The 57671-nt window shown below is 70.7% G+C and carries 47 protein-coding genes and 1 pseudogene (1 of these 48 running past the window's edge); 12 read left to right on the top strand and 36 right to left on the bottom strand.

The window, feature by feature from the left end; all coding sequences use genetic code 11:
* The 3 genes from FCN18_RS24245 to FCN18_RS24235 form a co-directional block, all read right to left on the bottom strand.
* A protein-coding gene (locus tag FCN18_RS24245) for a phage antirepressor (protein ID WP_137096151.1) crosses the window boundary here: on the bottom strand, window positions 1-508 show its 5' portion. Its footprint begins 230 nt before the window's first position; the window shows 508 of its 738 coding nt (coding positions 1-508); the start codon lies at window positions 506-508; its stop codon lies off the left edge, out of view.
* A 95-nt stretch (window positions 509-603) separates the two neighbouring features.
* Window positions 604-789, bottom strand: a complete 186-nt coding sequence (locus FCN18_RS24240; protein ID WP_137096150.1) for a helix-turn-helix transcriptional regulator — start codon at window positions 787-789, stop codon at window positions 604-606.
* 102 nt (window positions 790-891) lie between these two features.
* Window positions 892-1113, bottom strand: coding sequence for a helix-turn-helix domain-containing protein (locus FCN18_RS24235; protein ID WP_137096149.1), 222 nt, complete (start codon window positions 1111-1113; stop codon window positions 892-894).
* A gap of 210 nt (window positions 1114-1323) precedes the next feature.
* On the opposite strand from FCN18_RS24235, the gene FCN18_RS24230 reads away from it, so the two are divergent.
* From FCN18_RS24230 to FCN18_RS24220, 3 genes are all read left to right on the top strand, one after another.
* Window positions 1324-1758 carry a helix-turn-helix domain-containing protein gene (locus tag FCN18_RS24230; RefSeq protein ID WP_158303161.1) on the top strand — a complete coding sequence of 145 codons (435 nt, stop codon included), beginning with the start codon at window positions 1324-1326 and terminating at the stop codon, window positions 1756-1758.
* 150 nt (window positions 1759-1908) lie between these two features.
* Window positions 1909-2283, top strand: a complete 375-nt coding sequence (locus tag FCN18_RS24225) for a hypothetical protein (RefSeq protein ID WP_137096147.1) — start codon at window positions 1909-1911, stop codon at window positions 2281-2283.
* Window positions 2283-3491, top strand: a complete 1209-nt coding sequence (locus FCN18_RS24220; RefSeq protein ID WP_137096146.1) for a site-specific integrase — start codon at window positions 2283-2285, stop codon at window positions 3489-3491. Before FCN18_RS24225 ends, FCN18_RS24220 begins: the two co-directional genes overlap by 1 nt.
* Window positions 3492-3540: 49 nt before the next feature.
* Here FCN18_RS24220 and nadD read toward each other — a convergent pair whose 3' ends face one another.
* Complete coding sequence (gene nadD, locus FCN18_RS24215; protein ID WP_137096145.1) at window positions 3541-4137, bottom strand: nicotinate-nucleotide adenylyltransferase; 597 nt, start codon at window positions 4135-4137, stop codon at window positions 3541-3543.
* Between the two features lie 297 nt (window positions 4138-4434).
* Between nadD and FCN18_RS24210 the strand changes: the two genes are divergently transcribed.
* Both FCN18_RS24210 and FCN18_RS24205 read left to right on the top strand, forming a co-directional pair.
* Window positions 4435-6540 (top strand): RecQ family ATP-dependent DNA helicase, encoded by a 2106-nt coding sequence (locus FCN18_RS24210; protein WP_137096144.1) that lies wholly within the window; start codon window positions 4435-4437, stop codon window positions 6538-6540.
* Between the two features lie 137 nt (window positions 6541-6677).
* Window positions 6678-7958 (top strand): MFS transporter, encoded by a 1281-nt coding sequence (locus tag FCN18_RS24205; RefSeq protein ID WP_112275603.1) that lies wholly within the window; start codon window positions 6678-6680, stop codon window positions 7956-7958.
* A 10-nt stretch (window positions 7959-7968) separates the two neighbouring features.
* Here the strand turns inward: FCN18_RS24205 and proB are convergent, their stop codons facing one another.
* The 5 genes from proB to FCN18_RS24180 form a co-directional block, all read right to left on the bottom strand.
* Complete coding sequence (proB, locus tag FCN18_RS24200) at window positions 7969-9084, bottom strand: glutamate 5-kinase (RefSeq protein WP_112275811.1); 1116 nt, start codon at window positions 9082-9084, stop codon at window positions 7969-7971.
* A complete protein-coding gene (gene obgE / locus FCN18_RS24195) occupies window positions 9077-10528 on the bottom strand; it encodes a GTPase ObgE (RefSeq protein WP_137096143.1) in 1452 nt (483 codons plus the stop codon). The genes proB and obgE overlap by 8 nt, the downstream gene beginning before the upstream one ends.
* A 118-nt stretch (window positions 10529-10646) precedes the next feature.
* Entirely contained in the window at window positions 10647-10904 is a 258-nt protein-coding gene (rpmA, locus tag FCN18_RS24190) for a 50S ribosomal protein L27 (protein ID WP_110342822.1), read from the bottom strand.
* Window positions 10905-10935: 31 nt separating this feature from the next.
* A complete protein-coding gene (gene rplU, locus FCN18_RS24185; protein ID WP_112275601.1) occupies window positions 10936-11250 on the bottom strand; it encodes a 50S ribosomal protein L21 in 315 nt (104 codons plus the stop codon).
* A 151-nt stretch (window positions 11251-11401) separates the two neighbouring features.
* Window positions 11402-14614, bottom strand: coding sequence for a translation initiation factor IF-2 N-terminal domain-containing protein (locus tag FCN18_RS24180; RefSeq protein WP_137096142.1), 3213 nt, complete (start codon window positions 14612-14614; stop codon window positions 11402-11404).
* A 543-nt stretch (window positions 14615-15157) separates the two neighbouring features.
* On the opposite strand from FCN18_RS24180, the pseudogene FCN18_RS24175 reads away from it, so the two are divergent.
* A pseudogene (locus tag FCN18_RS24175) lies at window positions 15158-16540 on the top strand (S8 family peptidase); the annotation flags it as partial.
* A 12-nt stretch (window positions 16541-16552) separates the two neighbouring features.
* Here FCN18_RS24175 and FCN18_RS24170 read toward each other — a convergent pair.
* The 6 genes from FCN18_RS24170 to FCN18_RS24145 form a co-directional block, all read right to left on the bottom strand.
* The gene (locus FCN18_RS24170) at window positions 16553-17380 is read right to left on the bottom strand and encodes an ABC transporter permease (protein WP_137096141.1); all 828 of its coding nucleotides are present in this window, start codon (window positions 17378-17380) and stop codon (window positions 16553-16555) included.
* Window positions 17381-17383: 3 nt separating this feature from the next.
* Window positions 17384-18187 (bottom strand): ABC transporter permease, encoded by an 804-nt coding sequence (locus tag FCN18_RS24165; protein ID WP_112275596.1) that lies wholly within the window; start codon window positions 18185-18187, stop codon window positions 17384-17386.
* A gap of 329 nt (window positions 18188-18516) precedes the next feature.
* A complete protein-coding gene (locus tag FCN18_RS24160; RefSeq protein ID WP_112275809.1) occupies window positions 18517-19431 on the bottom strand; it encodes an ABC transporter ATP-binding protein in 915 nt (304 codons plus the stop codon).
* Window positions 19432-19499: 68 nt separating this feature from the next.
* Window positions 19500-22820, bottom strand: coding sequence for a phosphodiester glycosidase family protein (locus FCN18_RS24155; RefSeq protein WP_228714105.1), 3321 nt, complete (start codon window positions 22818-22820; stop codon window positions 19500-19502).
* A gap of 88 nt (window positions 22821-22908) precedes the next feature.
* A complete protein-coding gene (locus FCN18_RS24150; RefSeq protein ID WP_228714104.1) occupies window positions 22909-23625 on the bottom strand; it encodes a FadR/GntR family transcriptional regulator in 717 nt (238 codons plus the stop codon).
* A 19-nt stretch (window positions 23626-23644) separates the two neighbouring features.
* Complete coding sequence (locus FCN18_RS24145) at window positions 23645-24574, bottom strand: dihydrodipicolinate synthase family protein (protein ID WP_112275805.1); 930 nt, start codon at window positions 24572-24574, stop codon at window positions 23645-23647.
* A 74-nt stretch (window positions 24575-24648) separates the two neighbouring features.
* On the opposite strand from FCN18_RS24145, the gene FCN18_RS24140 reads away from it, so the two are divergent.
* Window positions 24649-26094, top strand: a complete 1446-nt coding sequence (locus tag FCN18_RS24140) for an MFS transporter (protein WP_112275592.1) — start codon at window positions 24649-24651, stop codon at window positions 26092-26094.
* Window positions 26084-27010, top strand: coding sequence for a dihydrodipicolinate synthase family protein (locus FCN18_RS24135; RefSeq protein WP_137096140.1), 927 nt, complete (start codon window positions 26084-26086; stop codon window positions 27008-27010). Before FCN18_RS24140 ends, FCN18_RS24135 begins: the two co-directional genes overlap by 11 nt.
* Window positions 27011-27082: 72 nt before the next feature.
* Here FCN18_RS24135 and FCN18_RS24130 read toward each other — a convergent pair whose 3' ends face one another.
* From FCN18_RS24130 to FCN18_RS24100, 7 genes are all read right to left on the bottom strand, one after another.
* A complete protein-coding gene (locus tag FCN18_RS24130; protein ID WP_228714103.1) occupies window positions 27083-28648 on the bottom strand; it encodes an alpha/beta hydrolase in 1566 nt (521 codons plus the stop codon).
* A 180-nt stretch (window positions 28649-28828) separates the two neighbouring features.
* Entirely contained in the window at window positions 28829-29239 is a 411-nt protein-coding gene (ndk, locus tag FCN18_RS24125) for a nucleoside-diphosphate kinase (RefSeq protein WP_110342831.1), read from the bottom strand.
* A gap of 55 nt (window positions 29240-29294) precedes the next feature.
* Window positions 29295-30842, bottom strand: coding sequence for an alkaline phosphatase D family protein (locus tag FCN18_RS24120; RefSeq protein WP_112275586.1), 1548 nt, complete (start codon window positions 30840-30842; stop codon window positions 29295-29297).
* 142 nt (window positions 30843-30984) lie between these two features.
* Window positions 30985-31383, bottom strand: coding sequence for a DUF4233 domain-containing protein (locus tag FCN18_RS24115; protein WP_112275584.1), 399 nt, complete (start codon window positions 31381-31383; stop codon window positions 30985-30987).
* Window positions 31380-32855, bottom strand: coding sequence for a bifunctional tetrahydrofolate synthase/dihydrofolate synthase (folC, locus tag FCN18_RS24110; protein WP_137096139.1), 1476 nt, complete (start codon window positions 32853-32855; stop codon window positions 31380-31382). Before folC ends, FCN18_RS24115 begins: the two co-directional genes overlap by 4 nt.
* 82 nt (window positions 32856-32937) lie before the next feature.
* Window positions 32938-33129 (bottom strand): ferredoxin, encoded by a 192-nt coding sequence (locus tag FCN18_RS24105; RefSeq protein WP_112275580.1) that lies wholly within the window; start codon window positions 33127-33129, stop codon window positions 32938-32940.
* Window positions 33130-33138: 9 nt separating this feature from the next.
* Complete coding sequence (locus FCN18_RS24100; RefSeq protein ID WP_137096138.1) at window positions 33139-34320, bottom strand: cytochrome P450; 1182 nt, start codon at window positions 34318-34320, stop codon at window positions 33139-33141.
* A 101-nt stretch (window positions 34321-34421) separates the two neighbouring features.
* On the opposite strand from FCN18_RS24100, the gene FCN18_RS24095 reads away from it, so the two are divergent.
* A complete protein-coding gene (locus tag FCN18_RS24095; protein ID WP_137096137.1) occupies window positions 34422-35045 on the top strand; it encodes a TetR/AcrR family transcriptional regulator in 624 nt (207 codons plus the stop codon).
* A 104-nt stretch (window positions 35046-35149) separates the two neighbouring features.
* Here the strand turns inward: FCN18_RS24095 and FCN18_RS24090 are convergent, their stop codons facing one another.
* From FCN18_RS24090 to FCN18_RS24060, 7 genes are all read right to left on the bottom strand, one after another.
* Window positions 35150-35806 carry a hypothetical protein gene (locus FCN18_RS24090; protein ID WP_137096136.1) on the bottom strand — a complete coding sequence of 219 codons (657 nt, stop codon included), beginning with the start codon at window positions 35804-35806 and terminating at the stop codon, window positions 35150-35152.
* Window positions 35806-39417 (bottom strand): ThuA domain-containing protein, encoded by a 3612-nt coding sequence (locus FCN18_RS24085; RefSeq protein WP_137096135.1) that lies wholly within the window; start codon window positions 39415-39417, stop codon window positions 35806-35808. Before FCN18_RS24085 ends, FCN18_RS24090 begins: the two co-directional genes overlap by 1 nt.
* Before the next feature lie 60 nt (window positions 39418-39477).
* Window positions 39478-40332, bottom strand: coding sequence for a sugar phosphate isomerase/epimerase family protein (locus tag FCN18_RS24080; protein ID WP_112275801.1), 855 nt, complete (start codon window positions 40330-40332; stop codon window positions 39478-39480).
* Between the two features lie 8 nt (window positions 40333-40340).
* Window positions 40341-41516 (bottom strand): substrate-binding domain-containing protein, encoded by a 1176-nt coding sequence (locus tag FCN18_RS24075; protein WP_137096134.1) that lies wholly within the window; start codon window positions 41514-41516, stop codon window positions 40341-40343.
* A complete protein-coding gene (locus tag FCN18_RS24070; RefSeq protein WP_112275568.1) occupies window positions 41513-42508 on the bottom strand; it encodes an ABC transporter permease in 996 nt (331 codons plus the stop codon). Before FCN18_RS24070 ends, FCN18_RS24075 begins: the two co-directional genes overlap by 4 nt.
* A complete protein-coding gene (locus FCN18_RS24065; RefSeq protein WP_369973560.1) occupies window positions 42505-43497 on the bottom strand; it encodes an ABC transporter permease in 993 nt (330 codons plus the stop codon). The genes FCN18_RS24070 and FCN18_RS24065 overlap by 4 nt, the downstream gene beginning before the upstream one ends.
* Window positions 43498-43570: 73 nt before the next feature.
* Window positions 43571-45085: a sugar ABC transporter ATP-binding protein gene (locus FCN18_RS24060; RefSeq protein ID WP_113641503.1), complete on the bottom strand. Its 1515-nt coding sequence runs from the start codon at window positions 45083-45085 to the stop codon at window positions 43571-43573.
* Window positions 45086-45271: 186 nt separating this feature from the next.
* Between FCN18_RS24060 and FCN18_RS24055 the strand changes: the two genes are divergently transcribed.
* Window positions 45272-46153 carry an SGNH/GDSL hydrolase family protein gene (locus FCN18_RS24055; protein WP_137096133.1) on the top strand — a complete coding sequence of 294 codons (882 nt, stop codon included), beginning with the start codon at window positions 45272-45274 and terminating at the stop codon, window positions 46151-46153.
* Window positions 46154-46211: 58 nt separating this feature from the next.
* Here FCN18_RS24055 and FCN18_RS24050 read toward each other — a convergent pair whose 3' ends face one another.
* Window positions 46212-46823, bottom strand: a complete 612-nt coding sequence (locus tag FCN18_RS24050) for a class I SAM-dependent methyltransferase (protein ID WP_113641505.1) — start codon at window positions 46821-46823, stop codon at window positions 46212-46214.
* A 73-nt stretch (window positions 46824-46896) separates the two neighbouring features.
* Window positions 46897-49527 carry a valine--tRNA ligase gene (locus FCN18_RS24045; RefSeq protein ID WP_137096132.1) on the bottom strand — a complete coding sequence of 877 codons (2631 nt, stop codon included), beginning with the start codon at window positions 49525-49527 and terminating at the stop codon, window positions 46897-46899.
* Between the two features lie 57 nt (window positions 49528-49584).
* On the opposite strand from FCN18_RS24045, the gene FCN18_RS24040 reads away from it, so the two are divergent.
* Together FCN18_RS24040 and FCN18_RS24035 are read left to right on the top strand one after the other, a co-directional pair.
* The gene (locus tag FCN18_RS24040; protein ID WP_137096131.1) at window positions 49585-49860 is read left to right on the top strand and encodes a class I tRNA ligase family protein; all 276 of its coding nucleotides are present in this window, start codon (window positions 49585-49587) and stop codon (window positions 49858-49860) included.
* A gap of 58 nt (window positions 49861-49918) precedes the next feature.
* Window positions 49919-52222, top strand: a complete 2304-nt coding sequence (locus FCN18_RS24035) for an FdhF/YdeP family oxidoreductase (RefSeq protein ID WP_137096130.1) — start codon at window positions 49919-49921, stop codon at window positions 52220-52222.
* 82 nt (window positions 52223-52304) lie between these two features.
* Here FCN18_RS24035 and FCN18_RS24030 read toward each other — a convergent pair whose 3' ends face one another.
* The 5 genes from FCN18_RS24030 to FCN18_RS24015 form a co-directional block, all read right to left on the bottom strand.
* A complete protein-coding gene (locus FCN18_RS24030; protein WP_137096129.1) occupies window positions 52305-52982 on the bottom strand; it encodes a GOLPH3/VPS74 family protein in 678 nt (225 codons plus the stop codon).
* A 43-nt stretch (window positions 52983-53025) separates the two neighbouring features.
* Window positions 53026-53451, bottom strand: a complete 426-nt coding sequence (locus FCN18_RS24025) for a VOC family protein (RefSeq protein WP_112275552.1) — start codon at window positions 53449-53451, stop codon at window positions 53026-53028.
* Window positions 53452-53456: 5 nt separating this feature from the next.
* Window positions 53457-55991, bottom strand: a complete 2535-nt coding sequence (locus FCN18_RS24020) for a M14 family zinc carboxypeptidase (RefSeq protein WP_228714102.1) — start codon at window positions 55989-55991, stop codon at window positions 53457-53459.
* 95 nt (window positions 55992-56086) lie between these two features.
* Entirely contained in the window at window positions 56087-56221 is a 135-nt protein-coding gene (locus FCN18_RS40610) for an MFS transporter small subunit (RefSeq protein WP_255565667.1), read from the bottom strand.
* A complete protein-coding gene (locus tag FCN18_RS24015) occupies window positions 56218-57582 on the bottom strand; it encodes an L-lactate MFS transporter (RefSeq protein ID WP_112275548.1) in 1365 nt (454 codons plus the stop codon). Before FCN18_RS24015 ends, FCN18_RS40610 begins: the two co-directional genes overlap by 4 nt.
* Window positions 57583-57671 lie beyond the last annotated feature (89 nt).

Here is a 57671-nt window from a genome sequence, read left to right as displayed (position 1 = left end):
CCGTCTTGATCTCCGGATCCCGGTCCAAGATCTGCGCCGCCTCACGCAGCGAGTAGTCACCAGCGGCTTCGGACAGCTGCTCCCACGACTTCGCCGCGGGCTCGATCTGCTCAATCCGCTCGAGCGCGGCCACGTACTTGCGGGCCATCTCAAGTTCGCTCATCGGCTTGTCGCGGGTGTCCACGACACCGGTCTCACGAAGCTGGCGCAGGATCGCAGTCACGTGCTTCGTCAGCGTCCGGGCGGACGGCAGGTTGCTGCGGAAGATCAGCCGCCAGATGCCTTCCTCGTAGATGACGTTGACGGCCTGCTTCCCGCCAGGGGTGGAACACTCGGTTACACCCTTCTCGTCATCGTCGAGGATCTGCAGCATCTTCCTCGAGTTGGAGTGCTGCAGCGCCTTCGCCAGTGCGCCCGCGACAACGTAGGCCCGACCGTCATCGGTGAGCCCGAAGTGCGAGGAGTCCAGTCCGTCTCCCGCTGTGGCGAAGAGATCCAGCTCGCTCATTGCTGCTCCTAGGTATGATCTTGGTTTGGGCGCCCCGCCCGGTGTTGGAGCTCTGGGGCTGCTCGGGATGGCTCAACAACACCGGGCGGGGAAGATCAGGCAGCGGGTTCGACCGTGTTCTTCTTCAGCCACGCCTCGACGTCCGCAGGGCGGTACCGGACTTCGCGACCAACCCGGACCCGCTTGGGGCCTTTGCCCCGCTTGTTGAGCCAATAGACGGTGTCCTTGGAGACACTGAGCAACTCGGCGAGATCGGTGACGGTGAGCAGCCGCTCGGCCATGTCACTGCACCTTCTTCGGAGACTTGGTCGGCCTCGGCGGCGGAACCGGCCGCGGCGGCTCGGGCCCCTTGGTGGGCGCCGGCCAGGTGGGCTCCTTCTTGCTCACGCCGGCTCCCGCAACTCATCGGCTCGCTCGATGTATGTGATGGGCACATCGAGCACGTCGGCGAGGAGGTAGAGCTTCTCCCTGGGGGTGTTCTTGTGCTCTTTCTCGAGGTTGAACACCCACTCGTAGGAGCGGCCGACCTTCGTGGCGAGCTCCCGCCGCGACCACTTCTTGCGCTCGCGTGCCGCTTGGATGTGAGGTCCGTTGGGCTTTGCCATGCGGACAGAATAGGACAGTTTCGAAGAGACAGCAAGTCCGTTACTGTCCGCTACCGCGCTCCAGTTGACAGAACAGGATTGAATAGGGTCCAATGCATAGGGCAGGAGGTGCCACCGATGAGGAACTACACCAGCAGGCAGCGCCGCCTACGTGCTAAAAGACCCCCGCGACGAGTGGACAACAGGAGGCCCAAGCGGCACGCTGAGGGCGTGCCGAACGGTAAGAACTGGAACAGACTGGCCGATCTAGTCCTCCGTGAGCGCCAGAAGGCGAGGATCACACAGAGGCAACTCGCAGACCGGATGGGCGTGGACGTGAGATCGGTACGCCGAATCGAAGCTGGCCAGTCCGTGGCGAAGAAGACTGTCGCGGCAATCGACGACGCATTCGATCTTCCGACCGGAACAGCACGATCCTCCTTGGAGCAGGAACACCCCCCGCAGCAGCCCCGCGGGCGGGAGGCCGTGAACCGCATCCTGACCATGACCCGCGATGAGCTCTTTCGCGAAGCGGAAGCTTACGACGAAGTGGAGCCAGGGGCCGGTGATCGCTGGATACGCTGGGTGATGAGCGTGCGCGAGCGGGCATGGGAGCAGGAGGAGCGGCGGCGGACGCGTGCCGAGCAGCGTCATGACGCCGACTAGACCAACTCGTTATCTGGCGAGATGGAAATGAAACGTCCGTTGCTCCAGGTGGGTAGTCACCCCCCGATCGGGTTAACGCACTTGAGGTACGCAACGAAGTTGCGAGCAAGAACACCAAGAGTGCGATGCATCTGAACAGGGAGGATCCCCGTGAGCAACAAGCCCGCCACCAAACCCGCCAAGCCATCTGTAACAGCCGTGCGGGTTCGCACGATCATGGCTGTCGGGATCGCGGCGACGTCGCTAACCGGCTTTGCCGCTTGGGGTGCACTCTTTGACCAGTGGCCCAAGGTCGCATTCGACCTTGTCTTGGCTAGCACGATTCTTACGTGGGTAGCAGCGATCGCGCTCGCCCACGCCCACCACATTCAGAAGTACGTTAGGGCGATCGCCCTGACCGACCACTACAACTGCGTTCGCCGCGAAAAGGTTGTCATCGCGCGCTTTGACCGGCTGGAGAGATTGATCCTGAGCAGCAGCGTTGCCGCAGAGGCCGAACGCGTTCTGAGAGCAGGCGAAAACTGATGGCACCCCAGGACCTGTGGTACCTGAAGAAGCGCGGCCCCGATAAGAGACCCCTCCCCTCGAAGCGGCACGGCCGGGGCAAGCGCTGGCGCGTCACCTACGAGGACCCGAACACCGGCAAGCCGGTGAACGAGCATTTCGACAAGAAGACCGACGCCGAGACATTCGAGAACAACGTCAAGGCCGACATCTCCCGCGGCGTGTACGTCGACCTGGACGCCGGCAAGACCACGGTGCGAGAGTACGCCGAGACTTGGCGCACCCAGCAGCTCCACCGGCCCTCAACCGCCGAGCGAGTCGAGCGTGCGTTCCGCCTGCACGTGTACCCTGACCTCGGCGATCTCGCGATGAGCGCTGTCCGCAACTCGCACATCAGAGCGTGGATGAAAGGGCGCCTCGCGGAGTTGGAAGAGTCGTCGTTCGGGGTCGTGTTCGTCGACGTGAAGGCGATGTTCACCGATGCCGTAGACGACCGGATCATCGGCCGTAACCCCTGCTCTGGGATCAAACGCCCCACCCCGGAGAGCAAGGACCGGTTCATCCCCACCGTCGCCCAGATCCGGAGTCTGGCTGATGAGATGCTGGACTACTACCGACCCATCCCGTACGTCGCTGCGGGTCTCGGTCTGAGGCCCGCCGAGATCTTCGGCCTCGAGGTGGAGCACGTGAACTTCCTCAAGCGGGAGGTGTACGTGAGGCAGCAGGTCAGCCGCAGCAGGGAGTTGGGTCTGCACATCGGCAAGCCGAAGACGAAGACCTCCCGCCGAGACGTGGAGCTACCGAAGACAGTGGCCGACCATCTGGCGGCGCATATGCAGAAGTACCCGCCGGCAACGGTGGAGTTGGAAGACCACCTGAACCCTCGCAAGCCGCACCGCAGGGAAGCGCGGCTGATCTTCACGACCTCGGAAGGGAACCCGATCTTCCGCAACACGTGGAGTGCCACGTGGCGACGGTCGGTGCGGCGCGCCGGCAAGTATGGGATCCCCGAGGGGTTCGGGCTGCACGGGCTACGGCACTACTTCGCCACGCTGTTGATCCACTCAGGTTCCTCGGTGAAGACGGTTCAGTTGGCGTTGGGGCACGCGTCCCCGACGACCACGTTGAACACGTACATCCACGAGTGGCCGGAGGCGACGGAACGCACCCGGAACATCGTGGACGACGCGTTCGCTGAGGGCGGGGAGGAGGTGGGTGGGCTTGGATGAACCGTACCCGTTCCGTACCCGCGGGCGTTGCAGGATGCTCCGGTGCAGGTCAGGGCGATGGGTCTTTGTATAGGCGCCGCTTGTCGATGTAGCGCACGACACCGTCGGGCACCAGGTACCAGACGGGCTCCGCCGCCCGGACCCGCTCGCGGCAGCCGGTCGAGGAGATCGCCATGGCCGTCACCTCGACCAGACTGACCTTGCCCCTCGGCAGGTGGTGGTCGTCGAGGTGATAGCCGGGCCTGGTGACGCCGATGAAGTGCGCGTACTTGAACAGCTCGTCCGCGTCCCGCCAGGTCAGGATCTGCTCGAGCGCGTCGGCACCGGTGATGAAGAAGAGCTCGTCGTCCGGGTACTCCGTCTGCAGGTCCCTGAGCGTGTCGATCGTGAACGTCTGGCCGCCGCGGTCGATGTCCACCCTGCTCACGGAGAACACCGGGTTGGACGCCGTGGCGATCACCGTCATGAGATAGCGGTCCTCGGCCTTGGACACGACGCGGTCGGCCTTCTGCCAGGGCTGGCCCGTGGGCACGAAGATGACCTCGTCGAGGTGGAACCGGGCCTGGACCTCGCTCGCGGCGACGAGGTGCCCGTGGTGTATCGGGTCGAACGTTCCACCCATGACACCGATGCGGCGTGGCGACATGGAGACCCACCCTATACGCCCAGGTGAGACGCGCCGCGGGGGTCGGCCCTCCCGCTCCCCGAACCAGGGCCGACCCGCGCGGCGCGCACCGGTGAGACCGGCGATCTGGGGACTTCACCGGATGCCAGTCACACCCCGCGCGTGCCTGGCATGCCGGTGTGACTTGCCGCCCGCGCGAACGTGACGCCACCTCAAGATGTGATCCGAGTCACATTAGGCCGATTTCTGGCAGTGAGCGTTCCGTTCGCTCCGGGCCTGGGCAGACATCGTCGGAGCCATGCTGTAGAGCTGGTTTTCGTGGACATCGACACCCTTCGTCAGCGGGCCGAGACCCTGCTGCAGGCACTCGCCGGCGCTGACGCGACCCTTCGCGAGGACCAGTGGACGGCGATCGAGGCGCTCGTCGCCCACCGGCGCCGTGCACTCGTCGTGCAGCGCACCGGCTGGGGAAAGTCGGCCGTGTACTTCCTCGCCACCGCACTCCTGCGCGAGCACGGCGCGGGGCCGACGGTCATCATCTCGCCGCTGCTCGCCCTGATGCGCAACCAGATCGCCGCGGCAGCCCGCGCCGGCATCCACGCCGCCACGATGAACTCCGCGAACCAGCAGGATTGGGACGACGTGCAGGCGAGGATCGCGGCCGGCGAGGTCGACGTGCTCCTGGTGAGCCCCGAACGCCTGAACAATCCCGACTTCCGGGACTCCGTGCTGCCCAAGCTCGCCGCGTCGGCCGGGCTGCTGGTGGTCGACGAGGCGCACTGCATCTCCGACTGGGGCCACGACTTCCGGCCCGACTACCGGCGCCTGCGCACGCTGATCGGCGACCTGCCCGACGGCGTGCCCGTGCTCGCCACCACGGCGACTGCCAACGACAGGGTGGTCACCGACGTCGCCGACCAGCTGGGCATCGGCCATCGCGACGGCACCCTGGTGCTGCGGGGCTCCCTCGACCGCGAGAGCCTCCGCCTGGCGGTCGTGCGGTTGCCGACGGAGGCCGCACGGCTGGCCTGGCTCGCCGACCGGCTGGCCGAGCTGCCGGGGTCCGGCATCATCTACACGCTCACGGTTGCCGCCGCGAACGATGTCGCGAACCTGCTCGCGGAGCGCGGTTACCCGGTGGCCGCCTACACCGGCAAGACCGACCCCGCCGACCGGCAGGCCGCCGAGGACGACCTGCTCGCCAACCGGGTCAAGGCACTCGTGGCTACCTCGGCGCTGGGAATGGGCTTCGACAAGCCGGACCTCGGCTTCGTCGTCCACCTTGGAGCGCCGGCCTCCCCCATCGCCTACTACCAGCAGGTCGGCCGCGCAGGCCGCGGTGTCCGGCGCGCCGAGGTGGTGCTGCTGCCCGGCAGCGAGGACGTGGAGATCTGGAACTATTTCGGCTCGCTGGCCTTTCCCGACCGCAACCGGGTGACCCAGGTCCTCAACGCGCTCGCGTACTCCGACCGTCCTTTGTCGACAGCGGCGATCGAGCCGATGGCGGAGCTCTCCCGCTCACGGCTGGAGATGGTGCTCAAGGTGCTCGACGTCGACGGGGCCGTGCGCCGCGTGCGCGGCGGATGGGAGGCCACGGGCCAGGAGTGGCACTACGACGCCGAACGGTACGACCGCGTGCGCCAGTCCCGCGCCGCGGAGCAGCGGGCGATGCTGGACTACGTCGCCACGCCCGGCTGCCGGATGGAGTTCCTGCGCAGGCAGCTGGACGACCCGCACGCGGAACCGTGCGGGCGGTGTGACAACTGCACCGGACAGCACTGGTCCACCGACGTGTCCGAGCAGAGCACGGAAGCCACCCGCGAGCAGTTGAGCAAGCCCGGCGTCGAGATCACGCCACGCCGCCAATGGCCGACCGGCATGGCTTCGCTCGATGTCGCGTTGTCCGGCCGGATCGGCAAGGACGAGCAGGCTGAGCCGGGCCGGGTCGTCGGCAGGCTCACCGACGTCGGCTGGGGCGGGCGGCTGCGCGAGCTGGTGGGCACACAGGCGCCCGACGGACCGCTGCCCGATCCGGTGTTCCAGGCGTGCGTGTCGGTGCTCGCGGCCTGGGACTGGGCGGCACGTCCGGCCGCGGTCGTGGCGATCGACTCACACACGCGACCACAGCTTGTCCGCGAGGTGGCAACCCGGCTCTCCCAGATCGGCAAGCTGCCCCTGCTCGGCGCCATCGAGTCCCAGGGTCCACCGCCCCGGCGGGCGAACAGCGCACAGCGGCTCGCCGACCTGTGGCGGCGGCTGACCCTGCCGGCCGAACTCCGCTCGGCGGTGGCGGAGGCCGGTGGTCCGGTCCTCCTCGTCGACGACGTGGTGGACACGGGCTGGACCATGACCGTCGCCGCGTACCTGTTGCGCCAGGCGGGTGCGCCCGCAGTGCTCCCGTTCGCGCTCGCGGCCACGGCGTAGAACGGAATCGCCGATGATCGTGCTGATCACGCGCCGCCATTCGCCGGAACTCATTTCCGTTGCGGTTGGAGACCTTCCACCACACCGGTCCGTGTGGCAAAGTGCCAACTCACACTTCGGTGAGGTGGAGGGTCGACATGACCGAGTCGAACGTGAATGCGCCCGTACAGCACCGGCTTCCGGTGCGCAAGCTCTTCGCCGCGAGCGTCGGCAACGCCCTCGAATGGTTCGACTGGACCATTTACGCGACCTTCAGTATCTATTTCGCCAGCGCGTTCTTCCCCGGCGACCTGGCCCAGATCAACACCTTCGCCACCTATGCGCTGGCGTTCTTCTTTCGGCCACTCGGCGGAATGCTGATCGGCCGTTTCGCCGACCTCCGCGGCCGCAAGCCAGCCATGATCTTCACAATCGTGCTGATGGCGGGCGGCTCGCTCGTCATCGGCCTCCTGCCGACCTACGCGCAGGTCGGCTGGCTGGCTCCGCTCCTGCTACTCCTGGCGCGCGTGGCACAGGGCCTCTCGCTCGGCGGCGAGGTGTCCAACGCCTCTGCCTACCTCGGCGAGATCGCGCCCAAGGAACGGCGCGGCCGCTACTCCTCGTTCTTCTACATCTCCACGGGCAGTGCGGTCCTGCTCGCCTCCGTCCTCGGCTTCACGCTCGCGCGCACGATGGACGAGGCCCAGTTGGAGTCGTGGGGCTGGCGCATCCCGTTCCTGCTCGGCGGTGTGCTCGGGCTCGTCGGGCTCTGGCTGCGGTCCAGCCTCCACGAGACCGAGCAGTTCAAGGACAACAAGGCCGTGGCCCGCCGCGTGTCCCGGCCGCTGCTCACCACGTTGCGGAAGCACCCGAAGGCCGTGGGGCAGCTCGTCGGCTTCACGATGCTGTCGACGCTGTGCTACTACACGTTCTTCAGCGCGCTCACGCCGTTCGCGGTGAACACGCGCGAGGCTGACGACGTCGACGTGTTCCTCGCCCTCTCGATCGCGACGGCGCTGTTCGTGGCGTTGCAGTACCCGATGGGCATGCTGTCGGACCGATTCGGCCGCAAACCGCAGCTGCTGGTGTGGTCGGCGGCGACGGCCATCCTGATCGTCCCGCTCTCCACCCTGGTCGGTCCCGGACTCGGTGGGCTGCTCGTCGTGTTCTGTGTCGGCCTCGGGCTCTACACCGCGATGACGTCGATCGCACCGGCGATCATGAGCGAGCTGTTCCCGACGTCGTTGCGCGGCCTCGGCATCGGAGCGTGGTACAACCTCACGGTCGCCGTATTCGGCGGCACGGCTCCGCTCGTGATCACCGCGCTGTCCGACGCAGGCGCCTCGACGCTGTTCTTCTGGTACGTCGCGGTGGGAGCCGCGATCGCGTTCTTCGTGATCCTGCGCCTGCCGGAGACCAACCGCAGCGAGTTGCGTTAGGACGTACGGGTCAGCGGTGCCGCAACGGCACGAGATCGTCGGCGTGCACGACCTCGCGTCGTTGCTCGGGCGGAAGGTCGTGGGTGGAGCGGCCGATCAGCTCCGGAAGCTCGGTGACGTCGAAGGCCACCACACCGCGGGCAACGACCTGCTGCGCGGGGTTGACGAGGTCGACGACGTCGCCTGCTTGGAAGTCGCCGTCCACACCGGTAACGCCGGCGGCAAGGAGCGATCGCCTGCGGCGCACCACCGCGGCCACGGCACCGTCATCGAGATGCAGCCTGCCGGTGGATCCCGCGGCGTAGCCGAGCCAGAACCGCCGCGCGGACAGGCGTGAGCCTGCGGCGCGGAAAACGGTGCCGACCTCGGCGGTGCCGAGGGCCTCGCGGGCGTCGGCGGCAGCGGCGATGAGCACGGGGACACCGCTGGAGGCCGCCGTGCGTGCTGCGGCGACCTTCGACATCATGCCGCCGGTGCCGAGGCCGGAGCTCGACATACCGACGGACAGTCCGTCCAAATCGGACTCGTCCGCGACCTCGGTGATGCGCCGAGTTCCTCCCGCGCGGGGGTCTCCGTCGTAGAGAGCGTCCACATCGGAGAGGAGGACGAGTGCGTCGGCCCGGATGAGGTGGGCGACGAGTGAGGCGAGGCGGTCGTTGTCGCCGAATCGGATCTCCTCGGTGGCGACGGTGTCGTTCTCGTTCACCACGGGGACGGCGCCGAGTGCCAGCAGCCGGGAGAAGGTCCGCTCGGCGTTGCGGTAGTGGGCACGGCGCACCACGTCGTCCGACGTCAACAGCACCTGGCCGACCGTGAGCGAGTAGCGGCCGAACGACTCGGCATAGGCGTGGGCGAGAGCGAGCTGGCCGACGCTCGCGGCCGCCTGCTGGGTCGCGAGGTCCCGGGGGCGCTTGCCGAGCGACAGCGGAGCCAGTCCCGCGCCGATCGCGCCCGACGACACCAGCACGATCTGGGCCCCTCGCGCGACGCGCTCGGCGATGGCGTCGACCAGCGCGTCGAGCCTGGCGACGTCGAGCCCGTCGCCCGCGGTGGTCAGCGCGGAGGAGCCGACCTTGACGACCAGGCGCGACGCGGCGGCGATGGCGGCGCGGGTTTGGTCACTCACCGGCGTCCTCACGGGACTCGGGCTCTCCTTCGCGGCGGACCCTGCGGGCTTCCTTGCGCTCAGCCGCGGTGACGCGGCTGCGGTGCTCCAAGCGGGGGTCCGTGCCCCGTCCAGCAAGGTGGGTCACGGCGCCCGGAGTCGACGGCTCCCACTCGAAGCTGTAGTCGCCGATGGTGACCTGGCTGCCCGGCTCCGCGCCCATCCTGGCCAGCTCTTCCTCGACGCCGAGGCGGTTGAGCCGGTCCGCGAGGTAGCCGACGGCCTCGTCGTTGCCGAAGTCGGTCTGCCGCACCCAGCGTTCGGGTCGCGGGCCGCGCACGATGTAGGCGCCTGGCTCGTCGGGGTCGGGCGCCACCGAGAAACCGGAGTCGTCGACGGCGCGCGGTGTGAGCACGATCTTCGCCGGCGTCGGCGCGGGCAGAGCGGCCCGGTACGACTCGACGACCTCACCCAGCGCGAAGGTCAGCTCCCGCAAGCCCTTGCGCGACACCGTCGAGACCTCGAAGACGCGCAGGCCCCGTGCCTCCAGGTCGGGTCGCACCAGCTCAGCGAGCTCCGCGGCGTCCGGCACGTCGATCTTGTTGAGCACCACCACGCGTGGCCGGTCGGCGAGGTCGCCACCGAGCGCGGGCGTGTAGCGCGCGAGCTCCTCCTCGAGCGCGTCGATGTCCGAGACCGGGTCGCGGCCGGGCTCGTACGTGGCGCAGTCGATGACGTGCACCAGCACCGCGCAGCGTTCGATGTGCCGCAGGAAGTCGAGGCCGAGGCCCTTGCCCTGGCTGGCACCCGGGATCAGCCCGGGAACGTCCGCCATGGTGAACACGGTGTCGCCCGCGGTGACCACGCCGAGGTTCGGCACGAGTGTGGTGAACGGGTAGTCGGCGATCTTCGGCTTGGCCGCCGAGAGCACCGAGATCAGCGACGACTTGCCCGCGGACGGGAAGCCCAGCAAACCGACGTCGGCGACCGAGCGCAGCTCCAGCACCAGGTCACGGGCCTCGCCCTCCTCGCCGAGCAGCGCGAACCCCGGCGCCTTGCGCGCCCGCGAGGCCAGCGCCGCGTTGCCGAGCCCGCCCCGGCCGCCCTTGGCGGCGACGAAGGTGGTGCCCGCGCCGATGAGGTCCGCGAGCACCTCGCCGTCCTCGGTGAGCACGACCGTGCCGTCCGGCACGCGGAGCTCCAGGGTCTCCCCCGCGGCGCCGTTGCGGTTGCTGCCCTGGCCGGGCCTGCCGTTGCCGGCCCTGGCGTGCGGGCGGAAGTGGAAGTCCAGCAGGGTGTGCACGCTGGGGTCGACGATCAGCAGGACGTCGCCGCCGCTGCCGCCGTTGCCGCCGTCGGGCCCACCGAGCGGCTTGAACTTCTCACGGTGCACCGAGGCACACCCGTTGCCGCCGTTGCCGGCGGCCAGGTGGATCACCGCGCGATCGACGAAGCGGGATGCCATTTTGTGCCTCTCCTGCCGAGCTGGAATGTCTGCCACAAGCACGAACGAGGGGCGGGTCCGGATGTGTTCCGGGCCCGCCCCTCGTTCGAGTGTGCTAGCGCGTGCTGGCCGGGCCGGTTCAGGCCTCGACCGGCACGATGTTGACCGTCTTGCGGCCGCGCTTGGTGCCGAACTGCACCGAGCCGGCGGCAAGAGCGAACAGCGTGTCGTCGCCGCCACGGCCGACGTTCACGCCCGGGTGGAACTTGGTGCCGCGCTGGCGAACCAGGATCTCGCCGGACTTGACGACCTGACCACCGAACCGCTTGACGCCGAGGTACTGCGGGTTGGAGTCACGACCGTTGCGGGAGCTGGACGCGCCCTTCTTGTGTGCCATCTCTGGTCACCCTCCTCTGAAAGCGTCAGGCTTACTTGTTGATGCCGGTGACCTCGATGCGGGTCAGCTTCTGCCGGTGACCCTGCCGCTTGTGGTAGCCGGTCTTGTTCTTGAACTTGTGGATGCGGATCTTGGGACCCTTGGTCTGCTCGACGACCTTGCCGGTGACCGAGACCTTCGCCAGCGCGTCGGCGTCCGCGGTGACCTCGCCGCCGTCGACGTAAAGCACGGCGGGGAAGGTGTGCTCGGTGCCCGGCTCGCCCTCGAGCTTCTCGACCTCGACGACATCGCCAACGGCGACCTTGTACTGCTTGCCGCCGGTCTTGACGACTGCATACGCCGACACGGAAGTCTCCTGCTTGCTCGACTGTGGGTGGGGGCTCACGCGAACGGTCCGCTCTGGGCGTCCCAAGCTTCGCGCGCGGCGACCCGCTCCAACAGCGGGCCGCTCAGCAGTTTACTGTGCGCCCTGTTCACCGGGCGCACGGGGGTGGTCATCAACCGTTCTCCTGCGCGTGCACCGGCGGTCCCGCAGGACGGCTCGCCGCCCGGCGCGGACGCCGGGTGGTGGTGCGCACGGCGGGTGCCGGGACCGACGGCTGCTCCGGCTCGGCCTCGACCGACTGCTCCTCGCCGCCCTGCGCCTTCTCCGCGGCCGCGGGGCTCGTGGCGGGCTCGGGCGTGGCGACCTGGTGGGTCGGCGTGTGCCCGTTGAGCGGCCGCGCGGTGGGCTCGGCCTGTTCCGCCCGTCCGGCCTCGGCGGCCTGTTCGACCGCGGGAGGCCCCGCGGGCCGCGACGCCCTGGCCGGCCGCCTGCTCCTCACGGGCTCGGCCTGCTCCGGCTTCGCACCCTTCTCGGCCTCCGCGGGCTGCTGCTTGGCGACCTCCGGCTCGGTGGGCAACTCGGCCGCGCCGGGCGCGGCCTGGACCGGCTGCTCCTGCTCTGCCGCGGCGGGCTCGGCCTGGACCGGCCGCTCCGGCTTCGCACCCTTCTCGGCCTTCTCGGGCTGCGCGGCCCTCTCCGGCTGCGCGGCCTTCTCCGGCTGCGCGGCCTTCTCCGGCTGCGCGGCCTTCTCCGGCTGCGCGGCCTTCTCGGGCTCGGCCTTGTCGGATTGCCCAGCCTTCGGCGCATCGGCGGGCTTGTCGGCTTTGTCGGCTTTGTCGGCCTCGTCGGGCTTGCCGCCGGCCGCCTTCGAGGCGTTGGCCATGGCCTGCACCGCCGAGACGACGGACTCACGCTGCACGGGGGTCGGCCCGCTCGGCGTGGCCTCGGCCGTGCGCGCGGCCTCCTCCTCGCCACCGCCGCCCTTGCCGCGGCCGCGGGAGCGCCGTCCGCCCCCACCGCCACCGTGCTGGTGACCGTTGCCGTTGCCGCCGCCGTTGCCCTTGTTCGGCTCGGTGGTGACGATCACGCCGCGGCCCTTGCAGTGCTCACACGTCGTGGAGTAGGCCTCCAGCAGGCCGGTGCCGACCCGCTTGCGGGTCATCTGCACGAGCCCGAGCGAGGTGACCTCGGCGACCTGATGCCGGGTCCGGTCACGGCCGAGGCACTCGGTGAGCCTGCGCAGCACCAGCTCACGGTTGGACTCCAGCACCATGTCGATGAAGTCGATGACGATGATGCCGCCGATGTCGCGCAGCCGGAGCTGGCGGACGATCTCCTCCGCCGACTCCAGGTTGTTGCGGGTGACGGTCTCCTCGAGGTTGCCGCCGGAGCCGGTGAACTTGCCGGTGTTGACGTCGATCACCGTCATCGCCTCGGTGCGGTCGATGACCAGGTAACCACCGGAGGGCAGCCACACCTTGCGGTCGAGCGCCTTGGTGAGCTGCTCGTCGATCCGGTGCTCGGCGAAGACGTCGCCGTTGCCGACGTAGCGCTTGAGCCGGTCGGTCAGGTCCGGCGCCACGTGCTCGACGTAGGCGTGGATGGTCTCCCACGCCGTGGCGCCCTGGACCTCCAGCTTCGCGAAGTCCTCGGTGAACAGGTCACGCACGACCTTGACCAGCAGGTCCGGCTCCTCGTAGAGCAGCACGGGGGCGCTGGACTTCTTGCCCGAGCCGGTCGAGGAGTCCGCCTTCTCCTTGATGATCTCCCACTGGGCCTTGAGCCTGCGCACGTCGCGGGCGAGCTCCTCCTCGCTGATGCCCTCCGACGCGGTGCGGATGATCACGCCGGCGTCCTCGGGGACGATGCGCTTGAGGATGTCCTTGAGCCTGCGCCGCTCGTTCTCGGGCAGCTTGCGGGAGATGCCGGTGGCGCCGCCGGCGGGAACGTACACGAGGAACCGGCCGGGCAGGGAGATCTGCGTGGTGAGGCGGGCGCCCTTGTGGCCGACCGGGTCCTTGGTGACCTGCACCAGCACGTTGTCGCCCGTGGAAAGCGCCTGCTCGATCTTGCGGGCCTTGCCCTCCAGCCCGGCGGCGTCCCAGTCCACCTCACCGGCGTACAGCACGGCGTTGCGGCCGCGTCCGATGTCGATGAACGCGGCCTCCATCGAGGGCAGCACGTTCTGCACGCGGCCGAGGTAGACGTTGCCCACGATCGAGCCGCTGCCCGATGTGGTCACGAAGTGCTCGACCAGAACGCCGTCCTCGAGCACGCCGATCTGCGTCGAGTCGCCGCGCTCGGCGACGACCATGGTGCGCTCGACGGACTCTCGCCTGGCCAGGAACTCGGACTCGGACAGGATCGGCGCCCGCCTGCGGCCTGCCTCCCGGCCGTCCCGGCGGCGCTGACGCTTCGCCTCGAGCCGGGTCGAGCCGCGCACGCTGCGCACGCCGTCGCGGGCCTCGGTCTTGTTGTCGGCGGCCTTGCCGTCACGCACGTGCACGACGGTGTTCGGCGGGTCGTCCGTGCCCGAGCCGTCCGTTCCGTCGTCGTCCCCGCCCTTGCGGCGGCGACGGCGGCGACGGCGCTTGCTGCCACCCTCGCCGTCGGTCTCGTCCTGCTCGGCGCTCTCATCGGCCTTCTGGGCCTGCTCGTCGGCGTCCTCGGCTTTGGCCTCGCCACCATCGGCGGCCTCGGAGTCCGCCTGCTCGTCGGCGGCGTTGTCGTCGCCGCCCTTGCCCCGGCCCCGGCCTCGACGACCCCGGCGGCGACGCCTGCGGCCGCCCTCGCCCGCGTCGCCCGACTCGCCGTCGGCGCCCTGCTGCTCCTGCTCGTCGACCTCGGCCTCGGCCTCGGCCTCGTCCTGCTCCGGCTTCTCTGGCTTCGCTGCCTTGTCCGTTTTCTCCTGCTTCTTGGGAGCGGGCTCGGCAACGGGCTCCGGCGGCAGGAACACCGGCGAGGGCGCCGCGAACACAGGCGTGTGCACGGGCCGCGGTGCGGGGGCGGGCTCGGGCTCCGGGGTGGCGGAAGCGGCCGGGGCCTGCTCGGCGGGCTGCTCCGGCTCCGTGGGCGTCTGCGGGGCAGGCTCGGGCGGGGTCACGGTTTCGGCACCGCCGGCCTCGGCGGCCTCCTCGACGGCCTCGTCGAGCGCGCCCAGCGCGTCGGCGACCTTCAGCGCCACGTCCTTCGGCACGCTCGACTGCGCGCTGCGCGCGGTCTCGCCCAGCTCGGCGAGCTTCGCGAGTACCTCACGGCTGCTGGAGCCCAGCAGCTTCGCCAGGGCGTGCACCCTGACCCGGTTCGGCAGCTCTGCCAATGCGCCGGCAGTGGATGTGGCGGTAGTCCCGCCTGTGTTCTCGGCGGGTGTCTCCGCGTTCGACATGTGTCTCCTTCGCCCCCGGGCGCGTCTGCCGGCCCGCCCCGGCCGAGGAGAGTTTCCCCGGCACCGGAACCGGCTGGCAGAACGCGGCCGCACAGGAGCCGTTTCCTATTTTGTACCGCCGTGGTGGGGTCCACCGCCGACGGGAATCCTTGCCTCTCATGCCACTGAGTAGCCGGTGGTGCCGGCACGCCCGCAGTGGCGGGTCCCGCGGCGACGTCCTGACCGAGCTCTGGCCACTCGGTACCTCCCGAGTCGTCGAGCCGCCTGGCGCGGGATGCGCGGGGCGGCGACGACCTGGAGCTCTTTCAGCACGTCACCGGGCCGCCGACCGTCGCTCACCACCCCTTCCGTGGCGACAACGGCTCAGCAGCCGTCACCCAGTATCCCACACGGCCGGGCGGACGCCGTGTGGTTGGGGCCGCCGGACACCGGCCGGGGGAACTTCCGCCGACAGCTTGTCCGGCCCCGACCGGCTCGTTACCGTGCGCACGGCAGGGGAAACGGCGTCGGCCGCCCGGTGCGGTCTTCGGAGGTCCAGTACTGGTGCGTGGGAGTGTGCTGGTCGCCTGCGCGGCCCTCGTGGTCACCACCACGCTGGGCACCGCGAGTGACGCCACGGCGGATCCCGGTGACTCGTGTCCGGGTCCGGGCGTGTCGCTGCGCTATCTCGTGCTGTTCGACCGGGGAACGCCCGAGCGGGACGCGGCCAGTGCGATCGAGAACGCCTGCGGTGAGGCGACCGGCTACTACCCCGAGATCGGCGTGGCGGTGGCCACCTCGGCCAGCCCGGAATTCGCGGGCGCGCTCGGCGACGACCGCGCCTACAGCGCCCAGGCCGAACGCGACGTGGACACCTCGGCCCCGGCGGCGTCGCCCACCCGGCCCAGACCGATCGCGACCGGCGGGAACGTGCCCGCCGCCGACCTCACCGGCGAGCAGTGGGACATGCGCGCAGTGCGCGCCGACCTGGCCCGCGCGGTCGACCCTGGCAGCGCCGACGTGGCCGTGGCCGTGCTCGACTCGGGCATCGACGCCGCCCATCCCGACCTGGCCCACGCTGTGGACGAGTCGCTGTCGGCGGGCTGCCTCACGGGCGTGCCGGAGCAGTCCGAAGAGGCGTGGGCGCCGACGGCCTCGCCGCACGGCACGCACGTCGCGGGCATCGTCGCGGCTGCCGACGACGGCAAGGGCATCGCGGGCGTCGCGCCCGGTGTGCGCCTCGCCTCGGTGAAGGTGATCGACGACCAGGGCTACGTCGACCCCGAGGCCGCGGTCTGCGGGCTCATGTGGGCGGCCCGCAACGGCATCGAGGTGGCCAACAGCAGCTTCTCCGTGACCTCGCCCGGAACACCGTGCACGAGCAGCAAGGGCCAGGCGGTGATCCGCGAGGCGCTCGCGCGGGCCGTGGAGTATGCCGACGAGGCCGGCACCCTCAACGTCGCCGCCGCGACCAACGGCGCGCTCGACGTCACGCCGTCGCCGGCGAGCGGCTCCGCCGGAGAGGAGGGCTCCTGCGAGGTGCTTCCGGCCGGGCTGCGCGAGACGATCGCCGTGTCGGCCGTCGACCACGCCGGGGTGAAGGCCGGCTACAGCTCGTACGGGCTCGGGGTGATCGATCTCACGGCCCCGGGCGGTGAGGGCGAACACTGCGTGCTCTCCACCGTGCCCGGCGGATACGAGCCGCTCTGCGGCACCTCGATGGCGGCGCCGCACGTCTCGGGCGTGGCCGCGCTGCTCGCGTCGGCCCGGCCGGGCGCGACCCCGGCAGAGCTGCGCGAGGCGCTTGGCGAGCAGGCCGAGCCCGTCGCCTGCCCCGAGGACTACGACCTCAGCGGCAACGGCATGCAGGACGCCTACTGCGCCGGGTACCTCGGCTACAACGGCTTCTACGGCCGGGGCATCGTCGACGCGTTCGCCGCGGTGTCCGACGGCGAGGGGTCACCGGAGCAGGAGCCCCGAGAGCCTGCGGGACGCCCAGTGGACCCCGAGCACGGCGAGGATGGCGAGGTACGCGACGTGCCCGATCATGCTCGCGTCCAGGACGCCGACCGACAACCCGCGCATCAGCTCGACGGCGTGGTACAGGGGAAGGCACTGCACGGCGTACTGCAGGGGCTCGGGATAGACCGACAGCGGGTAGAAGGTCGTTGAGAAGAAGAACATCGGCATCACGGCGAGGTTGATGTAGTCGAACTGCGACGGCGACCGCAGGAACGTCGTGCAGGCCATGCCCACCGCCGCGAACGCGAACGACACCAGCAGTGCCGTGGGCACGAGCAGCAGTGCCCACGGTGAGGCGACGAGCCCGAGCACGCCCATCACGCCGAAGAACGCGAGCGCGTACAGGCCACCGCGCAGCACCGCCCAGGCGATCTCGCCGAGCGCGATGTCGAGTGGGCCGATCGGCGTGGCCAGCATCGCCTCGTAGGTCTTCTGGTAGCGGAACTTGAAGAACACGCCGTAGGTGGAATCGAACACGGCGCCGTTCATCGCGGAGGCCGCGAGCAGCGCCGGGGCGACGAACGCGACGTAGCTCAGCGTCTGCCCGCCCGGCCCGGTGACCTCGCTGACCAGCTTGCCGAAGCCGATCTGAAAGGCCAGCAGGTAGAACAACGGCTCGAGGAAACCGGAAAGGAAAACCAGCCAGGCCCGCGAGTAGGCCAGCGCGGAGCGTTCCACGAGCGCGCTCGCGCGGCCCGCGTAGAGCGAGGGCGGCAGGATGCGCAGCAGCAGTCCGCCGCGCGCCGGGGCTTCGGTCGTCACCATCGCTCACACCACCAGCCGCCGGTAGAAGTAGCGCCGGGCCGCGAGCCCGCCCGCCGCGAACAGGGCCACCAGGAACGCCACATGCCCGAGCGCGGGCAAGACGCCCAGACCACCGAGTGTGGCCCCTCGGGCGAGCTCGTTGCCGTGCCACAGGGGGGAGATCCACGCCAGCCACCGGATCGCCGCCGGAATCTGCTCGATCGGGAAGAAGGTGCCCGCGAACAACAGCATCGGCATCACGATGAACCGGAAGATCGACGTGAACCGCGAGCCCTCGTCGTAGGTGGTGGCCGCGACGGCCATGAGCGGCGCCGCGCAGGCCATGCCGGTGGCCGCGCCGACGAGCACGACGAGGATCGCTCCCGCGTTCAGCCAGGCGCCGAACGGCCAGGCGATCAACAGGTACACCACGCCGGAGAGCAACAGCCGGATCGCCACCCAGATCAGCTGTCCTCCGAGCACCTGGCCCGCCGTGACGGGTGTGGAGGTGACCGCGATGAAGTCCTTCTGCCACTTGAACCCCGACAGCACGGGAAACGTCGACTCGCCCACCGCGTACTGCACGGCGCCGGCGACGAGCAGCGCCGGGGCAACGTAGTGCACATAGGCCAGTCCGCCGGTGGCGGGGCCGGGCTCCACCTGCGAGCCGAACCCGATGCCCATCGCCAACAGGTACAGCAGCGGCTGCAGGCCCGAGGAGTACAGATTGGACCGCCAGTAGCGGCGGTACCACGTCCAGTGGCCCTCGACCCGCAGCCAAGCCGCGCGCCACGAGCCGACGACACGTCCAGAGGAGACGGCGGCCATGTCAGTGCCCCCTCGAGCAGGGTCCAGCACGGTTCTCCGCCGCCAAGCCGCCCGCCGGCCGCGTCGCGGAAGCGCCCGGGTACGTCCGGTGCGAGGACGCTCCCGCGCCTTGCAGGCGAACACCCGCGTCCACGGACAACCACACCGACCTTCGTTGACGGGGCACTAGTGCCCTCCGTCGGAAGTCTGTTGCTTGAGTCGGTGGATCCAGGTTTCCGCTGGCAAGGCGCCGGTTCGTTCTCGTACTGGGCCGTACTTGGGCGGACCGGCAACGCAGCCAGCGGGAAGCTGGGCCGCCGAATTATGTGGCGAACTTCCGGCGGGGCGCACTAGTCCACCAGCGTCCGGCCGGTCAGCCGCAAGAAGACGTCCTCCAGCGTGCTGCGGCGCACGAGGCTCGACAGCGGCCGCACTCCCCTGCCGTGCGCCTGTTCCAGCGCCGCCTCACCGGTGGCGGTGTACAGCAGGATCCGGTCGGGCAGCACCTCGACCCGCTCGCCGAGGTCGGTCACCCGCGCCACGGCCGCCTCCTGGTCACCGGGGGCGAAACGCAACTCCAGCACCTCCCGCGTGGAGTACCGCGCGATGAGTTCGGCCGGCGAGCCCTCGGCGACCACGCGCCCGCCGTCCATCACGACGAGCCGGTCGCAGAGTTGTTCCGCCTCGTCCATGTAATGGGTTGTGACGATGAGCGTGACCCCGACGGACTTGAGCCGGAAGAGCCTGTCCCACAGCAGGTGCCGGGCCTGCGGGTCGAGCCCCGTGGTGGGCTCGTCGAGCAGCAGCAGCTCGGGGTCGTTGACGAGCGAGCGCGCGATGGTGAGCCGCCGCTTCATGCCGCCGGACAGCGGCTCCACCTCGTCGTCGGCCCGCTCGGTGAGCTGCGCGAACTCCATCAGCTCGACGGCCTTGCGCCGCACGTGGGCCTTGGAGAGCCCGAAGTACCGGCCGTACACCTGCAGGTTCTGCCGGACCGTGAGCTCGGTGTCGAGGTTGTCCTGCTGCGGCACGACGCCGAGCCGGGCGCGGACGCGCGGACCCTCGCGGTCCGGGTCCATGCCCAGCACCTTCAGCTCACCGTCGGAGCGAGGCGACACGCACGCGATCATGCGCATCGTGGAGGACTTGCCCGCGCCGTTCGGGCCGAGGAACCCGAACGCCTCTCCCTTGCGGACGTGCAGGTCGATGCCGCGGACTGCCTCGAACTCGCCGAAGCGCTTCACCAGCGCCTTGGCCTCCACCATGGTGGTGTCGTCTGTCTCCGCTCCCACGGTTGGCACACTGCCACGCACCTCCGACAGAATCGAGCGGTTTAGCCGATGGCGCAGCGCAGGGTGGCGCTCACCCCGTTCACGGTCACGGTCAGCTCGGCGACGCCCCTGCGCAGCGCGGTGAGGGTCCCGGTCGCCGGGTCGAACGTCGCGAGGTCGCGCGGTGACGGCCGGCTTCCCGGTGCGGCCACGTGCACCCGGTCGCCCGCCCAGTCGGCGCTCACCGGGTAGGCGATCGGAACCGTGCGCCCGGACTGCGTCACCTCAGCCGTCACGGTTCCCTCCGCGCCCCTCGCGAGCCGGCCGGGCCCGGCGAGCGTGAGCTCGTCGACGTGCGGGCGGGTCTCGACGCGAACGGGTTCGCCGCGGTCGTCCGGGTCGACCCGCACGATGCTCCAGCCCGTGAAGCCCCCGTCGCCGGGCGCGGCCGACGGCGCCTTGCCAGAGTTGCCGTTCACCAGGTACGGCACGCCGTCCTCGCGCGTGAGGTCGAAGACACCGGCGTGGGACGTGATCGCGGCGGCCGGCTTGCCGGAGCGCTCCTCGAACTCCGTCAGCCAGTCGGTGACCAGATCCGCCTCCTTACGGTCGGCCAGCTGCGAGTTGCCCGCCGGAGCGGGGTCGTCGACCGGGTGGTGCATGGCCACCACCACGCCGCGGATCGCACGGTCGCGGGCGGCGCGGTCGAGGGCCTCGTCGAGCAGGCGCACCTGGTCGAACCCGCCCGCCCGCAGGCTGCCGCGGGAGGTGTCGAGCAGCACGAGCCGGATGCCCTCGACGTCCACGACCCGGTAGGGTTCGCCGAACTCGGCCTGGAACTCCGCGAGCCCGCTGCCGCCGTCGGCCTCGTGGTTGCCGGGCACGTAGTACCAGGGGACCTTGCCCTCCAGCTCCTCGCTGATCACCGTACGGGCGAGAGCGAAGTCGGGAGCCGTGCCGCGATCGGTGAGGTCACCGTTGATGAGCACGAGGTCCGGCCGCGCGGCGACGGCCTCGCGCATGGTGCGCCTGGCCTGCGCGACGAGCGGGCCGTCCGGGTTGTCGGCGGTGAACTGGGCGTCGCTGAGCACGGCGATCCGCAAGCCCCGAGGGCCCACCGTGCCGTCGGTGACGAGCGCGGGGTCGCGGGTGCCGGGGTCGGCGGGCGGCTCGGCCGTCGCCGCCACGTGCGCGGTCAGGTCGTCGAAGACGAGCCTGCCCTCGTACTGCTGGGCCGGCACGTTCTCAACGGCGTAGAAGCGCGTGAGCCGCTGCCCCTGCGGCAGGCCCTCCGGCAGGACGGCCTCGACGTAGCGCCAGCCCGTCCAGTCGACGCTGAGCGCCAGGTCGACCACCGACGCCACGTTCGCGGCGTCCCGCAGCTCGGCGCGCAGCCACGCGCCCTTGCCGTCGCCATTGACCCACAGGCCGACCTTCTGCGTGCCCTCGGGCAGCGCGAGCGGCTGCGCGGCGGTGACGTAGGCGGCGCGCGTGGCGTTGGTTCCGGTGAGGCGGTAGTCGAGCGCGAGCCCCCGGCCGCCGTCGCGGCCCTCGGCCGCCGACAGCGCCGCGCCGACCACGCTGGGGTAGACCGTCGCGCGCCAGCCCCCGGTGCCGTCGAGCGGGGCGAGCACCCTCGGCTCGCTGCCGACCGCGGCGGCGAGGTGGGTGGTGAGCCCGGCCGCGCCGGCCTTGATCACCGAGGCTCCGGTGTCTTTGAGCGCGGTGACGGTGAAGTGGTCGCCCTCGGCCTCGACCCGGACGACCGAGGGGTCGTACTCCAGCTTCACGTCGCGGGGTTCGAGCCACGTGCCGTAGCCGTCGGCGTCGTAGCCGTAGACCTGGAAGGCGCCGGTGGCGCCCTTGCCGGACAGCGCGAGCCGTTCGGTGCTCGTGCCGAGGCGCTCGGGCTCGCCGAGCACGGTGAGCGTGGTGCTGCCGCGCTTGCCGCGCTCCATCGCGACGACGTCCACCTCGGCGCGCTTCGCGGGGTCGCGCCGGTCGGCCCGCGCCGTGAACACGCCGTTCCTGACGGTGCCCCGCGCGGCGTTTGTGGTGCGCCAGAACGGCCTGCTCGCCACGGCGGCGCCGGTCTCGTCGTGCCCGCCGGCGTCGAGCACCCGGGTGAGCCCCGAGAGCACGCGTGTGGCGTCCTCGCTCTCCTGCGCGGGTTCCGGCGCGAAGCCGGTGAGCCTGCCGCTGCCGGGCTTGGTCGCGAAGCCGATCCCGTTGGGCACGAGGCGTTCCCCGCCGTCGGAGGGCGAGTTGTGCACGGTCGGAACCTGCTCCCCCTGTTCGCGGGCGAGGAGTGTGGAGGAGCCGCCGCCGTCGAGGTTGAGCGCGTCGTCGGCGCCGAGCGACTTCAGGTGCCGTGCGAGCTCCAGCTCGGTCATGCCCCTGCTGTCGGCCTGCCTGCCGTCGACGGTGACGAGCCACATCCTCGTGCCGTCGGCGGAGAACCCGGCCGCCGTGCGCGGATGCGCCGTCGCCGCGTCGACGTTCTGCACCACGCCGTCTCGCAGCAGCACCTTGTTGCCGCCGACCGCGACGGAGACGTCGCCCGCCTCGGTGCGGGGCGCGTACTCCACCGTCACCGCGTCGCCGGGCTTCAGCGCCGCGAGCGCGTCCGCACCGCCGTCGCGCGCGAGCACGACGGTGCTGCCGCCCGCGATCGGCCCTTCGGCGGGCTTGTCCCGCACGGCGGTGACGACGCCGTCGCGGACCTCGACCTCGCGGACGCGCTGCGCTCCGGCGACCGACGTGGCCCGGGAAGCGCTGCCCCACAACGGGGTGTAGACGCCGATACCGTTCGCGGGCAGGCGTGCACCGTTGAGGTTGGTGGCCGGCACGACCTCGCCGCCCGGCAACGTGAGCGACGCGGTGAGGAACACCTCGGCGAGCCGGGCGGTCCCGTCCTCCGTGATGGCCGCGGTGAGGTTGTGCCCCGAGGCCGGTGCCGTCTGCAGCTCACCGTCGTCGATGCCGACGCCGAGCGGAGCGCCGGTGGCGTTGATGTCGAAGAAGTCGCCGTTCACGCCCGCGACCGCGCCCGCACGGGCCACCTGCTCGGACAGCGGCGTCCGCGCCGACACGGCGCCCGGGCTGAGATAGGTGGGGCGCAGGCCGGCGGTGAGGTCGATGGCGAGAGTGTCACCGCGGATCCAGCCCTGAGGGTCGAAGCGGTCGAATTCCGTGAGCGTCAGCCCCGGCGCGACGGGAGTCGTCGCGGTGTCGGTGATCAGTCCGGCGTCGCCGTCCGCCGCCGCGACCGTCTCGACGGGAGGCGGCCCGAGCGGCGCGTCGAGCGGATCCGCCGCCGACGGCGTGACGGGCAGGACGACCACCACCGCGGCGCACACCGCGGCCACACGTGCAGTTCTCACCGAACACCCCAGCTTTCCCCAGCGGTCGTGATCATTAGACCGGGGCCGGGCCGACGCCGGAAGTACTGGGAATGAACGGAAAGCGAACCTACGGCGAGGTGGCCACGCGCGCCCTGATGCCGCGGAAGTGCTCGTCGACGGCCGCGCGCAGGGCGGGTTCGTCCTTGGCGCGCAAGGCTTCCAGGATCGCGCGGTGCCACTGCGCGGTGACCACGGGGGTGTCGTCGGCCCTCGGCAGCTGCGCGTCGAGCGCGTTGAACACCTTCCAGAACACCTGCAGCAGATCGAGCACGAGATCGTTGCCGAGCGGCCGGTAGAGCGTCTCGTGGAAGCGCCAGTCCTCCGTCGGCGCGTAGCGGCCCTGCTCGGCCTCGCGCTCCATCGCGGCGACGGCCTCGTCGAGCGCGGCGAAGTCGAGCCGGTCGTAGGCGGCGAGCACGTGCCCCACGAGGCCGGACTCCAGCACCTCGCGCACCTCGAGGAGGTTCCGGATGTCGGCGTAGTCGCCCCGCACCGACAGCGCGCCGCGGAAAGCCAGCCCGGTCTCGAGCGCCGACAGCGGCACGGAGCCGACGTAGGTGCCGTAGCCGTGCCGGATGTCGACGATGCCGACGGCCTCGAGCGCCTTCATCGCCTCGCGCAGCGGGTGCCTGCTCACCTCGAGCTCCTCCATGAGCTCGAACTCGGTGGGCAGCGGGGAGCCGGGCACGAGCCCGCGGTCCACGATCAGCCGCTTGATCGACTCCTGGAGCGCACGCTGGTTGGCGCGTGCGCCCGACTGCCGCCCACTCGCCGAGGTACCCACGGGTACGGAGTCTAGATGTTCACCCATGGGCCACCGGTTCGGCGAGCAGTTCGGGCACAGCCGCGGCGGCCGCGGCGCGCAGCCCGGGGATCCGCTCCGGCGGCACCGAGCGGTGCGGCCAGCGCACCCGCGTGCCGAGGTCCGCCCAGCCGCCGATCGCGGCGAGGGTCTTGTCGAGCGCGGGATCGCAGTAGCCCTCCCGCGCCAGCGGAACGATGTGCTGGTCGAGGAACGCGCGCAGCCGCCGTTCCAGGTCGAGGGCCGACGCCGGGTCGGTGCGCATCGACTCGTACCAGCGCACGGCACCGGCCGGGCTCAGGCACGCGACGTTGGAGTACGAGCCGGCCGCGCCCTCGGCGGTGGCCGACGCGAGCGTGTGGCCGGCGACGAACACCGCGAGCCGCCCGGTGAGGTGGCGTGCGACGGCGATGCCGGGCACCTTCACGCCGATCAGCTCCGGTACCTCCCCGGCGAGGCGGCCGAGCAGCTCCGGACCGAGCTGGGTCTTGGCGTAGGGCGGGTTGTAGAGCACGAGGGGCACGCCGTCCGCCGCATCGGCCATTCCGCGCACGGCGTCGACCACCTCGTCCTGGCCCAGTGGCAGCCAGTCTGGCAGCACGACCTGGATGGCGCCTGGCCGCAGCGCGGCGGCGCGCCGGATCCGGCCGAGGGACACCTGCCCGCTCGGATGGCTCGCGCCGAGCTGGAACGGAACGCCGGCCACCGTGGCGCGCTCGGCGACGAGCGCGTGCAGCTCGTCGCACTCGGCCTCGGTGAGCGTGAAGAACTCCCCCGCGGTGCCGTTGGTGTAGACGCCGTGCACACCAGAGCCCAGCACCTTGTCGAGCGCGGCGCGGAGGCGCTCGAAGTCGATGGCGTCGTCCGGCCCGACGGGCAGCAGCACGCTCGCCCAGATGCCGCTGAGCGTGCCGGAACGGAGTGCTTGCATCCTGGCCTTTCCGAAGCTACGGTACCGCCTGACATAGGACATCCTATGTCCTCGAACCTACGGAGGTCCAGGCCATGGCAGCGTCGCCGCCCGCCAGCCAGGGGTCGTTCCGTGAGCTCGACCGAGGACAGCGCAAGGCGTTCTTCGCCGCCTGGCTCGGCTACCTGCTCGACGGCTTCGACTTCATCCTGATCACGCTCATCCTCACCGAGATCGCCGACGACTTCGGGCTCGACCTGACGCAGGCGGCCACACTCGTCTCCGCCGCCTTCGTGTCCCGCTGGCTCGGCGGACTCGTCCTCGGCGCGATCGCCGACCGCTACGGCCGCAAACCGGCGATGATCCTCGCGATCCTCGCCTTCTCGGTCGGCAGCGGGCTCTGCGGTTTCGCGTGGGACTACTGGTCACTGTTCATCTTCCGCGCCGTCGTGGGCATCGGCATGGCCGGCGAGTACGGCTCCAGCGCCACCTACGTCATGGAGTCGTGGCCGAAGTCGATGCGCAACCGCGCCACCGGCTTCCTGCTCTCGGCCTATCCCATCGGCACGGTGCTCGCCGCACTCGCCTACGAGCTCATCGTCCCTGCCGCGGGCTGGCGCTGGCTGTTCTACGCCGGACTGGTGCCGATCGCGCTCACCCTGTACCTGCGGCGCGCGCTGCCCGAAGCCGCCGAATGGAAATCCGAGGTCGGCGACCGCAAGGACGTCACGACCTCGTCGGTGCTGTTCTCGCCGAAGCGACGGCTGCCCAACGCCGCGCTCGCCGTCGTGCTCTCCGCCGCGCTGGTGTTCATCTTCACCAAGACCGGCGGCGGCGCGACGCCGTACCTGATCGCGCTCACGGCGCTCTGCTTCGTGGTGCTCGCGATCCAGCTCGCGGGTCGCATGTGGCCGGTGATGATCGCGATCATGATCACGGTCTTCTGTGCGTTCCTGTACTCGTGGCCGATCCAGTCGCTCCTGCCGACCTACCTCAAGACCGACCTCGGCTACGACGCCGGGCAGGTGTCCAACGCGCTCACGTGGGCCGGGCTCGGCTACGCGGCGGGCTCGTGCCTCGCGGGGATCATCGGCGACAAGCTCGGCACGCGCAGGGCCTACGTGCTGGGCCTGTTCGTGTCGCTGCTGTTCGTGTTCCCCGTGTTCGCGCTTCCGGCCGGCAACATCGTGCTGCTGTGGGTGCTGCTGTTCGTCATGCAGGCGACCAGCCAGGGCATCTCCGGGCTGCTGCCCAAGTACATCGGCGACCACTTCCCGACACGGCTGCGCGCGGCCGGCCTCGGGTTCTCCTACAACGTCGGCGCGCTCGGCGGCGCGGTCGCCCCGCTGGCCGGTGCCGCGATCGCGGAGGACATCGGCAGCCTCGGCACCGCGCTCACCGTGCTCGCCGGCTCGCTGACGATCGTGGTCGCGCTGATCATCGGCTTCAACGTGCCCGCGCGGATCGGCCGCGCCCTCAAGATCGACTCCGACGCGCCCGCGTTGCTGCCCCCTGAAAGGAAGACCACCAGTGGTGTCTGATTCCGGCCTTTCCCTGCACGGTGTCATCCCCCCGCTCGTGACCCCTCTCGACGAACGCGGGGAGGTCGACCGGCGCTCGCTGGAACGGCTCGTGGCCTGTCAGCTCGACGCCGGCGTCGACGGCGTGTTCGTCGGAGGGTCGAGCGGGGAGGTCGCCCTGCTGGACACCGCGCAGCGGCGTGCCGTCGTGGAGGTCACCGTTGGCGCCGTGGCCGGTGCCGTGCCGGTGCTCGCGGGCGCCGTCGACACCGGCACGCGGCGGGTGATCGAGCACGCGCGGCAGGCCGCCGAGCTGGGCGCCGACGCCGTGGTGGTGACGGCCCCGTTCTACGTCAAACCGCACCCGGCCGAGATCGTCGCGCACTTCCGGCACGTGCACGCCGCCGTGGACGTGCCCGTGGTGGCCTACGACATCCCGAGCGCGGTCTGCGCCCGGCTCACACCCGACATCGTCGTGGAGCTCGCGGAGTCGAAGGACGTGGTGGCGCTCAAGGACTCCAGCGGTGACCTGGCGACCTTCCGGGAGATCCTGCGGCGCACCGGGCTGCCCGCGCTGAGCGGGTCGGAGCTGCTCGCCGACACGGCGGTGCGGCTGGGCGCGGCGGGACTCGTGCCGGGCCTGGGCAACGTGGACCCGCACGGTTACGTACGGCTGTACCGGGCCGCGCGCGACGGTGACGCGGCCGCCGCGGCCGCCGAGCAGGACCGGCTCGCGCGGCTGTTCGAGATCGTCTCGGTGGCCGACCTCGGCCGCATCGGATTCACCGCGGGGGCACTCGGCGCGTTCAAGGCGGCGATGGCGTTGCGGGGCATCATCGACTGCCCCGCGACGAACCAGCCCCTGGCACCCCTGTCGCCCTCGGAGACAGAGACGATCGCGGAGATCCTCGCGGCCGAGGGCCTCGGCAAGCTCTGACCCCGGATGCAGTGAAGGCCACCATGCCTGCGTTGAACGCAGTGATGGTGGCCTTCACTGCATGGCGCGGAACTAGGAAACCGGGTCGAAGGGGTCCCGGTCCGGTTGGCAGACGGTGCCCTCGGCGGGAAGCCTGCCCTCGATGAAGTAGGCGTCCAGGGCCGAGTCGACGCAGGCGCTGTTGCCGCGGGCGCCGTGGCCGAACGACTCCAGCGTCAGCAGCCGCGCGTCGCCGAGGCGCTCGGCCGTGCTGACGGCGTCCTCATAGGGCGTCGCCGGGTCGCCGAGGCTGTTGCCGACCACGAGCACCGGGTTGGCGGTCTGCTTGTCCCACGGGCCCGCGTAGCGGTCCGGATCGGACGCGGGCCACGAGGCGCACGGCAACGACAGCCACGTCCACTGTGGACCGAATCCGGGTGCCTCGCGGTCGGCCTTGCGGCCGTACGCCGTCCACGCCCACGGGTTGCGCGGGTTGTCGGTGTCCGCGCAGAAGACGCCGATCCCCTGCTCCGGTCCCGCGTAGTACTCGTCCTGCTCCTGGAATCCGGGCTGCGGCGCGGGTTCCGGGATCTCGGCGACCGGGACACTCCGGGCCTGCACCCCGGGCTCGGTCGCGTCGGACAGCGCCTGGAGGAACTCGGCGAGACCCGCCGACCCGCTCGCGTCGTAGAGCGCACCGAGCGTGGACGACACGGCCTGCTGGTAGGTCACCTCCACCGGCTCGCCGGCACCCGGCGGCAGGATGTCGACCGGCCCCTCGCGCAGGGCGCCGAGGATCGCGTCGTACTTCTCGCCGAGGTCGCGGCCCGGCTCGCGGAACGCGCAGCGCTCGTCGGCCTCGCACTCGGCAAGGAAGGTCTCCAGCGACCGCTGCGAGCCGTCGAAGCTGCCGAGGCGGTAGGAGAACGGCTGGAAGCGCTCTGCGGGATCGCTCCCGGTCGTCCACTCGACGGGGTCGAGCACGGCGTCGATCACCAGCGAGCGGACGTTCTCCGGGAACAGGTTGGCATAGACGGTGCCGAGGTGGCTGCCGTAGGAGATGCCGTAGTACGACGCCTGTTCCTCGCCGAGCGCCTGGCGAAGCAGGTCCATGTCGCGGGCGACGTTCGCGGTGGACATGTGCCCGATGAGCGGTCCCGCGTTCTGCGCGCAGAGCTGGGCGCCCTTGCGCGTGTCGGCGATGCGCTGGCGGGTTTCCCCGGGCGTCACCGGGAAGTAGCCCGCGAGCAGCTCACCCTGCGCGGGGTCGTCGAAGCAGCGCAGCGGTGTGCTCTCGGCGACGCCGCGCGGGTCGAACCCGACGATGTCGAAGCGCTGGTGCAGCTCCGGGGTCAGCTCGGGCGGGATGCGGCCGGAGCCGCCGGGCCCGCCGGGGTTGTAGAAGATCGTGCCGAGCTTGTTCGCCTGGTCGACGGCGGGCAGCCTGCCCAGCGCGAGCGTGATGGTCTCGCCGTGCGGGTCCCGGTAGGACAGCGGCACCTCCGCCTCGGCGCACTCGTACTCCGGGGACACCCACTCGGCGCAAGGTCCCCAGCTCAGCTCCGGTACCGGCGCGCCGTTGGTGCCCAGTACCTCGTCCGCGGCTCCGGCCTGTCCCGCGGCGACCAGCCCGGCTGCGACCACGAGCGAACCCAGCACGGCCACACTTCGAAAACGTCTCACATCCCCCAGCCCCTTATGGAGATCAACTACCAGTCACCTGACCGACGGTAGCGAAGAAGGGGGATCACCCGCCAGGGCTGAACACAACAGCCCCCAAGGCCACCTTTGTTGCGCTCAGCGCACCAAAGGTGGCCTTGGGGGCCGATCAGAGTTGGCTCAGAGGTCGGGGAACCAGAGCTTCAGCTCGCGCTCGGCGGACTCCGGGGAGTCGGAGCCGTGCACCAGGTTGAACTGCGTCTCCAGGGCGAAGTCGCCGCGGATCGTGCCCGGCGTCGCCTTCTCCACCGGGTCGGTGCCACCGGCGAGCTGACGGAACGCCGGGATGGCCCTCGGGCCCTCCACGGCGATCGCGACGAGCGGACCGGAGGTGATGAACTCCAGCAGCTCACCGAAGAACGGCTTGTCCTTGTGCTCGGCGTAGTGCTCCTCGGCGACCGAACGCTCCACGACGCGCAGGTCCATCGCGGCGAGCGTGAGCCCCTTGCGCTCGATGCGCGAGATCACCTCGCCGACGAGGCCCCGCTTGACGCCATCGGGCTTGACCAGAACCAGCGTGCGCTCACTCACGGGGTGTTACTCCTTCATTAACTGCGAGAACGGTGCTGGCAGCCTAGCGGCCCGCTCACCCGCGCTCGGGGCGCAGGGTCCTCGACCAGAGCGAGGCACCCGTGCCGTCGCGCAGGTCCACCGTGAGGTCCCCGCTCGCACCGTCGATGTTGAGCTCCCCGAAATGCTGGTAGCCGTCCATCGGCGAGGTGTTCGCCACCGGCGGCGCGTGCACGAACTCCGCCTTCGGCCCGAACGTCGGGTCGAGTGTGTTCGGCCCGAACGCCCCCGCGTGCAGCGGGCCGGACACGAACTCCCAGAATGGCTCGAAGTCGGTGAACGACGCGCGGTCCGGCGAGTAGTGGTGCGCCGCCGTGTAGTGCACGTCGGCCGTCAGCCACACGACGTTGCGCACCCGCCTGCGCGCGATCTCCCGCAGCACCCAGGCGAGCTCGCTCTCCCGCCCGCCCGGCGCACCGGGCAGCCCGTTCGCGACACCCTCGATGTGCTGGCCATCGGGCACGATCAGCCCGATCGGCAGGTCGGCCTGGATGATCTTCCACGTCGCGGTGCTGCGCGCCAGCTCGCGGACGAGCCAGCTCGCCTGCCGCTGTCCCAGCACCGTGCCCGGCGCCGTCTTGTCCGACGTGTTGGCGTCCTTGTAGGAACGCATGTCCAGCACGAAGATCTCGGCGTGCCTGCCGCGAGTGAAGCTGCGGTACACCCGGCCGTCGACGGCGGCCTTCGCGTCGATGGGCTGCCACTCGTGGAACGCCTGGAACGCCCGCTTCGCCAGCACGTCCACGCGCTTCTCGGTGTACTGCGGCAGGTCCAGGATCTCGCCGGGGTACCAGTTGTTGGTCACCTCGTGGTCGTCCCACTGGACGTAGCTCGGCACGGCCGCGGCGAACGCGCGCACGTTCTCGTCGAGCAGGTTGTACGCGAACTGTCCCCGGTACTCGTCGAGCGTCTCCGCGACTTTGGTCTTCTCGGGCGTGACGACGTTGCGCCACGTGCGGCCGTCCGGCAGCTCGACGGTCTCGGTCAGCGGCCCGTCGGCGTACACGGTGTCGCCGTTGTGCAGGAACAGATCCGGGCGACGTGCGGCCATCGCCGCGTACGCCGTCATGCCGCCGATGTCGGGGTTGATGCCCCAGCCCTGCCCGGCGACGTCGCCCGACCACACGAGGCGCACATCGGCGCGGCCGAGCGGCGCGGTGCGGAACCGGCCGGTGAGCGGCTCGCTGGAGACCCGGCCGTCGAGGTCCTCGGCGGTGACGCGGTAGTGCACCTCCGTGCCAGGCGTCAGTCCGGGGATCCGCAGCTTGCCGGTGCCCCCGGTCTCCGGCGTGAGCAGCGGTCCGCGCAGCCGGCGGGCGCGGCGGAACGACGGGTCCGCGGCGATCTCGACGAGCATGCGCGAGGGCCGGTCCGCGCGGGTCCACACGATCGCGGAATTGGTGCTCACGTCGCCGGACTGCACGCCGTGGGTGAGGACGGGGCGTCCGCCGCGGACGAACGCGGCGGCGGTACCGGCGCCGAGGACGCCGGAGGCGAGCACGCCCGCGCCGGCCAGGCCGGCCTTGAGCACGCCGCGACGGTGGAGGGGAGTCTGTTCGGTCATGCCGAACTTCTATCCGGCTCCGGGGTCCGCCCGGCCAACGGCAGCTTGCCTGCCGGTGAATCCCGGACCGTGTCTGGCGATCCCCTGCCGAGCGAGCGGAATCAGCGTGGTGTCCCGCAGCGGGATGGTCAGCCGCCGCCTATCAGACCTGTTGGCTCGGCAGGCGGCCCTGGGCCATGCGGATGGCGACGTCGCGGCGCAGCCACATCAACCACAGCCACACGGCGAGGAACAGCACGCCGATCACGGCCACCGCCACCATCGACACGACGAACGCGATGAGCGCGACGTTGAGCGCCAGGATCACCCAGATCGTCCACGGCTTGCGCAGGAACCCGCAGCACGCCACCAGCGCCACGGCGATCGCGATGACCGCCCAGCCCTGGAAGCTGGTGATGCCGCTGCCGAGCGTCGCGACGACGGGCAGCGCGAGCGCCACCACGATCGCCTCCAGGATCAGCGTCCCGGCCTGCACGCCGCGGAAGCCCTTCATCGGGTCCTTCGCGGGCGGCTTCGGGGTCTCCTCGGGTTGCTCGCTCATACCGGCTCCCTGCCGAACAACGTACGTGCCTCGCCGACGGTGACCACCGAGCCGGTGACCAGGACTCCGCCCCCGGCAAGGGGTTCCTCGGGATCGTCGGTCTGCTCGACGAGCCCGATGGCGGTCTCGATCGCGGTGCCGAGCACGGGCTCGGCCGTCACCCGCTCCTCGCCGAACACCAGCCGGGCCAGCTCGGCGAGCTCCTCCACCGGCATCGCGCGTTCGGAGTTGTTGCGGGTCACCACGATCTCGGACACCGCGGGCTCCAGCGCCTCCAGGATCCCGCGCACGTCCTTGTCGCGCAGCACGCCGACCACGGCGGCGAGCCTGCGGAAGGCGAACTCCTCGTCGATGGTTCTGGCGAGCGCAGCGGCGCCGTGCGGGTTGTGGGCGGCGTCGAGCAGCACGGCCGGTGCGGCCCTGACGCGCTCGAGCCTGCCGGGTGTCTGCACCTCGGCGAACGCCTCCCGCACCGCGTCGGGCACCAGTTGCCGGTCCTTGCCCGCGCCGAAGAAGGCCTCGACGCTCGCCAGCGCCAGCGCGGCGTTCTTGGCCTGGTGCTCGCCGTGCAGCGGCAGGAACACCTCCTCGTACACGCCACCGAGCCCCTGCAGGCGCAGCAGCTGCCCGCCGACGGCGACATCGCGCGCGAGGACGCCGAACTCGCTGCCCGCCCTGGCGACGGTGGCGTCGACCTCGACGGTGCGCTCCAGCAGGACGCGCTCGGCGTCGGGCTCCTGCTCGGCGAGCACCGCGACGCTGCCCTGCTTGATGATCCCGGCCTTCTCCCCCGCGATGCTCGTCCGGTCGCCGCCGAGGTACTCGACGTGGTCGATACCGATCGGGGTGATCACCGCGACCTGCCCGTCGGCGACGTTGGTGGCGTCCCAGGTGCCGCCGAGGCCGGTCTCCAGCACGGCGACCTCCACCGGGGCGTCGGCGAACGCGGCGAACGCCATCGCGGTGAGGACCTCGAACTTGCTCATCAGCGGGTCGTCGGGGCCGGCGCCGCGGTCGACCATGCTCACGAACGGCGCGATGTCGCGGTAGGTGGCGACGTACTTCTCGGCCGAGATGGGAGCACCGTCGATGCTGATGCGCTCGGTGACGAGCTGCAGGTGCGGGCTGGTGTACCGGCCTACGCGCAGCCCCATGCGCGTGAGCAGCGCCTCGATCATGCGGGCGGTCGAGCTCTTGCCGTTGGTGCCGGCGACGTGGATCACCGGGTACGTCGTCTGCGGGTCGCCGAGCAGGTTGAGCAGCGTCGTGATGCGGGTGAGCGACGGCGCGATCTTGCTCTCGGGCCAGCGCTGGTTCAGCTCGGCCTCGACGGCCAGCAGCTCGCGGCGGGCCTCCTGCTCGATCGCGGCCTCGTCGATGGCCGGCGGCTCCGGCTCGTCCGGCAACGGACCGGCGATGAAGTTGTCCCCCTCGGTGAGCTCGGGCGGAAACCCCTGGTCGTCGGACGACACGCGCAACTCCCTGCTGGTTCGGCTGGTCAGCCGAGTCTACGTCCGGGCCGGTGCGCCCGGACGTAGCCCTCGGTGGTCCCGCTCAGCTACCGGCGAGCCGCAGCGCCCCCGACGGGCACAGCTGGACGGCCTCCTTGACGGCGTCGGTCGACTCGGGTCCCGGCTCGTCGGTGAGCGTCACGACGAGCCCGTCGTCGTCCTGGTCGAACACCTCGGGCGCGGTGAGCGCGCACATCCCGGCGCCGATGCAGATGTCGCGGTCGGCTTCGATCACTGTTCCTGCCTACCACTCCACCGGGAGGCTGTGCACCCCGTAGATGGACATGTCGTCGCGCAGGGGCACCTCCTGCGGCGGCACTGCCAGCCGCAGCGCGGGGAACCGCCGGAACAGGGCCCCGTAGGCCACGCGCATCTCGATGCGGGCCAGCTGCTGGCCGAGACACTGGTGCACGCCGTGCCCGAACGCGAGGTGCCCGTGCGCGTCGGCTCCGAGGTCGAGGCTGCCGGGCTCGGCGAAGCGCTCCGGGTCCCGGTTGGCGGCGGGCACCGAGATCGCGACCGACTCCCCCGCCCTGATCACCTCCCCGCCGAGCTCGACGTCCTCGGCCGCGGTGCGCGTGGTGCCGAACTGGATCACCGACAGCCAGCGCAGCAGCTCCTCCACCGCCTTGTCCTCGTCCACGCGTCCCGAACGCAGGTCGTCGGCCTGGTCGGGATGGGTCAGCAGGGCGAACGTGCCGAGGCCGAGCATGTTCGCCGTCGTCTCGTGGCCCGCGATCAGCAGCAGCATCGCGATGCCGACGAGCTCGTCACCGGTGAGCTCGCCGCCCTCGATCAACCCGCTCAGCAGGTCGTCGGCCGGTTCCCCGCGCTTGCGCTCGACGAGCCCGGCGAGGTAGCCCGTGAGCGAGGCCAGCGCCGCGTTGGCGTCCTCGACGGTCGCGTCGAGGCTCAGCAGTACCGCGCTGTCGTGCTGGAACCGCTGGCGGTCGGCGTAGGGCACGCCGAGCAGCTCGCAGATGACCAGCGACGGGATGGGCAGGGCGAACGCGGACACGAGGTCGGTCGGCGGTCCGGTCCGCTCCATCGCGTCGAGATGCTCGTCGACGATCTGCTCGACACGCGGGCGCAGCTGGTTCATCCGGCGCACCGTGAACTGGCCGGTGAGCAGGCGGCGGTAGCGCGTGTGGTCGGGCGGGTCCATCGCGATGAAGAACCCAGGGGGTGCGGGTTTGCCCGGCCGGATCTCGTCGGTCTCGGTCCGGCGAACGACCTGGCGGCGCAGTTCGAGCCGGCTGCTGAACCGCACGTCGGCGAGCACGGCGCGGGCCAGCGCGTAACCGGTGACGAGCCAGCCGGTGTGCCCGTCCGGGAAGGCGAGCCTGCGCAGCGGGCGCTCCTCGTCGGCGAGGTCGGGTGGTGGATCGAACGGGTTGTCGCGGCGGGTGGGCAGGACGGCGGCCATGTTCGGACCCCTTCGAACGGCAATATGACAGTAACTATCAAACACCTATCAGTGGCATTTTACAATCGATGTAAATATGGATCGCCGGTTAGAGTGAGCCGGTGACCGGAGAGGGCCTGCGGGAGCGCAAGAAGCAGCAGACGCGCGCGGCGCTGTCCGAGGCCGCCACGCGGCTGTTCCTGGAGAAGGGCTACCAGAGCACGACCGTGGCCGAGATCGCCGCAGAGGCGGGCGTGTCCACCAAGACGCTGTTCAACTACTTCTCCGGCAAAGAGGACGTCCTCTTCGCCCACCGGCGCCAGCGCATCGACGAGATGGAGCGCGTGCTCGCCGAGCAGGTGCGGGCGACGGGGCCGGCCGAAGCGCTGCATCGCACGGCCGAATGCGTGCTCGCGTGGATCGGCACGGGCGACGGGCCCGGGCTGGAGCCGAACGCCACACAGGCCCGGCTGATCATGAGCGTGCCGGAGCTGCGGTCCCGGCTGCTGTCGCTGTTGTGGGAGCTGGAACGCAGGCTGGCGACGGTGCTGCACGAGGCGTATCCCCGGCAACTGGACCTGGTCACGGCGGCGGCCGCGGTGGGAGCGCTGGTGGGCGGGATGCACGCCGCGGCGCGCGCGTGCCTCGACCGCGGCGATCCCGTCGAGGCACTGGTCCCCGCCGCCGAACGCGGCATCGCGGTCGCCATGCGCGGCCTGGAAGACGTGGTGGCCCAGCTGCGGTGAAGGCCACCATCACTGCGTTGGATCAACACAGCGCGCGCAGCGTCTCCGTTTGGGTGGTGATGGGAGACGGGTGGGCGCAGTGATGGTGGCCTTCGCCGCGGTCGTCAGCCGCCGTGGGGATCGGTGCCGTCGAGGAAGACGTGCACGTGGCCGATGCCGCTGGCGACGCCCGCGACGTCGAGCTGGGTCGCCGCCACCGACCACGCCACGACGGCGTCGTGGTGCAACTCCCCCGCCAGCGCCCGCAGCCGGACGGCCAGCTCACCCGACGCCTCGAGTGACGCCGCGTAGGTCTCCACGGCCCGGCCGGCCACGGTGACGGCCCCGGCGAAGCCGGACCTCGCCAGGTTGACCTCCGTCCCGCCGGACGGCCGCTCCTCGAACGGCTCCGCCGCCGCCAGCACGGCCCGCCGCCAGCGCGAGACATCCTCCGCGGTGGCGGAGCCGGACCCGGTGGCCTGCTCCAGACCGTCGAGCACCGGCGTCACCTCGGCGCGGGCCCGCTCGGCCGTGGTCACCAGTTCCCTCGTCAGCCCGGCGTCGCGCTGCCGCTCCTGGGCTTCCAGCTCCGCCACGCGGTCCTGTGCGGCCTCCTCGGAGCCACCGAACGGCAGCACAAGCACCGCCGCCACGGCGAGCAGCACACCGGCCAGCAGCCCGGCGACGGCCCGGGGCCGGAGCCGGGACGGGCGCACCCGTCCCGGCTCCGGTCCGTGCGCGGGGCGGCCCGGCAACCGCCCCCGCGTCTTCACCGATCCCATCAGCCGCGCCACCGCTGGATCAGCGACTCGGCATCCCGGACCAGCACTGCCTTCACCTGCGCGTCGGACACCTTGCGCTCTGCCGTCGCGATGAAGACCTCGAGCGCCTGCGCCGCCGCCCGCGGCCTGCCCCACGCGTAGAGCAGCTCAGCCGTGCCGAGCTGCGTGTGCAGAACGAACGCGGCCTGCCGGTCGATCCGGCCCTCGTCGGTGAACCGCGTGACGAGCGCCCGCAGGTCCTTCGTGGACGTGGTCACCGTGAACGACACCGACTTCTCCGTGACGTTGCCCGCGTTGTCGGTGGCCGTGACCACCAGCTCGTGCTCGCCCAGCGCCAGGGTGTGCAGCGGCAGCACGGCGCCGTTCTCCACGGGCTGCCCATCGAGCGTGGCCCCGCTCGTCGCGACCCCCGAGCCCTCGTCGGTGGCCTCCCAGCCCACGGTGAGGTCCTTCGAGTCGCCGTAGGACGCGCCGTCCTCGATCCCGGACACCGCGACCGACGGCGGCTGCTCGTCGGCCGGCACCGCGATGCCGTCGCCGACCACCGTCATCGAGTCGAGGTCGAACGGGCTCGCCGCCGCACCGCGGAACACGAGGAACAGCTCCGCCGTGCCACCCGGATCGGTCACCGGGACCCCGGGCAGCGAGACGTAGTTGTCCCAGCCGCCCGTGCTCGGCACTTCCACCGTGGCGACCAGCGGCCCGTCGACCGCGCCTGAGCGCAGCTCCACGGAACCGCCCGCGCCGTCGGGCGCCGACACCCGCAGCGAGACCGCGTCGATGCCGGTGAGGTTAACCGGGTCGAACGAGATCCAGTCGCCGTCGTTGATGTCGCCGATGCGCTTGCCGTTCTCCGCGCCCTCCTGCGACACGACGCGGATGCCCGACGAGCGCGTGAAGTACTCGCCCTGCTTGTGCTTGGGCTGCAGCAGCACCGTGTCGCGGCCGGTCAGCGCGGGTACGCCGTCGGCTCCGCGGTCGGTGTAGCTCGCGTCGATGGAGTAGTAGATGTTCGCGCCGGCGTGCCCATCGTCCACAATGGTCTCGAGCGTGCCCTCACAGGCGTTGACCGGGTCGAGCGGGTGGGCGTGCGCGTCGTGGCCCAGTGCGGGCTGTACCACCACGTCGGCGCAGTCGATCTCGCCGTCCTCGGGGTCGGTGACGTCCACGTCGAACGGCACGTGGTCGCCGAACTCGAAGAACCCGCCGTGTGCCGGGGCCGCCAGCTCCACAGTAGGCGCCGTGTTGCCCACGGTCACCGTCAGGTTGGTGACCCCGGCCTTGCCGGTCTCGTCGGTCACCGTCAGCTGGACGTTGTACTGCCCCTTGGTGGTATAGGTGTGCACCGGGTTGGCCTCGGTCGACGTCGCGCCGTCGCCGAAGTCCCACCCGTAGGTCACGTCGGTGCCCTCGGGGTCGTGCGATCCCTCACTGGAGAACGTGATCTCCAGCGGCGGCTGCCCGGACTCCGGCGACGCCGTGGCCTCGGCCACCGGCCTGCGGTTGCCCTGCGTGTGCTCGATGCGGTACAGCCCCGAGTCGGGGTTGTCGCGGCCGTAGCCGCCGCCCCACTCCAGCAGGTACATCGCGCCGTCCGGACCGAACCGCATGTCCATCGGGGCGAGCGTCTGCTGACTGGTGAGCCACGGGTCGATGTCGAGCAACGAACCCTGATCGTCGAGCGCGAACGTGAAGATCTTGTTCCGCGCCCACTCGTAGAAGAACGCCTTGCCGTCGTAGTACTCGGGGAACTTGACCTCCGACTCGAGGTTCGGGTCGAAGCGGTACACCGGACCCGCCATCGGGGCGGAGCCGCCGGTGCCCATGTCCGGGAACTCCGCGGACGCTCCGTAGCCGTACCAGACCTCCGCCTCCTGCGACGGCGGCAGCTCGGTCAGGCCGGTGTTGTTCGGCGAGTCGTTGACGGGATTGGCGCAGTCGAACTTCTCGCCGGACGTGCCGGTGGCGAAGTCGTAGTCGTTGTACGGGATGTTGTTGCCGATGCAGTACGGCCAGCCGTAGTTGCCCGGCTCGCGGATGATGTTCCACTCCACCTTGCCGTCGGGACCCCGGTCGGGGTTGGCCGTGCTGGAGTCGGGACCGTAGTCCGCGGCGTAGACCGTGCCGTCGGTGTCGACGGTGAACCGGAACGCGTTGCGGAAGCCCATCGCGTAGATCTCGGGCCTGGTCAGCTCCGTGCCCGGCGCGAAGAGGTTGCCCTCGGGGATCGTGTAGCCGCCCTCGGGCTCCGGGTGGATCCGCAGGATCTTGCCGCGCAGGTCGTTGGTGTTGGCCGACGTCTTCTGCGCGTCGAACAGGTCGCGGCCGTCCCGCTCGTCGATCGGCGTGTACCCGCTGGACTCGAACGGGTTGGTGTCGTCGCCGACGCCGATGTAGAGGTTCCCGTTCGGGCCGAACGTCAGGTAGCCGCCCGTGTGGCCGGGTTCCGACCGGCGTGACGCGGGGATGTCGAGCACCTTCACCTCGGACGCGGGGTCGATCGTGGTGCCCTGCACCGTGAACCGCGAGACCCGGTTGAGCTCCTCGGTGCCCGGCGGCGAGTAGTACAGGTAGACCCAGCCGTTGTCGGCGAAGGCGGGGTCGAAGGTGAGCCCGACGAGCCCGTCCTCCCCGCCCGAGTACACGGGCAGGTCCAGCGCCGTCGTCACCGCGCCGGTGGCGGGGTCGTAGACCCGCACCTGGCCGAGGATCTCGGTGTAGAACACCTTCCCGTCCGGCGTGACGTCCAGCGCCGTCGGCGCGCTCGTGTTGGTGTCGAGCGGCACCTTCTCGAACGCGGTGTCCACTGTGGCCGCACAGTCGGCCGCCACGACACCGGCGGCCGTGCGCACGCCGCCAAGGACGTGCTGGACGAACTCGGGCTCGCTGTAGGCGGCGGTCGGGTGACCCATGGCCGTGGCCCACACGCGGGCGGTGCCCACGTCGCGGCACCACGAGATCGGATGGTCGGCGCCCATGGCGTCGGGGCCCGGGTTGTAGGTCGACTCGTCGGCGCTCACCAGCACGTGCGCCTTGCCGCGGATGCTCTGGTCGAAGTTGTACCACTCCTCCGCGCGCTCCCAGCGCTCCGGGAGTCCCGCGGTCGACGGATGCTGCTCGTCGGCGACATAGGCGGTGCCCTGCAGCACGCCCGGCGAGTGCGATGGCATGTGCGCGCCCGCGTTCACCAGGTCGTCCCACCACGGGAATTCGCTCTCGATGCCCATGTCCGTGGCGTTGTGGATCGCGGCGATGCCGCCGCCGTTGTCCACATAGGTCTGGATGGCCTCGCGTTGCGCGTCGTTCTCCCAGACCATGCCCGAGGTCTGGAACATGATCACCACGTCGTACTCGGCGAGCGTGGCGTCGTTGAAGACGCTGGAGTCCTCCGTGTGCTCGATGGTGAAGTCGTGCTCCGCGGCGAGCTGTTCGAACATCGCGACGCCCGCGGGGATGGAGTCGTGCCGGTAGCCTGCGGTCTTGGTGAACAACAGTGCGTTGAACTCGGGTTCCTGCGCCTGCGCCGCCACCGCGGGGGCGAGCCCCGCGGCGACGAGCGCGCCGATCATCACAGCGCCGACCCGTGGCAAGAGCCTCGTGCGTCTGCTCATGGATTCCTCACGTATGGGGAAAGGGAAGAAGACACGGCGTGCCGGCGCCGTCGAGACAACTCAGGACTGCCGCGCTACCACCTCCCTCAGGAACGCCAGGCCGTCGAAGGCCAGCGCGTCCTGGCTCGGCGCCAGCGGCCGCCAGATCGAGGCGGCGGTGGCGATGCTCTGGTTGTGCGCGGTGAACGACTCGATGCACAGCGGCCCGTCGTAACCCGCGTCGTCGAGCGCGCCCAGCAGGGTGGGCCAGTCGAAGTGGTCGCGCCCCGGCGTTCCCCGGTCGTTGCCGCACACCTGCACGTGGGCGATGCGCCCTGCGGCACCTCTGATCGCCGCCGGGATGTCGGTCTCCTCGATGTTCTGGTGGTAGAAATCCAGCGCGACACCGCACGAGGGCAGGCCCTCGACGGCTTCGAGGGTCTGCGAGACGGTGTTGAGCAGGCTCGTCTCGTAGCGGTTGAGCGGCTCGACGCCCAGCACCACGCCCACAGCGGCCGCGTGCTCGGCGACGGGCGCGAGGTTGTCACGCAGCTGCGCGAGGCATTCGGCCCGCTCGTGGTCGGTCATCCGCCACGTGCGCCCCACGGAGGCGTAGGCGGGCCCGCACAGGGCGGGCGCACCGACCTCGGCAGCGATGTCCACGCACGCGCGCAGGTAGTCCTGCGTTGCCGCGACCGTCGCGGCGTCGGCGCGCACCAGCTCGCGGCCCGGTGGCATCACGAGCGCCACCGCGGCCCCGAGCCCGAGGTCCGCCAGCAACGTGGCGGCCTCGGCGGGCTTCCAGTCACCGAGGTTCTCGACGGGCAGCTCCAGCACGTCGAACCCGGCCTCCGCGACCTTGGGCGCGAGCACCGACAGCGACTCGTCAGTCAGCGGCGAGGTCCACACCCATGTGTTGACGCCCAGTGCGTGCATCGTCATGGTCACTGCCACCGCTGCGGGAACCCCGGCATCTCCTGGCAACCGCACAGGCCGTAGTGCAGGGGCGGCATGCCGGCGGTGAGGTACCGGTCGAGGTTCGAGTCGTCGATCACCGGCTGCGGCAGGATCCACTCACTGGGCACCTGCTCGCCTCGCAGGATCTTCAGCGCCGCGATCACCGGGGTCCGCCACTGGTAGGTCGGGTACGTCGGCGCGAGCGCCGTGAGGCCCTCGTCCTTCCACTTCTGCAGGAACTGCTGCTGGTCCTCACCCGAGATCGCGGGCGGCTCCATTCCGGCGTCCTCGAAGGCCTCCAGCACTGCGACGGCGGCGGTGCCGTCGTCCATCCAGATCCCGTCGATCTGGCCCTCTCGCTGGAGGTAGTCCGAAACGATGCTCTTGGCGGTCGCGCTGTCGTTCTCGGTGAACTCCGCGCCGACGACCTGGACGCCGCTGTCGGCGAACTCGCGCTCGGCGGCCGCCCAGCGGTGCTCCAGCACGTCAACGCCGGGCAGCACGCGCAGGCCGAGCACCTTGCCGCCCTCACCGACCTGCTCGGACAGGAACTCCGCCGCCGTGGCCCCGAAGGCGTAGCCGCCGATCGGGTGGATGAACGTCACCGGGCAGTCGGTGTTCACGCCGCGGTCGAACACGATCACGGGGATCCCGCTGTCGCACGCCGACTCGACCGCGGGTGTCAGTGTCGCGGTGGTGTTGGGCGAGACGATCAGCGCGTCGCAGTCCTGCGAGGTGAGTGAGGCGATGTCGCTGATCTGCTTGTCGTCCTTGGCCTCCGCGTCGAGCACGCGGAACTGCGCGATCTCGTCGTGCAGGTCCGCCTCGGCCTGCATCGTCTTGTAGCCCACCTGCCGCCACGGGTTGTCCACGGAGGCGTTGGAGAAGCAGATCTCGTAGGGACCGTCCTTTCTGTACTGGGCGGTGTCCACCATCTCCGGTTCGAGCGCCTGCTCCCACGGCCTGTCGGCGGGCCCCTCCGGGGTGGCGTCCCGCAGCGCGAGCTGGCGTTCGTACTCGGCCTGGTCGAAGAACTCCGACTGGCCCGTGCTCTCCCCCGGCGCCTGCGACGGTGCCGCACCGGGGTCGGCGGGCAGGTCGCTGGAACACGCCGAGAGGATCAGCGCACCCGCGGCCAGCACCACCGTGCAAGCCCTTTTCATGTGGACCTCCTTGTCCGGAAAGGAATCCGGCCGACCGAGGCGTAGGCCACGGCGGCGATGATGATCACGCCTTGCACGGCCGATTCGAGGCCGCCCGCGACGCCGAGCAGGTTGAGCAGGGAGAACAGTGCTTCGAGGGTGAGCGCGCCAGCCATGGCCGCGACCACGGAGCCGCGCCCTCCGCCGAGCACCACACCGCCGAGCACCACGGCGGTGATGACGCGGAACTCAAGGCCGTCGCCGACCTGTGCCGAGACCCCGGCGAACCCGCCGAGCAGGATCGCGGCGATCGCGGCGGAGACGCCGGAGAGCACGAAGGCGAGCGTGCGCAGCCGCTCCACCCGGCCACCGCCGAGCCGCACCGAGGTCTCGTTGTCCCCGATCGCGACGAGCATGCGTCCGGTGCCGCCCCGCATGAACAGCACCGCCGCCACCACGAGTGCGGCGAGCAGCAGCACCGACCACGGGACGGCTCCGAGCAGGGGCACCTCGAACCCTTCGCGGCCCACCACGCGGAAGGCCTCCGACAGCGCGCCGCGCGGCGAGCCGCCGGTCCACAGGAACACCGCGCCGTCGAGCACGAGCAGCATCCCCAGCGTCACGATGAACGAGGGCACGAGCAGCCGCGTGGTGATCAGCCCGTTGACCAGGCCGACGAGCGCACCGGTGACGAGCAGCAGCGGGATCACCCACACCGTCGCGCCCTCGTCGCCGTCGATCAGCCGCGCCGCGATCACCACCTCGGCGGTGACCAGCGAACCGACCGAAAGGTCGAAGCCACCGCTGACGATCACGAAGTACTGCCCGATCGCGAGGATCATCAGCGGTGCGGCTCGCTTGAGCAGAGCGAGGTAGCCGGCGGGCTCGCTGTAGGCGGGGCCTGCGAACGCGAGCGCGACGAGCAGCACGGCAAGCACCGCGAGCACGGGGCCGGTGCCGTCGGCGAGCCGGACGCGCCGGGACTTCCGGCTCGTGGGCAGTGTCTCTGTCATCGCAGCACACCCCGCCTCCGCGCGTAGAGGGCCACCGCGATGATCAGCACGGCGCCGCGGACGACGTCCTTGAAGAACGGCGTGACGCCGAGGTCGTCGAAGATCGTGTCGAGCGTGGCCAGGATCAGAACGCCGCCGATCGTGCCCGCGACACCGCCGCGGCCGCCCGCGAGCAGCGTGCCACCCAGCACCACGGCGGCGATCGACTCGAGGTCGTAGCCCGCGTCCACGCCCACCCACGGCGCCCCGGAGCCGAGCCTGCTGGCGAGGAAGAGCCCCGCCAGGCCCGCCGCGACGGCGCACAGCACATGGACCTTGATGATCGTCCGGTCGGTGCGGATGCCGGAGAACCGCGCGACCTCCTCGTCCCCGCCCACGGCGTAGACGTGGTATCCGCCCTTGGTACGCATGAGATACCACCACGCGAGGGCGGCGAGCGCGACCATCAGCAGTGCCGACACCGGGATCGGCCCGATCCGCGCGTAACCGAGGTGCTGGAAGGCGCGAGGCACCTCGCCCGCCGGACCGGAGTAAGCGCTTTCCAGGTAACCGCGGATGACGAGCGCGGTGCCAAGCGTGGCGATGAACGCGTTCACCTTGAGCTTGGTGATCACCAGCCCGTTGACGAGCCCCACCCCGGCAGCGCACGCGAGGGTCAGCAGCACGGCGGGCACGATCATCCCCGGATCGCCCGCCATCGTTTCGGCGCCGATCAGCGAACAAAGGCCGATCAGGTACGCCACCGACAGATCCAGCTTGCCGGTGAGGATCACCATCGTCTGTCCGATCGCGACCAGCCCCAGTGCGGTGCTGCGCGTGAGGATGTTGAGGATCCCGCCCTGGTCGAGCAGGACCCCACCCCGCACCCCGACGAGGATGCTGCCCGCGATGAGCAGCAGCACCAGAGCGAGGTAGACGACGACGGTGGGTTGCAGGACGCGCGAAAGGCGTTGCGCCGGACGCGTGGCCACGGCGGGAGCGGCCGCCATCATGCGGCCTCCAGTGCCCTGCGGGACACCCGCACCCGGTCGGCCTGCACGAGCGCGCCCCGCCAATCCTGGCTCATGCGGCCTCCACCGTTGCGTGCCCGGTGGCCAGGGTCATCACGGCCTCCTCGCTCGGGCCCGCGGGCAGCTCACCGGCGAGGCGACCCTCGTGCATCACGAGCACGCGGTCGCTCATGCCGATCAGCTCGGGCAGCTCCGAGGAGATCATCAGGATCGCCACGCCGCCGCGCGCGAGACCGCGCAGCAGGTCGTACACGGCCTTCTTGGCGCCGACGTCGATGCCGCGCGTGGGCTCGTCCACCACGAGCACGTGCGGTTCGACGGCGAGCCACTTGGCGAGCACCACCTTCTGCTGGTTGCCGCCGGAGAGGTAGCGCACCTCCTGGTCGGGACCGCGCGCCACGAGCGTCACCGAGCGCAGCAGCGCGGCGAGGTCGAGCGCGCCGAGCCCCCGGGCCCTGCCGAACGCCGCCCTGCGCACCAGCAGTGCGTTGTCCCGCACCGACTGCCGCAGCGCCAGGCCATCGCCCTTGCGATCCTCGGTGACGAACGCGATGCCGTGCCGGATCGCCGCGCGGGGCGAGCCGATGGTCACCGGCCTGCCATCCAGCTCCAGCGTTCCCGTGGTGAACGGGTCCACACCGCAGATCGCGCGCGCCACCGCGGAACGCCCGGCGCCCTGCAGCCCGGCGAGCCCGACGATCTCGCCCGCTCGCAACTCCAGGTCGATGCCGGCGAGGCGCGCGTTGCCGCCGCCGCGCACGGCGAGCCGGACAGCGCCGGTCTCCGGCTCGGCGGCCCGGTCGGGAAAGAGCGCGTCGAGCGGACGGCCCACCATGTGCCGCACCAACTGGTCGGGCGTGAGCTCCGCCGTGGCCTTCGAGGTGACCAGCTCGCCGTCCTTGAGCACCGTGATGCGCTGGCTGAGGTCGAACACCTCGCGCAGCCGGTGCGAGACGTAGAGGATCGCGATTCCCCTCTCCCGCAGGCGTTTCACGAGACCGTAGAGCAGCTCGACCTCGTGGTCGGCGAGCGCGGCGGTGGGCTCGTCCATCGCGAGCACGCGAGCGTCCGTCGACAGCGCCTTGACGATCTCCACCACCTGGCGCTGCGCCACCGCGAGCCTCCGGACGGGCGTGCGGGGCGAGATGCCGCGCTCCCCCAGCCCGTCCAGGAGCTCGGCGGTGTCGGCCTCCATGCGCCTGCGGTCGACCTGACCACGCCGAACGGGTTCGCGGCCGAGGTAGACGTTCTCCGCGACCGTGCGGTCGCCGAGCAGGTTGAACTCCTGGTGGACGATCGAGATCCCCGCCGCCTGCGCCTCCCGCGGTGACCCGAAGGCGACCTCCGACCCGCCCAACTCGACCGAACCTGCATCGGGCCGGTGCACTCCGGCGAGGATCTTCATCAGGGTCGACTTGCCCGCGCCGTTCTCGCCGACGAGCGCGTGCACCTCGCCGGGGCGCAGGTCGAGGTCGACATCGCGCAACACCGCGTTGCCGAGGAACTGCTTGCCGATGCCGCGCATGCGCACCAAGGGCGCCTCATCGGTGAGGCCGGTCACAACCATGCGCCCACCGTAGCGGAACTTTTGCCCGAATCAAGCAGAAGTTTGGACTAGTACGGCAAAATGACGTTCACACTGGGCTGAACGGTGCCGTGGCCGAATCGGGCGAAGCACCCGTTCGGAACTACCCAGAAGGCCCCGCTCACGGCTAGGAATTGAAGGGGAACACCGCGGGGAACGGGGGCTCACATGCACGGCAGGCGGCGGCTGGCCATCCTGCTCGCGTCGGTACTCGCGCTGGTGCTCGCCGGCTCGGGCGCGGCGACGGCGAAACAGCAGATCAAGCGCTACGTCGCACTCGGCGACTCCTACACCTCGGGGCCGCTGATCCCGCTGCAGCGGCTCGATCCGATCGGGTGCGCGCGCTCGACCAACAACTACCCGTCGATGGTCGCCAGGCAGCTCGGCGTCAAGCGGTTCACCGACGTGAGCTGCGGCGGCGCGGACACGACGCACATGACGCAGCCACAGGAGGTCACACTCGGGGTCAACGCACCACAGTTCGACGCGCTGCGGCCCGAGACCGACCTCGTGACGCTGGGCATCGGCGGCAACGACCACGGCGTGTTCGGCAACGTCGTGGGCGTCTGCCCGACCCTGCGCGCGTCCGATCCGGCCGGTGCGCCGTGCCAGGAGCACTTCACCGTGGACGGCGTCGACACGCTGAAGGCCGCGATCGCGGACACGGGCGAGCGGGTGTCCGAGGTGCTGGCCGGCATCCACGAGCGCTCGCCGCGGGCGACGGTCCTGGTGATCGGCTACCCACGCATCGCGCCGCCGAGCGGGACCTGCCCGGACGTGCTGCCGTTCGCCGACGGCGACTACGTGTGGCTGAACGACATCGAGGAGACCCTCAACGCAGCACTCGCGAAGGCGGTCGCCGAGGACGGCCGCTCGACCTTTGTCGACATGTACCCGGCCTCGCTCGGGCACGACGCGTGCGCCGGAGCCGACGCGTGGATACAGGGCAAGGACACCGACGTGCTCGCCGCCGCCTCGTACCACCCACGCCGCTCGGGCATGGCGGGTGTAGCCAAGGAGATCATCGGCGCCCTCCAGCACGCCGCCTGAACTGCCCCCAAGGCCACCTTTGTTGCGTTGAGCGCAACAAAGGTGGCCTTGGGGAGCGTCACACGGGGCGGCGGTGGCCGCGGAGGACCGTGTCGTGCATGGTGCCCCCGTGGCCTGCTGGGGCCGGGCGGGTTCTCGATTCGGCGACGGCGACGGTCCAGACGTCCGGGTCGAGCACGGCCGCGACCTCATCGGCGGTGAAATGCGTCGAGGCGATGCTCGGATCGCCGTGGTGGTGCCCGACCACGAGCAGCGTGCCGCCGGGAGCCACCAGGCCCGCCAGCGTGCGGACCAGCTCGTCCTGTGACCCGGCCGCGTGCACGTAATGCGTCGTGACGAGGTCGAACCGCTCCGGAGGAGCCCACTCCGTCAGATCGGCGCGCACCCACTCGATCCGCCCCGCGACCTCCTCAGCCGCGTCGGCGGCGTGCCGGCGCGCGCGGTCCAGCGCGGCCTCGGCGATGTCCACCGCCGTGACCCGCCAGCCGCGCGCGGCCAACCAGATCGCGTCGGCTCCCGCGCCACAGCCCGCGTCCAGCGCCGTGCCAGGCGGCAGCTCGGCGACCTCGGCCACCAGCTGCGGGTTGGGCCGACCGCCGCCGTGCCCACCGTGGCCGTGGTAGCGCTCCTCCCAGAACGCCCTGTCGAACTCCTCGCCTGTGCCGGTCATCCCGAAACCACCTCCGAGACGACCATGCACCCGAACAGAGCCGGAACGCAAACCACTTTGCCGAATCGGCAAATCAGGACGGCAGGGCCTCCAGGCGAGCCGTGATGCGCTCGATGTCGGCGGCCGCCGTGTCGCGGCGCACGCGGATCTTGTCCACGACCTCGGCGGGAGCCTTGTCGAGGAACGCCTGGTTGCCGAGCTTGCCCTCGGTCTGCCTGAGCTCCTTCTCCGCCACGGCGAGGTCCTTCTCCAGGCGCTTGCGCTCGGCGGCGACGTCGATCGTGCCCGAGGTGTCCACCTCGACAGTCGCCGCGCCGCTCGCGAGTGAGACCTCCAACGACGCCGTCGCCGCGAAGTCGTCCCCCGGGGCACCGAGGCGGGCCAGCGAGCGGATCGCCTCCTCGTGCCCGGCCAGCGCGGCGAAACCGGGGCCCGAGAGCCGGGTGGTGACGCGCTGCCCCGGCTTGAGGCCCTGGTCGGAGCGGAACCGGCGGATCTCGGTCACGAGCTTCTGCACGTCGGTGATGCGTGCGTCGGCCGTGGCGTCGGCGACGGGCAGCGCGTCCGCGCTCGGCCACTGCGCGACGACGAGCGACTCTCCCTCGCCGCCGGTGAGCGTGGTCCACAGGCGTTCCGTGATGAACGGGATGAACGGGTGCAGCAGCCGCAGCACGGTGTCCAGCGCGTGCCCGAGCACCGCACGCGTGCCCTCGGCCTTGTCGCCGGAGAACTGGACCTTCGCCAGCTCCAGGTACCAGTCGCACAGCTCGTCCCACGTGAAGTGGTAGAGCGCGTTGGTGGCCTTGGCGAACTGGAAGTCCTCCAGCAGCTCGTCCACTTCGGACACCACGGCGGCGAGCCTGCCGAGGATCCAGCGGTCGGCCTCGGTGAGGTCCTCGGCGGCGGGCAGCGGGGTGGCCACGGTGGCGCCGTTCATGATCGCGAACCGCGTTGCGTTCCACAGCTTCGTGCAGAAGTTGCGCGAACCGGCGGCCCACTCCTCCGCCAGTGCCATGTCGGCGCCCGGGTTGGCGCCCCTCGCGAGCGTGAAGCGCGTGGCGTCGGCACCGAAGCGGTCCATCCAGTCGAGCGGGTCGATCACGTTGCCGCGCGACTTCGACATCTTCTTGCCGTTCGCGTCGCGGATGAGCCCGTGCAGGTAGATGTGGTCAAAGGGCTGGACCTCGTCCATCGCGTACAGGCCGAACATCATCATCCTGGCGACCCAGAAGAAGAGGATGTCGTAGCCGGTCGACAGGACGCTGGTCGGATAGAACTTCGCCAGGTCGGCGGACTGCTCCGGCCAGCCCATCGTCGAGAACGGCCACAGGCCGGACGAGAACCACGTGTCCAGCACGTCGGGGTCCTGGTGCCAGCCCTCGCCCGACGGCGGCTGCTCGTCGGGGCCGACGCACACGGTCTCGCCGTCGGGGCCGTACCAGACCGGAATCCGGTGCCCCCACCACAGCTGGCGCGAGATCGTCCAGTCGTGCATGTTGTCGACCCAGTCGAAGTAGCGCTTGGCCAGCTCCGGGGGGTGGACCTTGGTGCGGCCATCGCGCACGGCGTCGCCCGCGGCGCGGGCCAGCGGCTCGACCTTGACCCACCACTGCAGCGACAGCCTCGGCTCCACCACCGTGTCGCAGCGGGAGCAGTGCCCGACGGCGTGCACGTACGGCCGCTTCTCCGCGACGATCCGGCCCTGCTCACGCAGCGCGGCGACCACGGCGGGGCGCGCCTCGAACCGGTCCATGCCCTCGAACGGGCCGTGCGCGGTGATCACCGCGCGTTCATCCATGATGGACAGCATCGGCAGGTCGTGGCGCCTGCCGATCTCGAAGTCGTTGGGGTCGTGCGCCGGCGTCACCTTCACGGCGCCGGTGCCGAACTCGGGGTCGACGTGCTTGTCGGCCACGATCGGGATCCGGCGGCCGGTGAGCGGCAGCTCCACCTCGGTGCCCACCAGGTGCGCGTAGCGCTCGTCGTCGGGGTGCACCGCGACGGCCGTGTCGCCGAGCATCGTCTCCGCACGCGTGGTGGCCACCACGATCGCGGCGTCTGCGTCGCCGTAGCGGATCGAGACGAGCTCGCCGTCGTCGTCGGAGTGGTCGACCTCGATGTCCGACAGCGCCGTGTGGCAACGCGGGCACCAGTTGATGATGCGCTCGGCGCGGTAGATCAGGCCGTCGTCGTAGAGCTTCTTGAACATCGTCTGGACGGCGCGCGAGAGCGTCTCGTCCATCGTGAACCGCTCGCGCGACCAGTCGACACCGTCGCCGAGCCTGCGCATCTGGTCGAGGATCTTGCCGCCGTACTCGGCCTTCCACTCCCAGACGCGCTCGACGAAACGCTCCCGGCCGAGGTCGTGCCGGGAGACGCCCTCGTTGGCGAGCTGCCGCTCGACGACGTTCTGGGTGGCGATGCCCGCGTGGTCCATGCCGGGCAGCCACAGCACCTCGTAGCCCTGCATCCGGCGACGGCGCGTGAGCGCGTCCATCACGGTGTGGTTCAGCGCGTGGCCCATGTGCAGGCTGCCGGTGACGTTCGGCGGGGGTAGCACGATCGTGAACGGCGGCTTGTCCGACGACGCGTCGGCGGTGAAGTAGCCCGCGTCTACCCAGCGCTGGTACAGGGCGGCCTCTTCGTCGGCCGGGTTCCAGGCGTTGGGCAGGTCGGTCTGCTGCTGGGGCGTCTTCTCCGTCACAACCAGTCAGTCTACGAACCGCCGTTTTCCGCTCGTCACCGACGCCCGGGCCCGCCCATGATGGCCGCGTGGCCGAGGTCACCCCGGACGTCCCGGACCGGCCGTCGCTCGACGGTCTCGACGTGCGGTGGGCCGCTGGGCGCCTACCGCTTCACCCCGCCCGGCACGCGGGCCGGGGTCTTCTCGATCGGCACCCCGCCACCCACGGTGAGCGGCTCACTGCACATCGGCCACGCCTTCTCCTGCACCCACACCGACATCGTGGCCCGCTTCCAGCGCATGCGCGGCGGGCACGTCTGCTACCTGATGGGCGAGGTCGCACTCGGGGTGTGATCAAGCAGACAGCCTCGGGCGACGGCGCCGAGGGCCCCGTCGGCTGAGAATGGCGGACGTGGCACGACACGCACCGGAGCACGACGTCGACGAGAACCAGCTGGAAGTCGGCAAACCCAAGGAGTGGGCAGCGGGCCTGCCCGGTGTGGCGGTGTCGCTGCGCCGGGGCTTCGAGCAGATGGGCGCCGGACGGACCGTCCGCACGCTCCGCCTGCTGAACCAGCGCGAGGGCTACGACTGCCCCGGCTGCGCGTGGCCGGAGCCGAGGGAGTCCGACGGCGAGCACCGCAAGTTCGCCGAGTTCTGCGAGAACGGCGCCAAGGCCGTCGCCGAGGAGGCGACCAAGCGCAGGGTGGGTCCCGAGTTCTTCGCGACCCACTCGATCGCCGACCTCGCGGACAAGAGCGACTACTGGCTCGGCCAGCAGGGCCGCCTGACGCAGCCGATGGTGCTGCGCGAGGGCGCCACGCACTACGAGCCGATCTCGTGGGACGACGCGTTCGCGCTGACAGCCGAGAAGCTGCGAGGCCTGGCCGATCCGAACGAGGCGATCTTCTACACCTCCGGGCGCACGAGCAACGAGGCGGCGTTCCTCTACCAGCTGCTGGTGCGTTCGTTCGGCACCAACAACCTGCCCGACTGCAGCAACATGTGCCACGAGTCGTCGGGCGCGGCGCTGTCGGCGTCGACGGGCATCGGCAAGGGCACGGTGTCGCTGGCCGACATTCATGAGGCCGACCTGATCGTCGTGATCGGACAGAACCCCGGCACCAACCACCCGAGGATGCTCTCGGCGCTGGAGCGGGCGAAGGCCAAGGGCGCCAAGGTGATCGCGGTGAACCCGTTGCCGGAAGCCGGGCTGCTGCGGTTCAAGAACCCGCAGAACGTGCGCGGCGTCGTCGGCAAGGGCAGCCCGCTGGCCGACGAGTTCTGCCAGATCCGCCTCGGCGGCGACCTCGCGCTGTTCCAGGCGATCGGAAACCTGTTGCTGCGGTGGGAGGACGCGGCGCCCGGCACGGTACTCGACACCGGCTTCATCGAGAAGTCCACGCACGACTTCGCCGACTACGCCAAGCAGGTGCGCGCCCTCGACTGGGCCGAGGTCGACCGCGCGACCGGGCTCGCGCGCGAGCAGATCGCGAAGGTCGCCGGCATGATCGCCGAGTCGGAGCGCACGGTCTACTGCTGGGCGATGGGCCTGACGCAGCACAAGCACGCCGTGCCCACCATCCAGGAGGTCGCGAACCTCGCGCTGCTGCGCGGCATGGTCGGCAAGCCGGGCGCGGGCCTGTGCCCCGTGCGCGGGCACTCGAACGTCCAGGGCGACCGCACGATGGGCATCTGGGAGAAGATGCCCGAACCGTTCCTCGCGGCGCTGGAGACGGAGTTCGGCATCCCCGTGCCCCGGCAGCACGGCTTCGACGTCGTGGACTCCATCCGCGCGATGCGCGACGGACAGGGCAAGGTGTTCTTCGCCGTGGGTGGCAACTTCGCCTCGGCGACCCCGGACACCGAGCTGACCGAGCGGGCGCTGCGCTCGTGCGAGCTGACCGTGCACGTGTCGACCAAGCTCAACCGATCGCACGTGGTGCACGGCCGCACGGCGCTCATCCTGCCGACCCTGGGCCGCACCGAGCGGGACGTGCAGGCGGGCGGCGAGCAGTTCGTGACGGTGGAGGACTCGATGTCGGCGGTGCACGCCTCGCGGGGTCGGCTGGCGCCCGCGAGCGAGCACCTGCTCTCCGAGGTCGCGATCCTGTGCCGGCTCGCACGGGCGCTGTTCGGCGAGGAGCACCCGGTGCCGTGGCGCGAGTTCGAGCGCGACTACGACGCGATCCGCGACCGCATCGCGCGCGTGGTGCCCGGCTGCGAGGACTACAACGCGCGGGTGCGTGAGCCGGACGGGTTCGTGCTGCCCAACCCGCCGCGAGACTCCCGCGAGTTCACCGGAACCCTGACGGGCAAGGCGATGTTCGGGGTGAACGAGCTGGAGTACCCCACCGTGGGCGAGGGCAGGCTGCTGCTGCAGACGCTGCGCAGCCACGACCAGTACAACACCACGATCTACGGCCTCTCCGACCGCTACCGCGGCGTGGAGGACGGGCGGCGTGTGGTGTTCGTGAACCCGGCCGACCTCACCGACCTCGGGATCGCGGACGGCGAGCTGGTGGACCTGGTGTCCGAGTGGTCGGACGGCGACCGCAGGGCCGAGCGGTTCCGCGTCGTGGGCTACCCGACCGCACGGGGCTGCGCCGCGGCGTACTTCCCCGAGGCGAACGCGCTGGTGCCACTGGACTCCGTGGCGAGGACGTCCAACACACCGGCGTCGAAGGCGATCGTGGTCCGGCTCGAACGCGCCTGACCGCCGCCTGACCCAAAGCAGTGAAGGCCACCTTCACTGCGTTGAACGCAGTGAAGGTGGCCTTCACTGCGGTTGGCCGGGGCTACGTGTTGGGGGTCGTGAGGATCGTCGGGACGAACAGGGCGACCATCACCGCCGCCGTCATCTCCTCGACGGCCTTGCGCATGGCCTCGCCGGCCCAGTTGCCCTCGGCGATCTCCTTGGCCCTGCGCTCGACCAGACCGGGATCGTCGCTCTCTACGACGCGAGTGACCACGCCCATGCCGGTGAGCAGCGCGATCAGCGCGCCGGTGCGCTCACCCGGGTCCTCCCCGTGAACGAGCACACGGTCGAGCTCGGCCCGCGTCCGCTCCTCGTCCCGGGAGTCCTCGGCGGGCCAGCGCGTGACAGGAAAGAGCTTGAGGATCCTGCCTTCCTCGCGGCGAAGGATGCCCCGCTCGGCGAGCCCTGCGAGCAGACGCTCGGACAGTCCCTGGCCCGTCAGCGGGCCGATCGCGTCCTTCGGCTTCCGGCCCTCCATTGTGGACAGCGTCGCGAGCGCGCCGTCGAGCACGCCATGCCCGGCCGGTGAGTCGTCCCTGACCGCGAGCCTGCCCGCCTTGCCGTCGTCGGACTCGGGGGTGACGTCGACCCGGCCCAGCATCGCCAGCTCGATCAGCAGCGCCCCGGCCAGTGAGTACTCCAGGTTGTGCACCCCGGAGACCGGCTTGCCCTCGGTGTCGTCGAACACCAGCAGGAGCAGGTCCTCAGCGATCAGCATTCCCCGAGCCTAGAGGCCGTGGACGACGTTCGCAGGAGAACCGCTACTTCGCGAAGATCTGCGACTCGTCGGCGAAAGCCTTGAACTCCAGCGCGTTACCCGCCGGGTCGAGCAGGAACATCGTCCACTGCTCCCCCGGCTCGCCCGCGAAGCGCTGGTACGGCTCGATGACGAACTCGGTGCCCGCCGCCCGCAGCCGCTCGGCCAGCTCGTGGAAGCCGTCGACCGGCAGGATCAGCCCGAAGTGGGGAACGGGAACCGCGTGGCCGTCGACCGGGTTGTGCCCCGCGGTCGGCTTGTGCCCCGGCACCACGTGGGTCACCACCTGGTGGCCGTGGACGTTCCAGTCCACCCACGCCGTGTCGGAGCGGCCCTCGGGAAACCCGAGCACGCCACCGTAGAAGTCGCGGGCCTTACCCAGGTCGTCGACGGGAATGGCGAGGTGGAAGGCGGGGCGGTTCGAGCTCATGCCGCCTAGCCTACTGCCGTCCAGTACAGCGCCTTGGCGACCTGCGAGTACAACCCCTTCGGGTGACCGCGGAACAGCGGCTCCGTGCCGAAGAGCACCGTGCGCGCACCCGCACCGGCGACCCCGGACACCACCGACGCCTCACCCGCCGCCTGGGCCGGGCCGCGGTCGGCGGACCCGGGCAGCCAGTGCCCCGCCACGAGCGGGCCGTCCTCGGCGTACCGCTGCTCGGCGACCACGCCGGAACCCAGGTCCGTGAACCACAACGGCGAGTACACGAACGAATGGGCAGGCGAGCCCGCGCCGGTGACGCCCTCGCCGCCCGACACGGCGACCACACCGTTGGCATCGGAGCGGCCCCTGACCGCGGTGACGGGAAGCAACCCGGCCTCGGCGTTGAACGTCGCACCCGTCGAGCCCCTGGTCACCACACCGCCGTCGGTGAGGAACGCGGCGAGCCGCTGCCTCGCCTCGCCGGTCAGCTGCGAGTAGGAGAGCCCCGCCGACACGAACAGCGTGTCCACCCCGGCGAGGTCGAAGCCGTCGTTGAGCGCCCGCGTCGAGAGGGGCCGCACGTCGAAACCCAGCTCCCGCAGCACGAACAGCTCATCGGCCGACACGGCCGCGGCGATCACCGGTTTGCGCAGCACCGGCCCGCGCTCGCCCGAGGGCGCACGGGTGAACCGCACGCCGAAGCGCTCGGCCGCCGTCTCGGCCTGCCGCCGCGCGGACGCGGGCACCACGACGGTGCCGTCGTCCTGCCGGTGCGCCGTGACCCCCTGTCCGGCGAGGAAGTTCACCGCCTGCACGTCCTTGCCGTCGGCCACGGCGAGCGCGAGGTCCCTGCCGCGCGGGACGTCGATACCACCCGTCGGCGACGCCACCGACACCGGCGTGGTCCGCACCTTCGGCGCCTGCTCGCGCGAGACGTCCACCGTGGCGCCCCAGAGCAGCCCGAGGCTCCAGCCGGAGATGTCGTACATCCTTGGCACGTCGGCGGAGATGTCCTTGCCCTCGGCGAGGATCACGTTGGCGAGCCCGCGCTTGGGCTGGTGCATGTCGACCACGTAGGAGCCGGCCGGATAGGTCCGGCCCGCGAGCCGGAACGGGTGCAGGGCACGGGTCACGCGCACGTCGTTGGCGATCAGATGGTCCACGAGCCGCGCGGCGGCGGGCGCCGAGCGCTGCGCGTCGCCGGCGGGGATGACGTAGGCGCGGGGGAACTCGGCCGAGTAGCGGTCCTCCTCGCCGAATCCGGGCACATAGCCGTCCGGGATCTCCCGCTGCGGCTCACCGGCCCAGCCGCGGCGGAACATCTCGATCTGGTCGGCGATCAGCTCGCGCCGGTTGTCCTCGGCGTAGGCGATGCCCGCGGTGATCGTGGTGGCGGCGACGTCGGTGTTGATGCCCGAGCGGCGGCGCAGCTCCTCGACCGGCAGCTGATCGTACTCGCCACGGTTGACCCGCAGCGGCACCTCGACCGTGTGCCCGATGGCGCCGTGGTAGATCGCGTACATGGGGGTGAAGATCGGCGGCCAGTCGTCCCACTCGCCAGGCGGGTAGTCGCGGAAGGGGATGTCGGCGCGGGCGGTCTCGGGGTGCCCGAGCCCGGCGATGGCCTTCTCCATGCCGAGTGCGTTCTCGTAGGCGTGCTTGAGGTACAGGTCGTACTCGTAGTTCTGGCCGTGCGGCGGGGTTCCCGGCTCGATCAGCGTGGTGCCGGTGTAGCCGTGTTCGTCGAGCATCACCAGCGGCTGCGTGCCGATCACCACGTCGCGCACCGCCCTCGACTCCGGCTGGGTCGACGTGATGTGGTCGCGGTTGACGTCGAACCCGGCCGCGTTGGCCCTCGTGCCCGCCACGCGGCCGTCGGGGTTGTTGGTGACGGTGAAGTAGATCCGGGTGCTCTGCAACATCCGCACCTCGGCGGGGTCGGTGGTGGTCGCGAGGTCCTCGATCACGCGCATGGCGCCGTCGGTGCCCTCCCACTCGTCGCCGTGGATGTTCGCGTTGATCCACACCGGCGCCTTGTAGCCCGCGGCGAGCCCGCGGTCGCGCGCCGCCGCGCGGGGATCGTTCTCGATGAGCTCACGCCAATGGTCCTGCTGCCGCGCCTGCGCAGGCGTCTCGGGTGCTGTCACCGTCACCAGGTACAGGTCGCGCCCGAGCGTGCTCTGCCCGATGACCTCGGCTGAAACCCGGTCGCTTCGGTCCTGCAGGTCGTTGAGCCTCGGCGCGATCGCGTGGTAGGGCAGCAGCCCGAGCTTGATGGCCTTGTCGGCCGGTTCCTCGGGGAAGACCCGCAGCTCGGTCTGCCGCGGATAGCCCTGCCGGCCGCCGCCTCGGCGGTTCTCGTCCTCGGCGGCGACCAGCGCGCGTGCTGGCACGGCGGTCGCCGCGGCCGTGCTGCGCTCGGCGCCGTTGCCGGGATCCCGGTGCGCCGAGGGGGTCTGCGCCTGCGCGGGGACGGTCAGCACCGGCAGCACCAGCGCCAGCAGGACCACGAGCACAGCTCGACGAACCGAACGCGGTGCGACCACACCAACCTCCCCAGCCCCAGGCAACGCCCGCTAGTCTTTCCGCTCGCTAACGAGTTGGCAAGACGCGGAACGTAACCGGCTGGTAAAGCGTGGTCTCAACCGCCGAAGAGCTGCACGACCTTCCTGATCAGCTCGTAGAGGCCGTAGGCGAAGGGCAGGCCGACCCACAACCACACGAGGACCAGCAACGGCGTCCGTCGCGCGGGCCGGGACTCGGGTGTCTCGCTCACCGGGCCTCCTTCTCCGAGCCGACCGCCTGCTCGGCGGAGGGCTCGTGGAACTTCGGGTGGACGGGCCGCACCAGCTCGTTGGCGATGAAGCCGACGATCAGCAGGCCCATCATGATGAACAGCGACGTCGAGTAGAGGGCGGGTCCCTGTTTGCCCGCCGCCTCCTGGCTGTCGGCGATCGCGTTGACGATCAGCGGGCCAAGCACGCCCGCCGCCGACCACGCGGTGAGCAGCCTGCCGTGGATAGCGCCGACCTGATAGGTGCCGAACAGGTCCTTGAGGTACGCGGGCACCGTCGCGAACCCGCCGCCGTAGAACGACAGGATCACCATGGCGCACAACACGAACACGAGCTTCGAGGTGTTGGTGGTGAGCGCGATGACGAGGTACAGCAGCGCGCCGACCCCGAGGTAGAGGCGGTAGATGTTCTTCCGCCCGACGATGTCCGATGTGGACGACCAGACGAACCGGCCGAGCATGTTGGTCAGCGACAGCAGCCCCACGAACCCGGCCGCGGAGGCGGCACCGACCGGCGTGGACGTCTCGCGGAAGAACTCCGTGATCATCGGCGAGGCCTTCTCCAGGATGCCGATGCCCGCGGTGACGTTGAAGCACAGGATCACCCACAGCAGCCAGAACTGCGGGGTCCTGATCGCGTTGCGCGCGGAGACGTGTGCCGTGGTGATCATCTTGCCGGCGGTGCCGTCTCCGGGATTCCAGCCCGCCGGCTTCCAGCCCTCGGCGGGCACGCGGACCAGCAGCACGCCCATCGACATGAAGACGAGGTACACAAGGCCGTGCACGAGGAACGCGGTGGCGATGCCGCTCGTGGTCCCGCCGAAGGACTCCAGCATCTGGCTCGACCACGGCGAGGCGATCAGGGCACCGCCTCCGAAGCCCATGATGGCGATGCCGGTGGCCATGCCCGGCCGGTCGGGAAACCATTTGATGAGGGTCGACACCGGTGAGATGTAGCCGATGCCGAGCCCGATCCCGCCGATGACGCCGTAGCCGAGCACCACGAGCCAGTACTGCGAGAGCGCCACACCCAGCGCCGAGACGAGGAAGCCGGAGCAGAAGCACGTCATCGACACGAACATCGCCCAGCGCGGCCCGTTGCGCTCCACGAGCGTGCCGCCGAACGCGGCCGAGAGCCCGAGCATCACGATGCCGAGCTGGAACGGAAGGGCACTCTCGGTGCCACTGAGCCCGAGGGCCTCCTCCAGCGGCGGTTTGAACACACTCCAGGCGTAGACCTGCCCGATCGCCAGGTGTACGGAGAGGGCGGCCGGGGGAACCAGCCACCGGCTCCAGTTCGCTGGTGCGATGCTGTGAGAACGGTCCAGGAAACCGAGTGCCACTCCGGCACCTCCGTACACTGAATACTGTCGAAAGTATGCGAAGACTTCGCTAGCCGAGAATGTATTACACGAAGTGGACGCTCGCAGCA

Origin of the sequence: Prauserella endophytica (assembly GCF_005146945.1) — a bacterium.
Classification (GTDB): domain Bacteria; phylum Actinomycetota; class Actinomycetes; order Mycobacteriales; family Pseudonocardiaceae; genus Prauserella_A; species Prauserella_A endophytica.
Note: the sequence above shows the minus strand (reverse complement) of the source record. Positions and strands in the feature narration are given on the sequence as shown.

Bases quoted from the DNA above. Each gene is read 5' to 3' on its own strand.
- FCN18_RS24240 (WP_137096150.1), bottom strand. From the start codon at position 789: ATGGCCGAGCGGCTGCTCACCGTCACCGATCTCGCCGAGTTGCTCAGT.
- FCN18_RS24235 (WP_137096149.1), bottom strand. From the start codon at position 1,113: ATGGCAAAGCCCAACGGACCTCACATCCAAGCGGCACGCGAGCGCAAG.
- FCN18_RS24220 (WP_137096146.1), top strand. From the start codon at position 2,283: ATGGCACCCCAGGACCTGTGGTACCTGAAGAAGCGCGGCCCCGATAAG.
- nadD (WP_137096145.1), bottom strand. From the start codon at position 4,137: ATGTCGCCACGCCGCATCGGTGTCATGGGTGGAACGTTCGACCCGATA.
- FCN18_RS24205 (WP_112275603.1), top strand. From the start codon at position 6,678: ATGACCGAGTCGAACGTGAATGCGCCCGTACAGCACCGGCTTCCGGTG.
- obgE (WP_137096143.1), bottom strand. From the start codon at position 10,528: ATGGCATCCCGCTTCGTCGATCGCGCGGTGATCCACCTGGCCGCCGGC.
- rpmA (WP_110342822.1), bottom strand. From the start codon at position 10,904: ATGGCACACAAGAAGGGCGCGTCCAGCTCCCGCAACGGTCGTGACTCC.
- FCN18_RS24180 (WP_137096142.1), bottom strand. From the start codon at position 14,614: ATGTCGAACGCGGAGACACCCGCCGAGAACACAGGCGGGACTACCGCC.
- FCN18_RS24170 (WP_137096141.1), bottom strand. From the start codon at position 17,380: ATGGTGACGACCGAAGCCCCGGCGCGCGGCGGACTGCTGCTGCGCATC.
- FCN18_RS24165 (WP_112275596.1), bottom strand. From the start codon at position 18,187: ATGGCCGCCGTCTCCTCTGGACGTGTCGTCGGCTCGTGGCGCGCGGCT.
- FCN18_RS24160 (WP_112275809.1), bottom strand. From the start codon at position 19,431: ATGGTGGAGGCCAAGGCGCTGGTGAAGCGCTTCGGCGAGTTCGAGGCA.
- FCN18_RS24145 (WP_112275805.1), bottom strand. From the start codon at position 24,574: ATGCAAGCACTCCGTTCCGGCACGCTCAGCGGCATCTGGGCGAGCGTG.
- FCN18_RS24140 (WP_112275592.1), top strand. From the start codon at position 24,649: ATGGCAGCGTCGCCGCCCGCCAGCCAGGGGTCGTTCCGTGAGCTCGAC.
- FCN18_RS24120 (WP_112275586.1), bottom strand. From the start codon at position 30,842: ATGACCGAACAGACTCCCCTCCACCGTCGCGGCGTGCTCAAGGCCGGC.
- FCN18_RS24115 (WP_112275584.1), bottom strand. From the start codon at position 31,383: ATGAGCGAGCAACCCGAGGAGACCCCGAAGCCGCCCGCGAAGGACCCG.
- FCN18_RS24100 (WP_137096138.1), bottom strand. From the start codon at position 34,320: ATGGCCGCCGTCCTGCCCACCCGCCGCGACAACCCGTTCGATCCACCA.
- FCN18_RS24090 (WP_137096136.1), bottom strand. From the start codon at position 35,806: ATGGGATCGGTGAAGACGCGGGGGCGGTTGCCGGGCCGCCCCGCGCAC.
- FCN18_RS24085 (WP_137096135.1), bottom strand. From the start codon at position 39,417: ATGAGCAGACGCACGAGGCTCTTGCCACGGGTCGGCGCTGTGATGATC.
- FCN18_RS24080 (WP_112275801.1), bottom strand. From the start codon at position 40,332: ATGCACGCACTGGGCGTCAACACATGGGTGTGGACCTCGCCGCTGACT.
- FCN18_RS24075 (WP_137096134.1), bottom strand. From the start codon at position 41,516: ATGAAAAGGGCTTGCACGGTGGTGCTGGCCGCGGGTGCGCTGATCCTC.
- FCN18_RS24070 (WP_112275568.1), bottom strand. From the start codon at position 42,508: ATGACAGAGACACTGCCCACGAGCCGGAAGTCCCGGCGCGTCCGGCTC.
- FCN18_RS24065 (WP_369973560.1), bottom strand. From the start codon at position 43,497: ATGGCGGCCGCTCCCGCCGTGGCCACGCGTCCGGCGCAACGCCTTTCG.
- FCN18_RS24060 (WP_113641503.1), bottom strand. From the start codon at position 45,085: ATGGTTGTGACCGGCCTCACCGATGAGGCGCCCTTGGTGCGCATGCGC.
- FCN18_RS24055 (WP_137096133.1), top strand. From the start codon at position 45,272: ATGCACGGCAGGCGGCGGCTGGCCATCCTGCTCGCGTCGGTACTCGCG.
- FCN18_RS24050 (WP_113641505.1), bottom strand. From the start codon at position 46,823: ATGACCGGCACAGGCGAGGAGTTCGACAGGGCGTTCTGGGAGGAGCGC.
- FCN18_RS24040 (WP_137096131.1), top strand. From the start codon at position 49,585: ATGATGGCCGCGTGGCCGAGGTCACCCCGGACGTCCCGGACCGGCCGT.
- FCN18_RS24030 (WP_137096129.1), bottom strand. From the start codon at position 52,982: ATGCTGATCGCTGAGGACCTGCTCCTGCTGGTGTTCGACGACACCGAG.
- FCN18_RS24025 (WP_112275552.1), bottom strand. From the start codon at position 53,451: ATGAGCTCGAACCGCCCCGCCTTCCACCTCGCCATTCCCGTCGACGAC.